This window comes from Streptococcus sp. HMSC076C09 (assembly GCF_001837905.1).
Classification (GTDB): domain Bacteria; phylum Bacillota; class Bacilli; order Lactobacillales; family Streptococcaceae; genus Streptococcus; species Streptococcus parasanguinis_I.
On the sequence record NZ_KV834627.1, the window covers coordinates 1,660 to 47,821 of the forward strand.

Below are 46,162 nucleotides of genomic sequence, written 5' to 3' on the forward strand. Positions count from 1 at the left end.
CAGTTCGAACGACAGTGAGAACTACGATCCTTATAATACTTAATGAGGTGAACTCAGAGAGTTCAACCGAATTTAGAGATATTGATGCAGTTTGAGCGAAGCGAAAACTACGTTCCTTATTCCCTTAGCAAACGTTAGTGAGCTTAGGTACGTTGATGCAGTTCGAACTCTAGTGAGAACTACGGTCCTTATAATGCTTAATGAGGTGAACTCAGAGAGTTCAACTGAATTTAGAGATATTGATGCAGTTTGAGCGAAGCGAAAACTACGTTCCTTACTATTTTAGTGAGTCAAGTCCAATAGGGGCTTAGACGAACTTAGGTACATAGATGCCGTTCGGAACTACTTTTTACAGGACAACAAAATAACCTCCACGAGAGCTCTGATTTTTGATCTAGGCTCTCGGGAGGTTTTTTCATCTTTTATCTTTTTGACATTACATATCTTTGTGGATACGATAGGTATTATAAGCAGTGACTACATTAGCAACGGCGCTGACCCTTGAGCTACGTGCGATATCGGCTTGTAGGGCATTGGCTTCCTCTTGCAGATTGACTTGCGTTTCTTGGAATTGTTGCATTTCAAGCAGATTATAGGCTTCTGGCAAGGTAGAGGCACGGCCTTCTGCGATTAAGTTATATAGTCGGAAGAGGTCGTGGTAATTGTAAAATTTTTGTGGGAAACCTTGCATCCCTTGTTGGTAGGCTGGTTGGCTGATTTCCTGGTTATAAAGAGCCTGGGCATTGGCAAGAGCTTGCTTGGCTGGGGCTACAAATACAAAGTATTTGATCGCAATCAACCCACCCATCAATCCGAGCATCAGTAGAAAACCGTGCATCAGGTGACTTTGTTCTAAGAGAAAAATCGTAAAGGCAAAAAGAAGATTGAGGGCCAGTGTGACCGTGATTGGCCCATTGAGTCTCTTCGCTGCTTTATTTAATCGGTTTTGCTGCCGTTGAACTTCATCCCAAGCAACTGCTGCAGGGGCTGTTAGCACGCGCTTTTCATCTAATAGTTGTAAAATTTCTTGTGTCGTCATTGTAAATCTCCTTTTGTTATAAGCGTATCTTCTAGAATTGACCTTATTTTATCAAAAATCCCTCCCTAAAAAAGGGCCATGTAAACTATAGTTTCATTTTTCTTAAAAATCGAAGAATTTCTAGTTTTTTTGTCAAAAATTAAACTCTGAGTTTAATTCCAGCCTTTTTTGAGGTATACTAATGGTATGATAATTGAAAGGAAGTTCCCCTATGTCCTCATCTTCGCCATTTGGTCCAACATTTCGTAAGATTCGTGAAGCACGCGGTCTTTCTCTAAAAGAAGTCGCTGCAGACATTGTCTCTCCTCAGTTCCTCAGCCAATTTGAGCGTTCTCAAAAAGGAGTAACCATTGAGACCTTCTCTCGCCTCTTGCTGTCTATGGGGGTGGATTGGGACACCTTTTTGTCCCATTATCCTGGCTTAACCATTCAAAATTTCAGCCCCATTTTGATGAAACACATCAATCAAGAAAACATGGATTTTCTGTCCATTATTGAGCGCTTAAAGCACGAAAAATCACCTGTTGCAGAGGAGAACAAAGAGCTCTGGCAACTCTATTTGCGCTCACTTGAAATCAATGTCAATAACGCGATGGGAAAAGAAATCCACCTGGAAGACGCACCTGTCTCGATTCAACGAATCGCTCAAGAAGTGCCTTTTGCCTATCAAAATGAAATTGAGCAAGACTTCACCATTGCCCTTTTATCTGTCTTGCCCTATGAAGTCGTCGCTAAGATTCGAAAGGAATCCTTGGAACTTTTTGAAAGCAGTTATTCTGCCTACTCTGCCAATGCATTGGCCTCTTTACTGTTAAATCTAGCTAACTATCTTATTAAAAAAGAACTCTACTTAGAAGCTCTGAATTTTCTTCAATCGATTAACCAGCTTCGCAAGCGCAAACCGATTTTAAACACCAGTATTTCCATGCAGTTAGAATTTATGCAGGTCTATGCCCTCCTTGGCTTAAATGACAAGGAAGGGGTTTACCGTGCCAAGCAGGTCCTAAAAGCCTTGGAAGGTTTGATTGCCCTCGAAAATTTTGGAAGCCCGCTTGTTCAAATCAAAACAAAATTCATGTTGCGAGTCAATGAACTCAACAAAACCGGCATTGATTTCTTCAGCGAATAAAGATATCTCAGACTTTAGACCGATTCTTTCGATCAGCGCCTTTTCTTAAGTTTTCTTTAAGCAAACCGCCTTATAATAAAACCATCAAATAAAGACCTCCTAACTTTGTTTGATAGAAAATCCTAAACTTTTTCATAATAATCTCCCTATAAGAGCCACCAAAACCGGTGGCTTTTTCTACGTACCTTAGTGAGTCAAGTCCAATAGGGGCGTAGACGAACTTAGGTACGTTGACGCAGTTCGAACGACAGTGAGAACTACGATCCTTATTCCTTTAGCAAACGTTAGTGAGCTTAGGTACATTGACGCAGTTCGAACGATAGTGAGAACTACGTCCCTTCTCCTTCATTTGTACTAATACTCCAATTTATGCTCGATCTATGTTATAATGAAGAGAATTTTTGTCTGAGGAGGATTTATGAAAAAAACACATTCTACGCTATTCATCCCGGGCATCATTATGCTTGGGATTGTTTTACGAACACCATTTACTACGCTTCCGACGGTCTTGTCTGACATCGCTGCTGGTTTGGGGGTAGATGTGAGCTCTCTGGGACTATTGACTAGCTTACCACTTCTCACGTTTGCCATTTTCTCACCTTTTGCGATTCAATTTGCTAAAAAGTTGGGGATTGAGCGCCTCTTTTTCCTAGTTTTGATCGCGATTACGATCGGATCTGCCATTCGGATTATCAACCTCCCCTTCCTCTATCTGGGAACCATCTTGATTGGAGCTGGCATCGCCTTCCTCAATGTGCTGCTTCCAAGCCTGATTCAGGCGAACAGACCCCGCCAACTAGGCATTCTGACCACCTTGTATATCACTTCTATGGGGATGTCCACAGCGATCGCCTCTTCTGTAGCGGTTCCTATTACCAAAGCCACTTCTTGGCAAGGTCTAGTGACTCTTTTGACTGCCTTGTGCGCTCTTGCTTTGGTCATCTGGATTCCTAACCTTCGCTACAACCACCGGCTCAAAAAGGCTGCTACTACTGAAGCTAGTAACAAATGGTATACCAATAAATATGTCTGGGCTATCATGATTTTTGGAGGCTTGCAGTCACTACTTTTCTATACAAGTATGACTTGGCTTCCGACCATGGCTGTTCAAGCTGGCCTTTCAAAGGTTGAATCTGGACTACTTGCCTCCGTGTTCACCTTGATCAGTCTCCCATTCTCCTTGACGATCCCAAGTTTAACGACACGATTATCCGATCGCAATCGACGCTTGATGCTTACCATTGTTGTCGGAGCAGGAATTTTAGGGGTAGCCATGCTCTTAATCCCAACCAGCAACTTCTTCTACTGGCTCGTCATCAATGCCCTGATAGGAAGTTCCGTTAGTTCGCTCTTTCCTTACCTCATGGTCGCTTTCTCCATGAAATCCAGTACACCTGAAAAGACAGCTCAACTTTCTGGTCTTGCCCAAACAGGAGGCTACGTCTTTGCTGCTTTTGGTCCCATCCTCTTCGGCTACAGCAAATCTCTCTTCCACTCTTGGACACCAGCTATCCTCATGCTACTGGTCTTAACCATTATCATGGCGATTGCCCTTTATCAGGTGGAAAAAGTCGATCATATTTTTTAACCATTGACCGGCTGGAAGATTCGTCTTCCGGCTTTTTTTGTGTGCACAAAAAAAGAACTAGGCTCTAGGCCTAGTTCAATGTTTTATTATCCGTTAAATGAGATATGTACGTGGTCGTTGTGGTTTGCTGTATCTCCACCACGGTCTGGCATTTGGTTCCATGTATTAGCTGGTCCGTAAATGTTATTTACTGGCATGTAGAATTGTTGTTTCCAAATAATATATGAGATACCTGCACGGTCCATGTTATCAATTGCATACTGTGCAACTTGATCTCCAAGCTCTGAATTTGTTGGAACCATCACGTCTACTGCAAGCCCTTTACCATGGTCTTCTGGATCCCCTTCACGGTAACCACCGATGTTTGTGATACCGAATTTCGCTGCGATTTCTTGACGGAAAGCTTCTGCTTGTGGTTGAAGGTGTGGATCAGTTGGAATCGTATTTCCACTTGCTGGAGTTGATGCTACTGGTTGCACTTCAGGGGCAGCTGTAGTTTCTACTGCTGCAGGTTGTGCTGCCGGAGCTTCCTCTGCTGGTGCTGGTGTTTCAGCAGGAGCTGCTTCTGCGGCTGGAGCAGATTGAGGGGCAGCAGCTGGGGCTGCTTCTTGATTTTGAACTTCAACATTTACAGCTGGAGCACCGTAGTTTGGTGTTTCTGGGACAGCTGGTTGTGCTGGTGTTTCTGCTGCTGGTACTTCAACTACTGGAGCTTCCGCTGGTGCTTCTTGAGTTTCCGCTGCTGGAGCAACTGGAACCGCTTTGTTATCTTCGTTTACTGGTTTAGACAAATCGTTGACAGCGACTGTTTGGTCATCAACTGTCACTTGGTTTGTTGTCAAGTCAGCACTTGCAACGGTTGCATCTGTCGCACCTGCTTGAGGAGTTTGGATTTCAACTGAAGTTACTTCTTTTTGATCATTTACTGTTGTTTTCAATACAGTACCTGGGTAGATCAAATCCATGTTGCTGATGTTGTTTAAGTTTGCCAACACATGAACATCGATTCCAAGCGCTTCTGCGATCGAACTCAATGTATCACCATATTTGATGGTATAAGTTTGTTGGTTTTCACCGCTTTGTTGGATATCATGTTTGATTTCATCTACTGAGCGAGCTACCCAATCTTCAAGTGTTTCTGCAGTGGCTTTTGTAAATGGAATCACTGCAAGAGCTACTGTTGAAGCGATCAAGGCTTTCGTATTAACTTTTAATTTCATCTTTTATCCTCTTTTTTCTTTGTTTTTTTGCTCAAGATTTTCTTGGACAAATTAACTACCATACTATCTTATCACAATTTAAAAATAATAAAAGGCCTTTTTGGCTATTTAACAAAACTGTATTTTTCTTGTAACATTTCGTCTTTCTTGTCACATTGTTACAAACTAGTAACATAAAATTAGGGTCCTGGAAGAAGAGTTCGAGGGCGCAAAAAAAGCCTCATCAAGGAGCGGTTCCTCGATGAGGTTCTTGTATTTTTTAAGTAATTGAACATAGCTTTTTACGGCTTTGTATCTTATAACTGAACACGCCCTAAATGCTGTGTGATAAACGCAAACTGTAATAGTACTAACTTCAAAGACACAGTAGCTGATTGGATTTTTCTCTCGCTTTGAGAGCTCGGAAAAATCCTAATCAGCCTTGTGGGGGCAGGACAACGAAGCATTCTATACAACAGTGCTTCTGTCCTGCTCCCTATTTTCACTTTGCTTTTTACGGGCTTTGTATCTTGATGTATCTTATTTTACCTTCATGATTCTGACGAGGTTGGCGCGTTCGGCTTCTTCGAGTTTCATTTCGATATAATAGATAGTCTCTTTGAGGTCTGGGATGGTCGCATACTCGAGTCCGTTCACTCGACGGCGGGTTTTCTCGATTTCATCTGCCATGAGTTGGCAGCTTTTTTCGATTTCCGCTAACTTGAGCAAATCAGGGAGTAGATCCCCCATTTCTTGGATCGTGCTATCCATTTGACTGTTGGAGGCGAGGTAGCTATAAACCACGTCCCCTTCATCATCTCCGTATGGATTATCGATACGGGCATGGAGCTTGGGCACGCGCACACTCATGACATTTTCTTCCTCGATGTGTAGCATCACTTCTTGAGTGGGAACGGCAAAGATTTCTTCTACCATGAGGTCACTCTCCAAGGACTTGGCCATCACGAAATCTTGCATATTGCCCACCAGCGCTGCCTCCACCTTTTGGCGCAGACGATTATTCTCTCGCACAGCTTCAATAAAGCGACGCATGAGTTCATCCCGCTTATCCTTGAGCAACTTGTGCCCCCGGGTTGCTGTCTTGAGGCGCTCTTTGAGAATATTGAGCTCCATCCGAGTTGGTTTTACATTTAATCGTGCCATAGGCTAATCCTCTTTGTTTGGCAGATACTTGTCAATCATCTCATCCTTGATCCGTTTAAGCTCTGTTCGTGGAAGGATGGATAAGAGTTCCCAACCGAGATCCAAACTTTCCTCAATCGTCCGATTGGTAGTGAAACCTTGGTTGATGTATTCTTGCTCAAAGCGGTCTGTAAATTTAACATAGAGCTTGTCGGTATCTGACAAGGCAGATTCCCCAAGCACTACAGCCAGTTCTTTGGCTTGTTTTCCTTGGGCGTAGGCCGCAAAGAGCTGGTTCATGGTCGCCGCATGGTCTTCCCGAGTCTTGCCTTCACCAGAACCCTTGTCCTTCAAACGAGAAAGGGATGGAAGAACATTGATCGGTGGGCGGTAACCACTATTGTAGAGATCGCGGGACAGAATAATCTGACCTTCGGTGATGTAGCCTGTCAAGTCAGGGATGGGGTGGGTGATGTCATCTTCTGGCATAGAGAGGATCGGAATTTGGGTCACAGATCCTTTCTTTCCAACCAAGCGTCCTGCACGTTCGTAGAGGGTTGAGAGGTTGGTATAGAGATAACCTGGATAACCCCGACGACCTGGAACTTCCCGGCGGGCAGCGGATACTTCCCGAAGGGCTTCACAGTAGTTGGTCATATCGGTCATAATAACCAAGACGTGCATGTCTTTTTCATAGGCCAAATATTCGGCAGCTGTCAAGGCGATCCGAGGAGTGGCAATCCGCTCGATAGCGGGGTCATTAGCTAAGTTGATAAAGAGGACCGAGCGGTCAATCGCACCTGTCTCCCGAAGGTCGTTCATAAAGAACTCGGCTTCTTCAAAGGTGATTCCCATAGCCGCAAAGACCACGGCGAAGTTTTCTTCAGAATTAAGAACCGTCGCTTGACGAGCAATCTGAGCCGCCAACTCCTTGTGAGGAAGACCAGAACCTGAGAATACTGGGAGTTTTTGGCCCCGAACCAAGGTATTCAAATGGTCAATGGCTGAGATCCCTGTCTGGATAAATTCATCCGGATAGTCCCGCGAAACAGGGTTGATGGCTTGTCCATCAATGTCCAAGTACTTCTCTGGGATAATCTCCGGACCACCATCGATGGGTTTGCCCATCCCGTTAAAGATGCGTCCGACCATGTCTTCAGACACAGGAAGTTCTAGGGGACGTCCGGTAAAGCGGACTTTGGCTTTTTCCAAATTGATCCCGCTAGATCCTTCAAAGAGCTGGACCATGGCCTTATCTTCTTGGACTTCGAGGACTTGTCCCTGACGGGTCGTTCCATCATGAAGCTTGATTTCTACTAGTTCATTGTAGTGAACCCCTTCGACCTGATCGACAATCATCAAGGGGCCAACAACTTCGCTGACAGTACGGTATTCTTTAATCACGCTCATTGTCTACTCCTCCTTTTGCGACGATTTGGTGTAGGGTTTCTACGATTTCTTCTTTCAGGGCTTGAATGGTTGCCAACTGATCCTCATGGATGAACTTGCTCCGGGCAATACGGTCTCGAAGAGCTACGGTTCCTTCCATGATTTCTGTGAAGTAAGCTCCCAATTCTAGTGCTTTTTGACTTTCTTGATCAAAGGTCAAAATGTTGGTCAACAAGGCCACCTGCTTGCTGAAAGAGGTATAGGTATCGACCTCATCAAAGGCATTTTGTTGCAGGTAGTCTTCACGGATCATCTTGGCCGCATTCATGGTCAAGCGGTCTTTTTCAGACAAGGAATCTAGACCAACCAAGCGCACGATTTCTTGCAATTCACTTTCCTTTTGAAGCAAATTCATAGCGCGGGTCACTTTTTCAGACCAGCTGATTTGTTCATGTAAATCGATATAGCGACCAACTTCATCTTGGTAAAGCGAATAAGAACTCAACCAGTTGATGGCTGGGAAGTGGCGGCGTTGGGCCAATTGAGCATCTAAGCCCCAGAAGACCTTAACAATTCGCAAGGTATTTTGCGTTACCGGCTCTGAAATGTCTCCACCTGGAGGGGAAACGGCACCGATAGCGGTAATTGAACCTTCGCGCGCAGTGGTTCCAAGTGTCTTGACCCGACCTGCACGCTCGTAGTATTCGGCGATCCGGCTACCAAGATAGGCTGGGTAGCCTTCATCCCCTGGCATTTCTTCTAGACGACCAGACATTTCACGGAGAGCTTCTGCCCAACGCGAAGTCGAATCAGCCATGATGGCAACGGAATAGCCCATATCACGGAAGTATTCGGCAATAGTAATCCCTGTGTAGATGGAAGCTTCACGCGCCGCTACTGGCATGTTCGAAGTGTTCGCGATCAGAACAGTCCGTTGCATGATGGATTGACCAGTCGTTGGATCGATCAATTCTGGAAATTCATTCAGAACGTCCGTCATTTCATTTCCACGTTCCCCACAACCAACGTAAATTACGATGTCTACATTGGCAAACTTGGCCACCTGGTGTTGCACAACTGTTTTTCCAGCTCCGAAAGGACCCGGAACAGCTGCAGCTCCACCTTTAGTCACAGGGAAGAAAGTATCGATGACCCGTTGACCGGTAACCAAAGGCTCTACTGGAATCAGTTTTTGTGCAAAGGGACGTCCTCGACGAACGGGCCATTTTTGCATCAAAGTACCAGTAAAGAGACTGCCATCTGCCTGCTCGATCTCATAAACCGGCTCTTCTACTGTGTAAGAACCTGCTGCGATCTTGGTCACACGTCCACTGACACCAAAGGGTACCATGATGCGGTGTTCCACCATATTGGTCTCTTGAACGGTACCGACGATGTCTCCAGCGACCACTTCTGTCCCTTCAGTCACACTTGGTTCGAAGGCCCATTTGGTGTCCCGATCTAGATTTGGAACTTGCACCCCACGAACCAAAAAGTCACTGGCAGTCACTTCTTGGAAGCGTTCCAAGGGGCGTTGGATCCCGTCAAACATCTGAGAGATCAAACCTGGTCCCAATTCAACAGAAAGGGGAGCTCCGGTTGTGACCACTGGTTCTCCTGGACCGACTCCAGACGTTTCTTCATATACTTGGATAGAGGCTTCATCCCGCCGCATCTCAATAATTTCGCCAATCAAACCAAGATCGCCGACCCGGCAAATGTCTTGGATATTGGCCTCCTGCATCCCTGATGCAACCACCAAGGGACCGGAAACTTTGATAATTTTTCCTTGAGTCATGTATTCCTCCTGGGAATCCTTTGTTTCTTTGTTTTACTTTTGTGCTATCTCTCTTAGAGATTGCTTTTGTTGGCCATTGGCATCGAAATTGCTTGGATCCAACCAAGCTTCTAGTCGCTGTTTGATTTCTGGCCATTCTTGGTCAATGATAGACAACCAGTCTGTATCACGGGTACGACCTTTATAAACAACAGCCTGACGGAAACAGCCTTCATAGGTGAACCCTAAGCGCTCAGCTGCTTTGCGAGATGCTTGGTTTAAGGCATCGCATTTCCACTCATAGCGGCGGTATCCTAAATCTTCAAACACGTAGCGCGCTAAGAGATACTGGGCTTCTGTAGCCATGCGTGTCTTTTGGAGCGCTGGTGAGTAGGTCACTGCTCCGACTTCGATCACCCGATTGGCTTGATCGATCCGCATGAGAGAGAAAGTCCCCAAAGCCTTGCCTGAATCTTTGTCTACAATCGCATAGTAAAAGCGACCTTGGGCTGTCATGAGATCATCTAATAAGTGGTCCCACTCCTCTTCATTGCGGGCAGGGCCTTTGAACAGAAAGGTCCACATAGCTGCTGGAGAGTCCGGCCCGTAGACCTGATAAAGATCTGCTCCATGTTTTTCTTTTGAGAGGCGCTCGATCACGGTATAGCGACCTTCGATCCGCTCAATAGCTGGCAGACGCCCGGGTGTAAAATCCGGCAGTGCATCGCCAATCGCTTGGCCAAATTCATTTGTTCTCATAAAATATCCTGTCCTACTGCTTTTTCGACATTATCACGAATCCGCTGTTGGCCCAGTCCCGTAGTTCCTCTATGGGTCGGGATAAGGATCAGAGCCGGTGTCAGCTGCTGGTCGTAAAAAGCCACTGTATCTGGAATGGCCTGAGCAATATCCTCTGTCAGGTAGATAATCCCGAAGTTTTCCCGACTGAGTTTTCGCAAGGTATTGATCGCTTCTTGCGGCTCTGTGACCGGATAGGTTTGAAAACCAATCAGGCGAAAAGGAAGGATGGCGTCTCGATTGCCCACAACGGCGATCTTATAGGTCTGTTTGTCCATAAATCGGTCTCATCCTTTCTTTGATGTCTGCTAGCGGAAAACCATTGTCCAAACCAGAGAGGACCAAACGAAGGTTGGTCACCTCTAACTCTTTTCCGTAAAGATAACGAACAAGAGGGAGTGGTCCATCGACTTCAAAACGGCCAGCGTCTAGAAGACTGAATTTCACCAAACTCTCTAAATACTCCAACTCTACGGTCTTTAGTTGACCGGTGCGCATCTTTTCTTCATAAGTCTCTAAGGCGAGATCGTAGTCCAGCGGATTGACTTGATAAAACCAGGTCAACCACTGACCGGATTCTAGCAGGTCGATCACCTGATGGGCACTGAGGCTCCCTTCATCTGAAAGTAATTGGTGCATAAAGCTATGCGGTTTTTGCTGATCCAAGGCCCGCTTAACTGTAATCGCATTGTAAAAGTCAATGGTCACGTTCACCAACTGCTTCAGAATCGGATGATCTAGGCTGTCCCCTAAGTATCTCAGATGTTTAAAATAAGCTAAATCCATCCCGATTTCGAGAACCCGCAAGTCCTGATAGTCTTGGAATTCTTGCCAGGTTGCAGCCACTTCTTCCGCCATAAAGGCTGGGCAATGCTCCGCAGAAAAAGTCGCCACCAAATGCTCGAGCACATCGAGAGAATAAGGACCGATAGGGATCAATAAGTGCCCCAACTTGCGCTCTGTCGCCTTGTGTTTTAGATAAACCTTGAGATTATGATAGGTGTATTTCAAGGTAAACAGGCTAACCAGGTCTGACTGAGGGCTTACCTCAAAAGCCCATTGGTATTCTGCCAACAAGGCTGCCATCAGACGGGCTTCAAGGACTGATAAATCCTTGATCTCGTGGCTGTCTAAAGCATAAGGTGTTCCTTGTAGCAAGCCTTCTCGGCTCTCGCTTGAGGGACTTGCAAGCAACTGCTCAAACTGACTGGGACTGACAAAACTAGCCTCACGTACGCTGATTCCTGTATTGACTTGAGAATAGGTCCGTTCGCTCATTGCAACCTCCTAGTTCTCTTCATCTGTGAAAATGCTGGCTGCCATCTGGTAGCTTTCTTGCTCCCAAATGGAATCCACCAAATCAAAGTAGAGATAGTTGTCATCAATCTTCCCAACCGACAGGACAAAGCCTGCTTGAGCTGGGATCGTTGCATCTGCAACTGTCACATTCTGATGCGTCTGCTTCAATCTCTCAAGAGCTGCTGAATCAAATTTAGCAGCGCTCACCGCCCCAAAGGTCAGGGTCACAACTTGTCCCTGATAGCGCTCTAAGACCGCATCTACAAACTGCATTTCCTTTTCAAGGGGCCAAGCCACCATCGCTTCATAAGCATCTGCAAAGAGATCCTTTAAGACTCGTTGCTTGGTGACAAGGGTGGATTGGCGTTTTTTATTTTCGATTTGTTGGGTTTCACGTTGCAATTGACGTTGAATCCGCTTGAGCTGCTCGGAGCGTTGATTAAGTTTGTCTTGGATCAAACGCTCTTCTTGTGCAGTCTCTTCTTTTAGGATGGTTTCCTTGGCCTCTTCTAAGAGTTTACGCCCTTTTTCATGGGCTTGGGCCAAGATCGAATCCTTTAATTGGGTTTGTTCATCCATATCGTTTTTCTCCTATTGCATGCGTCTTGTGTTTTTCGCCTCGCGAGGCGAATCCATCAAAGCTAGCTCTTAGCCGACGCGTAGGGTCAATAGGAAGGACACAACGAAGGCCAAGATGGCGTAGGTTTCAACCATGGCCGCTAGGATAACCCCTTTCATCATGTCTTCAGGGCGTTTGGCCAAGATTTGCATCCCTGCTGTCGCAACATTTCCTTGGTGTTTGGCTGAGAAATAACCAACGATCGCAACTGGAAGAGCTGTAAAGAAGTAAGCAACCCCTGTTTCAAGTGGCATATCTGGCTTAATTTGCAACCAGATCAGGATCCCGATAACGAAACCGTACAAACCTTGTGTACCTGGCAACAATTGCAAAATCAAGGCTTGGGCAAATTTTTCAGGTTGTTCTTTCAAGAGCGCTGCTGCTGCTTGACCCGTTTTACCAACCCCAAGGGCAGATCCCATTCCACTAAGTGCAACGGCGATCGCCACACCAAATGCTGCAAAGAAGGCGCCCCCATGGGCTGAAAAATATGATGCTAAAGATTCCATGAATATACTCCTATTTATTAAAGATAATACTTATTTTTTTGTTTTAATATAGCGTTCAGAAGGTTTGAGAGGACGAAATGGCTTGCCTCCTCCTTCGTAGAACTTACCGAAGAACTCCACAAAGATCAAACGGGCTCCATGCACATATCCTGACAAGAAGGACAGGAACATATTAATGGCATGTAGGACGATAAAGAGCAGAAGCCCTACCGTAAACCGTCCAAGCGGTGGAAAGAGATTGACAATGAGGTTGAAGGCCGAACCGATACTCGCTCCAGACAAGCCCAAGGCCATCAAACGGGTGAAGCTGACCAAGTCTCCGACATAGCCACTGACATTGTAGAGGTTAAAGAGACCAGACGCTAAACCGGATAGCTTCTTGGCACTGACAATGGAAACAATCAAGATCCCAATGGCGTTCAAAATAGCCAGCCACTTACCAATCGGAACTAGAAGGCTCATCCCTGGCAAGATATTGCCTACTGCTAGAAGCATTAAACCAAGTAGGATCAAGACCCAAGCAAAGCCAGCATTATAGGCTTCCGTGTAGTCTTTGAGGCGAACATTTTTCATTCCTCCTAGGAAGAGGCCCACTAAGACGGTGATAAAACCAAAGACCACTGAGAGGATCAGGATGGTCATGGCGTTGCTGGTCGTACTGATCAGGGCAAAAGGCATCTCAAATCCAAAGAAAGAGCCATAGACCACACCCCAAAGGGCAACTGAAATTCCAAGGAGGCTGAAGAAACGAAGGTTCTTGGCTGTCCCAGGCTTGAGCTTAAAGGCTTTAAGGGCAAAGCCTGTCGCTACCGTTAGCAACAGTCCATAACCGATATCTGCGACCATCATGCCAAAGAAAACAAAGTAGAAGAGAGAAACGATCGGTGTCGGATCTTTCTCGTAATACTTAGGCAGGGCGTACATCTCTGTGACTAATTCAAAAGGTTCTACCAAGGCATTATTTCGCAACTGGATCGGAACGTCATCCCAATCTTTTTCCGTCACATCGCGTGTCTCTAGTAAGACTCGAGAACCAAAACCTTCTTGCAAGAAGTCTCGCAATGAGGCCACTTGGGAGGTTTCAATCCAACCCTCTAGGGCTACCAAGCTTTGCGTACTAGCAAGAAGCGACTTAGCTTCCTCACGAGCTCCCAAACTCAGCAAGTAATCCATCTGGTACTTGAGCTGGTCCAACTCCTTCTGGGAGTTTTGCAACTCGGCTAGGGTTGCTGCAACTACAGCTTCTTGCTCTTTGATTTCCCCTTCTAGGCGATCCAAGTAGACGGCCGGGACCTGCTCTTCTTCATAGTCCAATTCTTTGAACCCATGATCTTCTAGAAGCTCCTGAACAGCTACACGATCTCCCGATCGATACAAGATGACATAACCGTGTTCGGTTTCAGACGTAAAGACTTCTTCTAACTCCAGCTCTGGATGAGCTTTTAAGGAAGAACGAACAGCGTCTGTATCGCTATTTGGAATCGTCCCGATCAAGCCATGCACATAGTGAAAAGTAGCGAGGGCGGCTGGCGTCACCTCTAACGGTCGCCATTTTTCTAAGCGCTCTATCTCTGCCTTTGCATCCGCAATCTTCTGACGAGCCTTGTCTAACACGCGCAATTGGCGTTTCAACTTGGTCAATAGAAGATCCTCATCTCGAATCATCCCGTGGGCCTGCAAGTCATCAAAAGACAAGCTTAAGGGTTCTTCCTTCAGAGCTTGCAGGGCCTTTTTCTCAGGCATATAAGGCTCCAGAGTCTGAATCATTTTTTCGACTTGTTCTTGACGTTTTTGCAGCTCTACCAAGGCTTGACGATTGTCCTCTGTTAAGGGTTGAGACAAGGTATTTGCCTCAAAGGCAGCCTGCCATTCTTCATGCTCACTGAGGTCATAAATCTGGATTTTTGCCTCAGACTGTAGCGCTAGTAGGAGACTGTCCAAGTCATCTTTGGGTAAGATGAGGGACAGTTTTTGCATCTGACTAACGGCCATAGCTTGCTACCACCTTTTCTACAATGGCTTCAACTAACCCAGCTCGCTTGTCGGTCATCGCCTCTTGTACCTTGGCATCATTGCGCGCAACCGTTTCTTCCAGATCTTTCGTTAAACGGACGAGTTTTTCTTGGGCGTTTTTTTCTGCCTCTGTAACCAATTGCTTGGTTTCCTCATCGTAATGCTGTGCTACTGTTGCAAGGCGATCGCGTGAATCCGTTCGGATTTGCTCGACTTGAGCTTCATAGCCTACGATCACGCCTTGAGCAGCTTGCTCGATCTCTTGCATCATCTCGAGTGTTGCATTCGACATCGTCACACCTCCTTATTCAACTATTGTTCTTCCAACAACAGTACAATTATCTTAAATTATACCATATTTTACATAGTTTTGTTCGGGGATTTAGGGATCGATCACTCCTAAAACGACCGTTTTTTAAGACAAGTTCTTCCCCTGATCCATTAAAAATTTGGCTACTGCTCCCAATCTTCCCGCTTCATTTCCTAATGTAGCCGTTACAATTTCTCTTGGTAAAAATCGTTGATCCTGAATAGCATGTTGCAATACATTTTTCAATAGTGGCAACAAAACATCAGATCGCGCAAAAATGCCACCTCCTAAAATTATCTTTTCTGGATTTAAGACATAAGAAATGGTTACTAACCCTTGCGCTAGATGATTAACATATGTTTTCAAGACCTTCAAAGCAACTGGTTCACTCTTATCCACCGCCTCAAAAAAAGTTTTACCGGTTTGATGGTGTAAGCCAGATGCTTCCTCATACATCTGAACGAGTGCTGACGCAGACGCTAAGGATTGCCAATCTGTATTCCCAATCGGTAAATATCCGATTTCACCTGCTGTAAAATTATGCCCGGATAAGATTTGTTCATTGGTGAAAATACCACCACCAATACCGGTACCAACCGTAATCATAACAGTAGAATGGCTATTTCTGGCTGCACCTTTCCATATTTCTCCTAACAAGGCACAATTGACATCATTTTCTACTGTAACGGGGATGGAAAATCGTTTCTGAATCTCGCTGGAAAAATCAGTCCCACTGTAAGAAGGAATGGTGTAACCTGCATATACGATTTTCCCTAATTGGCTGTCGACAACACCTGCTGTCGAAATAGCAACTCCATCTAAATCAATAATAGATTGATAGCCAGCAATGAGGTCACAAATTTGATCCAGTATACCATTTGTTTGGTTCTCATGGCATATATTGGTTCTCTGTTCTGAAAAATGTCCCAAAGCATTGCCATCTTCATTATATACATCCGACTTAATAGATGTACCTCCAATGTCGATCCCTAAAATATTCATTGTTCATCCTCCGTTTTATGTAAATTGAGGGCCGAAAGTGTATCAGTGAATATATGATTCCTTCTCTCTCTATCCAAGTCAACATAATAGGCATAAAAAATATCGACTACAACTAAGACTGGGAATTGTGGTGATATGAGCGTACCTTGGGGCAAACTTTCCTTTACTGCCACAGACACCAGTTCATCACACCGCCCTTTTAAAAACGCACTTATTTTCGATGTTATTAGAACAGTCCTAGAACCTTTTTGCTTTGCTTGATACACAGCATCTAGAATTTCTTTTGTCTCACCGGATAACGAAATTCCAATAACCAGACACTCATCATCCAGCATGACCTCATTGACTCGTATCATGTGGTCATCGGTAATAGCCTTACAAATCATTCCCAGCCTCATAAAGCGAAATTCCATCTCACGCGCTACAAGACCTGAACTTCCAATTCCGTATATATAGACCCGCTTAGCCTTGTCTAACATCCGACTAACACGTAATAACTGTTCTTCATCAATCAAAGAAAAAGTCTTATTTAACAACTCTCCATAATCAGATAAGACACTTTTTGTAATATGTCGACTAACATTTTGAATGTCCTGATTTGACTCCTCAAACTCATAAACAAATTGACGATATCCTGTGAACCCACACTTCTTAGCAAATCTTGTCAAAGAAGAGAGGGAAACATACAATCGTTTAGCCACTGATTTTGCAGATAAATCATCTTGCATGACATGATCAGATAAAAAATAGTCAGCTATTTTCTTTTCTAAATCTGTTAAGCTTTCATAGACTGACTCAATGACAGGTTGTATACTTTTTTCTAATGTAACCATTTCTCCTCCACTCTGACAACATCTTCTAAAAACGGGGAAAGAGGCTGGGAATAGTCTCCAACCTCCATTAACAATTCATGAGAACATCCATCATCTTATAGGACCTTTCGATCCACTCAATGAGAGAAATCAGTGACTAGATAACAAGATCCTTCTCTCAAAAATTGTTCTATTCTCCCGCTCGGAATGAAAAGAATGAATAATGCGCGCTATAACCGCACTTTAAATACTATCTTGCGAATATCTTGAGCCTGATCGACTTTCAAACCTGTCTTATGCGCATCATTTGGATCTAATAATAAAATGGCACCTGGTGTAAAATGAATATCAAACATCGAATGGCCAGACATTTGTTGCCAATCCTCTTCTTTCACATAATCTTCCAAGTTCATATTGGACAGAAAATTATATGAGATTCGTTCTTTTCCTTCGAATAGAACATGAACGTCATAGTAGTCTCGGTGACTTTCCCATACACGATGTTCTTCATCCGTTGTTTCCATTTCAATCACATTGTAAAAGAAATCATCAGAGACTGAATGTGTCCCCTTTTCATCTTGACTGACATCATGTGTTTTTAAATAATCTACAACTTTCTTGAGTGCAGGGTGTTGAATGTCCCGTGCAATCACTGCATCTTTATATTGTACTAATTCCATACTGGAACTCCTTTCGAATTCAACCTGGGCTTCTTAAAAATAGCAAGCAACATCTTCTGATTGCTCTTATTCATTGAAATAGGGCCTTATTTTCTTATCGTATCAATAGCCTATAAAATGACAAGAATTTACTATTCTGTTTTACAATAGTTAAGCATTTGTGATTTCTGAAAGACTTACTTTTCGATCTTCTTTAACTGATAAAGTACATGCATCAGCGGTAGCGATTGATTCTAAAGCAGCTACACCATTGAGAAGTTTTTCATATTCTTCTGTAATTTCTCCACCTTTAATGATGTCATGTAGATATTCCATTTCTTTATCAATACATGTTTGTAACCATAATGGGCAACGTACTCCTGGTTTACCGTACGCAATTGCTCCATCCATACCACGACCGGTATAGATAGCTGTACGGTCATCATCTTCCTCTTGAGTTTCATGTACTAAGAAGTGTGATTCTCCTTCACCTTTAACACGAAGAGTACCTCCAGTATTGAACAAGTCAAGTTTGATAGCTCCTTCAGTTCCTTGAATCAAGACGTAGTGTTCACCCCAACGGAAAGCATTACCATATTCCAAAACAGCATAACGATCATCAGAGTATTCTAGGTTTACAATGAGCATATCATCTTCATCACCAAAGTTTTCACCTTTATGATATACATTGCCTCCTACCATTGTCGCTTTTTCAGGAAGCCCTCCCATGATGAACTGAATGCAATCTAATTCATGAATATGGTGGTACAAATGTCCTCCAGATTGAGAACGAAGTTTCTTCCATGATACAGTTGGTTGTTGTTCTTCCCAACCTGTACGAGCGGCATGGCAATAAAGAACTTTACCGATTTTACCTTGAGTAATCAATTCTTTAGCATGGTGTACACCATTAAAGAAGTTCATGATGTGACCAGCCATAAAGATAACATTATTTTCTTTACATGCGTCAACCATGGCTTTACAATCTTCATAAGACAATGCAATTGGCTTTTCACAAAATACGTGTTTGCCATGTTGAGCAGCTTTCACAACAGGTTCACGGTGAAGGTAGCTAGGTGAAGCTACGATCACACAATCAATATCTTCACGTGCTACAAGTTCATCTAAACTTGCACAAACATCTGATCCCAATTCTTGAGCAACTTCTTCTCCATGATTTGGGTCAAATACCGCAACCACTTTTGCATCTTCAATTTTGTTCATTGAGCGAGCCAAATCAGCTCCAAAATATCCAGCTCCAACAATACCGTAATTTACCATAATTTTTATCCTCTATCTATATATTTTTAAATTTCAGCTTTAATTCTTTTTCAAATCTTCAATCTTAAATGTTATATATGGTACAACATTTTTCATATGAAGTTCATTACGATACCATGAATCAAATTTTTCAAACATCAATCCAATACAGTACCTAAGGTTACATATTGTTTAATATTTTTTTCATTTTATTTTTCCTCGTTTAAAACTTTGATAACAAGTTTTTTAACAGTTTCATCATTGCAATGAATCTTTGGTTGGTGAAGATCTTCTTCAAAAGTCACCAACATATTCCCTGGAAGCAATTCAACAATTTGATAGTCTTTACTATCGTAAAAAGCAATATCCTTCTCTTCGCTAAAAGGTACACGTGACTGAGCACGAACTGGGGAAGTTACTGCCATTTTTTCTGTATTTTCAACAACAATATGAATATCTAAATATTTCTTATGATTTTCAAAAATATCTCCTGGAACTCCATCAGCTAGATAAGTCATACAATTTGCAAAAACATTTTCCCCGTCAATATCAATTTTTCCATCAACTAAATCTGTCAAATTTGTATTTTCTAAAAAATCACAGACTTTTGAAAAATGTTTATTGACAGAAGCATATCGTCTAAAATCAGATTGTTCAGAAATAATCATATTATTTTCTCTTTTCTATTAGTGACTAGTGACGAACTTCCCAACTTGAATCCGCTTTAATTTCTGAAATATCATAAATCGTTGTATATTTAGGTGCAGATACTTTATTTTCAGTAAGAACAGATACAATATAACCTGAAACTACTGATACAGAAATTGAAATCAATGAATATGCCCAGTAGCTAACAGCTGTTGGAGGAAGGAAGTATTTAATAAATACCATAACGATGGTTGATACAATCAGCGCTGCATAAGCACCTTGTTTATTTGCTTTTTTAGAAACAAAACCAAGAATGAATACACCACCAAGTAGACCAAGTACAAGTCCCATGAAACTATTGAACCATTCGTATGCAGATTTAATATCTGAATGAGCCATGATAACGGAAACAACAATTGAGAATAAACCTACTGCTAGAGATACGAATTGTGCAATTTTCGTACGACGATCGTCTGACATATTTTTAGAAATGACATCTTGAATATCCAATGTCCATGAAGTTGCAACAGAGTTCAAACCTGTTGAAATAGTTGATTGAGCTGCTGCATAAATCGCTGCCAAGATCAAACCTGTGACACCTACTGGTAACTGGTATGCAATAAAGTACATAAAGATTTGGTCTTGAGGGATATTGCTAGCTGCACTACCTGCATTTTGTACTTGATAGAATACGTACAAGCCTGTACCGATCAAGTAAAAGACTGTTGCAGTTGCAAGTGACAAGACACCATTTGTGAACAACATTTTATTAAGTTTCTTAATATTTTGTGTTGTAGTAAAACGTTGAACCAAATCTTGAGATGAAGCATAGGAAGACAAGATTGTAAAGCCTGAACCCATCACAATTAAGAAGATGGAGTTTGAAAGCAAGTTAGGATCGAAAAGTTTTTCATTTGCAGCAAGGAATTTCCCGTTTGCTAATGTTTCTGCTACTGCACCAAAGCCACCTTTAATATTAGCCATCAGTACAAATAAAGCTACAACGACACCACTAATCAGAACCACACCTTGAATAAAGTCTGTCCATAATACGGATTTTAGACCACCAGTATAAGAATAAACAATTGCAATTGCACCCATCAAAATGATCAAAATATTGATGTCAATTCCTGTCAATACTGATAAACCAGCTGATGGGAGGTACATAATGATAGACATACGTCCCAATTGATAAATAATAAACAAGAGTGCTGAAATAATACGAAGTGCTTTAGAATTAAAACGTTTATCCAAGTAATCATATGCCGTATCGATGTCTATCCGTGCAAAGATAGGTAAGATAAAACGAATTGTCAGTGGAATAGCTACAACCATCCCTAATTGAGCAAACCATAAAATCCAGCTACCTGCATAAGAGTTACCAGCGAGTCCCAAGAAGGAAATCGGACTGAGCATTGTGGCAAAAATGGATACCGAAGTAACATACCAAGGAACCGAACCATCTCCTTTAAAGAACTCTTTTCCTTTCATCTCTTTTTTAGAGAAATAGATACCTGCAACCAATACCACAAGTAAATAAACAATCAAGATAATTAAGTCAATTATTGTAAATCCTGTTGTGCCCATAACATATCTCCATATTGATTTTATTTATTATAAAAATTCTTTTCGTGCTTGTTGAATAAGTTCTGCTGCTTCTTTTGCAATTGTAAGATCTTCTTCATGCAATGGTTCGAGTGGGGCTCTTACAGAACCAAGATCTAATTTTTCATTTAGACGGAGAATTTCTTTGATCACTGCATAAAGATTTGCTCGACCACTGACCATTTTATAAATGACATCATTGATCGCATATTGCAATTCTTTAGCTGTTTCAAAATCGGATTCTTTGATTAATTCATTCAATTTCAAGAACAAATCAGGCATCACCCCGTAAGTACCACCAATTCCAGCTTTTGCACCAATAACGCGGCCACTAATGAACTGTTCATCTGGTCCATTAAATACAATGTGGTCATCTCCTCCATCAGCTACAAACATTTGAATATCTTGTGTTGGCATGGATGAATTTTTAACCCCAATCACCCGTGGGTTCTTGCGCATTTCAGCATAAAGGTCACGCGTGAGGGTAGTACCAGATAGTTGTGGAATGTTATAAATGATAAAATCTGTATTTGGTGCAGCTTTACTCATGTCATTCCAATACCGAGCAATGGAATAAGCAGGAAGGCGGAAATAAATAGGTGGGATAGCTGCAATAGCATCTACTCCAAGACTTTCAGCATGCTTTGCAAGTTCAACGCTATCTTTGGTATTGTTACATGCGACGTGGGCAATAACGGTTAGTTTTCCTTTAGCGACCGCCATTACATTCTCTAAAATCAGCTTACGATCTTCAACACTAAGATAAATACATTCTCCAGAAGATCCGTTGACATAAACCCCTTGTACTCCTTTATCAATATGGTATTGAGTCAAAGCACGTACTCTTTCTGGGCTCACTTCACCATTTTCATCATAGCACGCATAAAACGCTGGAATAACACCTTCATATTTCTTCAAATTTGTATTTGTCATTTGGAAACCTCTTTCTTTATTTTGTTGCTTCTACAAATTTTTTTGTAATTAATTGTGGACGTGTAATAGCTGAACCTACGACAACACTATAGGCACCTAACTCCAATACCCTATGGACTTTATCAGGGGTATCGATGTTCCCTTCTGCAATTAATGGATGAGATAGTTTACTAAGGGCTTTGCGAATAATTTCAAAGTCATTTGATTCGATTTTATCGCCTTTACTTTGCTTGGTATACCCTACCAACGTTGTTCCAATATAATCAAAACCTATTTGATCAGCCGTCAGCATTTCATCAATAGTAGAACAATCTGCCATCCACAATTGATCCGGATATTTTTTCTTTACTTTTTGGAAAAAATCTTCTAAGCTTTCGCCATTTGGTCGTGTAGAAGTTGTGGCATCTATCGCAATAATATCCGGACGAACCGTCATGAGTTCATCTACCTCTTTCATAGTTGCCGTGATATAAACATCTGCACCTTCGTAATCTCGTTTGATGATCCCAATGATCGGTAAATTCACCGCTTTTCGAATCGCTGCAATATCAACAACAGAATTGGCGCGAATTCCAGATGCTCCGCCCTCCTCGGCAGCCACTGCCATACGAGCCATAATAAAATCACTATGCAATGGTTCGTCTGGTAGAGCTTGACACGAAACAATCAGCTTATGCCGTAACTCTTCCATGATTTAATCACCTGCTTCTTTTTTAGTTTGTAAGCTCTTACACCATTAATCATAATACTTTAAAAATGTATTTTCAATACTTTTACTATAATTAGAAAGTACTTTCTAAAAAATCCTAGCAATTCCTATATTTTTATTGTATATCTATTTTATTTATTATACAAATACTTTATGTTATTTATAAAGGTTCTTTCTTATCAAGCCATAAGAAAGAGTTCTTCCAAAGTGTTACCTTACTTCCATATTTATTTCTTATAGCTACAATTTTATGATTTCTATTTCTAGTCTTCTATTCCTGAAAGTAAATTTAATCTTTTAAGCACTTTTAAAATTATTATTTCACCATTTAAATACTGATACTAGTTTCAATGTTTTTTTACTTGCTTTTACTTGAATAAAAGGGTGTCTCCATGTTATAATGTGTAATATATTATAGGAGAATCCTGTTATTTGATCCTGTGAGAAAGGAGGATTGCTGTGAAACAAGATCAAGATTTACGCACCATTATCGCCAACCATGAAGCTGAGTTAACAGATATGGAACGAGACATTGCCCAATATTTTTTATCATCCGAAGCACGACAGCACTCCCTGTCCTCTTCTCGTGTAACTGAGTTACTCCATGTCTCAAAGGCTGCCTTAACGCGTTTCTCTCAAAAATGTGGTTTCACCGGCTATCGAGAGTTTGTCTATCACTTTAACGAAGAAACAAAAAATCAAAAACAGGTACAAGAACATGACGAACTCACTCTCAGCGTCTTGCAACGCTACCACCATATCGGTAACGTCACTGAAAATTTCGTCAAAGATCCCCAATTAGAGCATGTAGCAGATTTAATTGATCAAGTAGATCGGATCTATTACTTCGGGATTGGAAGTTCCAGCTTGGTGGCTCGGGAGATGAAATTGCGCCTTATGCGACTTGGTGTGGCAGGGGAAGTCGTGACTAATCAAGACGGATTTAATCAGACCACCAGCATTCTAGATTCCTCCTGCTTAGTCATTGGATTTTCTTTATCAGGCAAGACGAGCGCTATTACAGATAGTTTGTTGAAAGCCAAGAAAAACGGCGCAAAAACAGTCCTTATAACTGGCAATCCTGCTGGTGTCCACCAAGATTTCACTGAAGTGGTGCCCGCTGCACCTCTTCCAAGCAATACCTATATCGATCGCATCTCGGCGGTTCTCCCCTTACTAATTGTGGTCGACCTCATCTATGCCCATTTTCTTAATATCAACCGAGAACAAAAAGAAATCGTCTTTAATAGCTACTGGGAACACAAAAAACTCTCTAGTCAACGTTCTCGAAAATCTTAATATGGTCTCCCTATTTAAAAAACCAAGAAGGATGAGATAAAACTCATCCTTCTTGGTTTTTTTGATTGTTCTAAAGAAGTATTTATACTCTATAATATTGAAACCATCTCATCTACCTAGGCCATCTTTTGAGTCGCTTTTTCCTTTACGACAAATACAAAGCCGATAGAGCCGACGACGGCTCCAAGCAAGATCCAATAGACCATATCCGATGAAGCCATTGGGCCTGCCAAGAGACCTGCTAGTAAAAAGAGATCGATATACAGTCGGGTATCGCGATAGAAGGTCCAATTGAAATGGTAGCTACCTTCTGAATACTGACGTGTCGATACAGCCGGTTGAAAGACCTGAAGAAGGATCAAAATCCCAACAAAAGCAAGATAAGCGAGGCTAACTACCGAAAGCGGAGCCCGCATCGTCAAAGCTACAGCCGCTAAAAGCAAGACCAAGATCCAGAAATGGAAGTCCATCCAGAATTCACGATGATAACAAAACCGTTTCATAAGATCACACCTTTCTCTTTATGTAATCGTTTTCTGTACTTATATTATAAGACAACAAATTTATTTTGCAAGGAATCATTGGCTTTTGGGGGTTGAAAATAGGACCAGAATATCTCTGGTCCGTCTAAAAAAACTATGAACAAATATTAGTTGCCACTTCATTCACTGATATCATTTTCGATAATGACTTTGAGTGCGTTGTTTTCACCCGCATGTTTAAAGACATCATAGGCTTTTTCAACTTCTGAGAGTTTGAAGTGGTGGGTGATGAGCTTAGTCGCATCGATCTTGCCTGATTTCAAGACATTGAGTAACATTTCAGTAGTATTGGCATTGACAAGACCGGTGTTGAGGGTAATGTTCTTGATCCACAAATCATCCAAATTGAAGCTAACCGGTTTTCCGTGGACACCGACATTAGCGATGTGTCCACCGACAGAGATGACGTTTTGGCAGACATCAAAGGTAGCAGGATAGCCCACACATTCCATGGAGATATCGACACCACGACCTTCGGTCACTTCATTGATAAAGGCCTTGATTTCAGCGATATCGCTGGAGCAGATGGTGTGAGTTGCTCCAAATTTCTTAGCCGCTTCAAGACGAGATTCAGACAAGTCCACCATGATAATGGTAGCTGGTGAGAAGAACTGCACAGTCAAGAGAGCTGCAAGACCGATCGGACCAGCTCCAACGATACAGACATTGTCCCCAGGTTTTACATGAGATGGGAGGACCCCGATTTCATAAGAGGTTGGGAGAATATCTGAGAGCATGACCAAGGCTTCGTCATCCACAGTTTCAGGCGCATGATAAAGACTACCATCCGCATGTGGAATGTGGACATACTCTGCTTGGGTTCCGTTGATCAAGTGACCCAAAATCCAACCACCATCTTCACAGTGAGAAGGCAAACTACGTTTACAGTAGTAGCAGGTATTACAAGCTGTGACACAAGAGATGATGACCTTGTCGCCTACCTTGAAGTTATTCACTGCATCGCCGACTTCTTCGACGATCCCGATTCCTTCGTGGCCTAAAATCGTGCCTTCTTTACAAGCTGGCACATCTCCTCCTAGGATGTGAAGGTCTGTCCCACAGATGGTTGTCTTCAAGACACGCACAATGGCATCCGTTGGATTTTTGATCACTGGTTTTGGTTGATCCAGCAGTTGCAGATTGCCTGCAGATACATAAGTTGCAGCTTTCATAAGCGACTCCTTTTTTGTTGGTTTGATAAAACCATTTTATTTTCGTTTCTTTGTGAATATTATAACATACTAAGTAATCGCTTGCAAGAATTTATGAGCACATTTTTAAAAGTTTTTTGAGCAAACAAAAACATTCCCCTTATCTATACCAGAGGAATGTTTCAATCACCTTGTTCTAATTGTTGACGCTGCTTATAGTACTCTTGCTGCTCGCGCTCACGCTCTTCTTCTAAACGCTCTTCATAGCGCTTGAGTTCTGCCTCAAACTCTTCTTGCAAGGCAAATAAACGCTCCAAGCCACTTTGAGCCTCCGCACTTGGCGCTTGAAAATGAAGGGCACTTAGCCAGTCTACTAAATTTTCTGTATGTTGGCGGACATCCATACGCATATCCGCATAATCCCACTCCAGCTCGCTAAGCTTTTGATTGAAGCGGTAATGTCGATCTTCTAGTTGTTCTAATTCACTATTTCCTGAATGGTACATCACATACCTCCTTTAATCGGACTCAATAAAATCGGCTTTTTCACTGACTTCAGTGCTGCTTCTGCCACGTCCGCTGCTCCTCCTGTAAATCCGTCTTTCAAATCACTAACTAAGGTCGTTGTGGCAAAAGAGCGCATCTTTTCGGATTGACCGCTCAAAGTCACCTGCAAACTCATCCCTTCCAACATCATCAAGGCTTTTTGCGTTGCAATCAAACTTCTGATCGCAATCCGCTCTTGCTCCTTTTTAATCTCTCGATGGAGCTCCTCAATTCGTTCTCTGTCCTCTCCCAGGATCTCTAACATCTTTTTCTCCTACTTATGAAAAATCAAAGGCCGTCGCTTGTCCCTTGTCCAAGTCCACCAATTGAGCTGAAGCAGCCTCCAGCTGACCTGCCAAATCTGACAAGCGAGTAGAGTAGGCCTTTGCTTGGGCGAGGTTCTCCGCCTCTACCGCTTGGTCCCAACAAGTATCCATGGAGAACTCTCCTAATAGTTGCTCCACTTCTGCGTCTGTTAAAAATTGGGCCATGCTGTGGGCCATTTGAGACACCTCAGCGACCTTATGAGAAACTGTCTCCTTAGCCTCTTCAAGCTTATCCTTGATTTCTGCCTCAAAGACAGTTGCTTGCGCTGAAGCATTCTGCGCTACCGCCAGCACCAATTCCTCCCGCAATTGAATGGTCTGGGTTCCAGATGCGCCTGCCAGTTGCTGATGGAGGCTAGAAATGCTTGGATTTTCCTGCCCATACATGGAGACCACCGAAGCAGATGATGGCTGATTTTCTGAAGTGGAAGTTTCCCGATCTCGTTGGGGCATTTCAATAATTTTCTGTGCCTGATCTTGTCTTCCTTGCACGTCACCTTCTAACTCCATTTGAGATGGCCTCCTTTCTTGGATTTATTTTTTCGTTTCCTATAACTGAAAAAGGATCATAACCCTTCAGCTACAGGCAGATTCACACACTATAGGGTAACATAAAATAGCTCGGAATGCTATAAAAATAACACAATTTCTGAAAAAAAGTCTAATTTTTTATGAAAAAACGAGTTTTGGACCCAAATAGCAAAAATCCCCCGCTCTTTCGAGTGGGGGTAGCTGATAAACATCAGTTGTTCCTTGGCGTCTTATTTACGACGTCCTGGACGTTCCTTGTAACCATAGTAAGCATCTTCGATGATTTCTTGCATATGGTCTACCATTGGAAGACGTGGGTTAGCTGGTGAACATTGATCTTCATAAGCAAGGAAGGCCAATTCACGAGAATGTTTCTTCCATTCTTTTTCATCGATACCTTGTGCTTTGAAGTTCATTTCGATACCACAGCGTTCACCGAGTTCGTATACAGCTTTTGCGTAAGCTTCAACGGCTTCTTCTGGAGTAGAGCATGGAAGTCCTAGCATACGAGCGATATCTTGGTATTTTTCATCTGCACGGTAGTAGTTGTACTTAGGCCATGTAGCTGTCTTAGCTGGGCGTGTACCGTTGTAGCGGATAACGTATGGAAGCAAGATGGCATTGGTCCGTCCGTGAATAGTATGGAATTGTGCACCGATCTTGTGGGCCATTGAGTGAGAAATACCGAGGAAGGCATTGGCGAAGGCCATACCTGCGATCGTTGACGCATTGTGCATCTTTTCGCGTGAATGGAAGTCCGCATTCTTCACTGAGCTTTCCAAGTTTTCAAAGACAAGTTTAATAGCTTGAAGAGCAAGACCATCTGTGAAGTCGCTAGCCATTTGTGATACATAAGCTTCTGTCGCGTGCGTCAAGACGTCCATACCAGTATCAGCTGCAACAGATCCAGGAACTGTCAATACCAAGGCAGGGTCTACGATGGCTACTGTTGGAGTCAATGAGTAGTCTGCAATTGGGTATTTACGGTTGTTTGCTTTATCAGAGATAACGGCAAATGGAGTTACTTCAGATCCTGTACCAGATGTTGTTGGGATCGCAATAAATTTAGTCTTCTTACCAAGCAATGGGAACTTGAAGGCACGTTTACGGATATCCATGAATTTTTGAACCAAGTCACGGAAGTCCACTTCTGGTTGTTCGTAGAAGAGCCACATAACTTTGGCCGCATCCATTGGTGACCCACCACCGAGAGCAATGATCGTATCTGGTTTGAAGGCACGCATGATCTCTGTACCACGTTCAACGGTTGTGATATCTGGATCTGGTTCTACGTCTGCAAAGATTTGGTAAACCACCTTGTTGCGACGAAGGTCAAGCTGTTCGATGATACGATCAAGGAAACCAAGCTCTACCATAGCGTGGTCTGTAACGATCATGACACGTTCAACGTCACGACATTTTTGTAGGTATTCAATTGAATCACGTTCAAAGTATGTTTTTGAAGGTAGTTTCATCCATTGCATGTTATTTCTCCGGCGTCCGACTTTTTTGATATTCAAGAGGTTGATGGCACTAACGTTGTCCCCAACAGAGTTGCGTCCGTAAGAACCACATCCAAGTGTCAATGATGGCAAGAAGGCATTGTAAACATCCCCGATACCACCGAAAGTCGAAGGAGAGTTGCAGATCACACGAATGGCTTTAACTGCTTTACCAAATTCTTTGGTCAATTCTTCATCAGCAGTATGGATGGCTGCTGAGTGGCCAAGACCGTTGAATTCAACCATTTGGCGAGCTTTGTTAATTCCGTCTTCACGGCTTTCAGATTTCAAAACAGCGATAACTGGTGACAATTTTTCACGAGTCAACGGTTCTTTTTCACCAACTTCTTTACATTCTGCAGCAAGGATATTGGTTCCTTCTGGGACTGAGAAGCCAGCTTGTTCAGCGATCCATGCTGCTGGTTTCCCAACGATGTCCGCATTCAACTTCGCACCCGCACAGTTTTTGCTGTTAGCTTTTACGCCGAAGCAGAACTCTTCAAGAAGGGCTTTTTCTTTTTTGTTGACAAAGTAAGTATGGTAAGATTTGAATTCTTCAACAAACTCATCGTAGATTTCTTTATCGATGATGACCGCTTGTTCAGACGCACAGACCATACCGTTGTCAAATGATTTAGACATGACGATATCGTGCGCTGCTTGGCGGATGTTGGCTGATTTTTCAACATAAGCAGGTACGTTTCCGGCACCAACCCCAAGAGCTGGTTTTCCACAAGAATAAGCTGCTTTTACCATGGCGTTACCACCGGTCGCAAGGATCGTAGCAACCCCCTCATGATTCATAAGGGCACTGGTTGCTTCCATAGAAGGTTGGGTAATCCATTGCACACAGTTCTCAGGTGCTCCAGCTGCAATTGCTGCATCGCGGACGATTTGTGCCGCATGAGCTGATGATTCTTGAGCAGATGGGTGGAAGGCAAAGACGATTGGGTTCCGTGTCTTCAAGGAAATCAAGGCTTTAAAGATTGCTGTTGAAGTAGGGTTGGTTGTAGGAGTGATCCCGCAGACAACTCCGACTGGCTCTGCAATCAGAGTTAAACCTGTGACGTCATCTTCTGAAATGACACCAACTGTCTTGGTGTGACGCATGTTGTTTACAACGTGTTCACAAGCGAATAAGTTTTTAGTCGCCTTGTCTTCAAAGACTCCACGACCAGTTTCTTCATATGCATGAAGAGCAAGCTCACCGTGTGCGTCAAGAGCAGCTACAGATGCTTTTGCAACGATGTAGTCTACTTGTTCCTGATCCAATTTGCGCATTTCTTCAAGCGCAACAAGCGCTTTTTGCACCAACTCATCTACGTGTTTTTCAGCAGCGAGTTTCTTTTCTTCAGGTGAGAGAGTTTTTTTATCAGCCATTTGATGCTTTCCTCCAATGTTTGAAACCCTTATCCTTTTCTAGAACTTTTTCATGTTTTCGGAAATTTTCAAGAATAGTGTAAGAAATTTCGATTTGTTAATTATTTCACAATATAATTGTACTCTATTTTGAGATTTTTGTAAACACTTCCAAGCAACTTTCACAAAGAATTTTTTGAAGTTTGTGAAAACTTTATCAATCCTATTGCTGTGAAAGCAATTATCTAGCAAAATTGTGAAAAAATAATTAAAAAATTTTTTTCTTCACAAAGAGATGTTTTCAATCGATTTTTGTAAGCGTTTTCTTAACCTTACTAAAAAAAGCAGCTTTTTACAAGTAAAAAGTTGCTTTTTGTTTTATTTTGTTAGGATTTGTTTTGTTTCAGTTTCAGAGAAGCATTGTTACTTCTTGACCGGACCCTTTTCGGCCTTATCAAGGGCTTCTTTGACTGTTTGGGCATAGAGTTCCCCACCATTGGTTTCCATATTGAAGTGAACAGAGTCTGTTCCCACCCAAATGTTTGGATTTTCAATTGCTACTTGGTACCAGTCTGCAATGGTGATAAAGTCGTATTTCTTAGCCAGTTCCAACTCATAAAGACGCGTTTGAACCGATTCACTGGACTGATCGTTGGCATAGCGACCATCATATGGTGTCACAAGGATCAAGCGACGGCCTTTTGGAAGTTTCTCAACATACTGATCCAGCAATTCTTTATAGTTGCTTACAGTATTGGTTCCTAGGGCAATGACCACATTTTTTAGGAGAACTTTATTGGAGATGTCAGTCTCAAAGACCTTCATTCCATTTTCCAACTGACGGCTTACCACTGCATCGATCTGGATGCCAGGGATCGCTTTGGTTAGGTAGTCTTGTGCTCTCAAGTTAACCGAATCACCGATCATGGTCACACCATTTGAGACGTTATAGTCTGTTGCCGTCGCATTGTCCACCTGCGTCCGTGTGACCTGCATTTTGCTGTCTGCTTGATTGAGCCCACTCACTACCAAACTCTCATCAAAAGCTCCGACTGTTGGTGCAAAGGCAGAGATCCCGATCATCAAGAGAGCTAATGGAATCATGAGGTAAAAGATTGGCTTGGTCAAAAAGCTGAGATCCATCTTCATACCAAAGACACGAGGCTCCTTGCCTGCAATGATTGGCTCCAAAATATAGAAGGACAGAGCCGTTAGAATCAAGGAAACGATCGTCGTCACAAGGGCTGCCATCATATTTCCCAAATGTTGAGAGAAGATGATAAAGAAAGGCCAGTGGAAAAGATAGACACCGTAACTAGTATCTGCCAAGAAATTGAGGATGGCTGGTTCTTTTTTATCTGGCGTCTTTTCATGGAGAATGCGGGCCGACAGAATCATGGCACAAGCTGCGATTGTCGCTGCTAAAAAGCCAAACAGATAGGTCCACAAGCTATCAAATGGTAAGAAAAGACTGAGCACAAACAAGAAGGCAAAGCTTCCACCCAAGACTGACAAGGTCTTTTTCATACTCCAAGACTGCACCAGCTTTGTAAAGTTCGGGCTGACATTGGCAATCCCTGTCACCGTTGCTAGGCATGATCCCGCAAAGAAGGGGAAGATGTGAGTGAAGCTAGAAAAATAGATAGTAGAGAAATTAGCTGTCAGAAAGGCGCGGATGAACATGGACAAGAAGGTGAAGAGAAAGAGCCCGCTGGATGCCAGGAAGAGCATACCTCGGTACTTTCCAACTGTCTTAGCCCGCTTAGCCAAGAACCATGCCAAAAGTGCCCAGAGCACATAGTAATGCACTTCTAGAGCCAAACTCCAGGTATGAAGGAAGAGATGCGGAATGAAGTTACTTTCGTAACTACCACCCGTTGCCATCTCAAAGAAATTGGTCACAAAACCGAAGACCGCCGCAATCTGAGTCCCAATACCAGCCACGTAGTCCCGTTGGACCATAAAGGTAAAGGGCATCACGACCAAGACCATAAAGACAAGGGGTGGTACGATCCGGTAAAAGCGCCGTTTCAAGAATGCCAAATAGTCGATTCCTTGCTTGCGCGCAAATTCATCGATCAAGAGCGCTGTAATCAAAAATCCTGAGAAGGTGAAGAAAATATCTACCCCAATGAAGCCTCCAGGAAAGGCTTTTTGGAAGAAATGGTAAAGCAATACCAATAAGAGTCCTGTAACACGGACGAGTGAAAACCATTTAATGCGCATTTTGATAAATCCCCTGCTTGAATGTTCCTTTGTATACGACGTTGGCTTCTGTGGTTAAGGTGCCTTTGCCCTCCGGCTGGCCGTTAACAAACTGCCCTTCATAGGTCCAACCATCCTTGGACTTAAACTTACCATAGCCGCTAAAAGAGCCGTTGACGAGGTTACCTGTATAGGTATCCCCATTTTTAAAGGTGACGGTTCCCTTGCCATTCATCTTGCCACGGACCAAACTTCCGTCGTAACGGATCGCCCCCTTATCCAAGGTCAAGACACCCTGACCTGGAATGGCTGAAAAGAAAACCAACAAAGCAGATAGAATAATCACGACTAATGCTGCTATTTCTAAATTTTTTCGCGTCAGATAGACCTTATAAGTCTCATAAAATTCTTTCATATTCTGTATTCTCTCACATATCAAACTCTTAGGAAGTTGCTAACTGATCTAACCAAGCCTTACAGCCAGTCAGGACTCTGGAATAGGTCTCCTCAAAATCACCGGTATACCACGGATCTGGCACACTTTCAGCAGCAAAAAGATGAATCTTGTGCTCTGTCCCTGCAGGAGCTATTCGCTTCAGATCTGCTACATTGTTTTCGTCCATCCCTAGGATCAAATCAAAGTTGTAAAAATCCTCTTCCTTGATCTGTAAGGAAGTCTTAGCTGGATCATACGGGACCTGGTGTTGTTGAAAGATTTTCTGGGTTCCCCGATGGATGGGATTGCCATGTTCCCAGCTCGAGGTTGCCCGACTTTCAATCTCATACTGATCCGTCAAGTCCTTCATGACAAACTCCGCCATGGGGCTCCGACAAATATTTCCTAAGCAGACAAAGACGATTTTTTTCATGATTCCACCTAACTCCTTGTTCGGACTGCCCAACCTAGCTGAGCTCTTGGCTTTCCACTATGGAAAACCAGCATACTATTACTATTATAACAAAAATGTGACAGAAAGATGACAAAGGGACTCCATCATTTTAAAAAAAAATCAGATTCCTTTTTCAAATCTGATCTGTTTCTCTATTTTGGAAAACGAACCTCTAATGGAGGCCATTTACTCTGCCAATTTTTCTTTTTCATCCGCTCTGTATAAACCGCTAAACGCTCGGGGCTGGCTAAAAAATGCGGAGTCGGCTGAACGATGAAGTCTTCGATATCCCTTGTCCCATAAGGGAGAAAGAGCTCTAGCTGACCGTCTTTCCTTAAGCGAACCGCAAGAGCCGTACACTGCTCGGGGTATTTGGAAACCGCATCACAGGCACTGCGATAAGGAGCCGTCCCCGGACTATGCTGGTGCATATAGACTTGATTTTTCACTTCCCAAGCGAACTGGGGATAGGTCTTCTTTAAGTCCTGCTCGATCTGCAGAGTCTCCTCATAGCTGATCTCAGGGTCATAAAAGACCAGATCCATATCGGTTGTCGCGTCAAACCCTGGTTTTCCAGAGAGCTGGTTCCAGATGAAATTGCGCACCGCGCCCGCCGCTAACCAGGCATCTGCCAAGTTGAGATCTCGAATAATAGCCAAGACAGTCATCATCTCCGGATCCGCTTGGATTTGTTCTACTATCGCTTTTTCCGTCAGCATCTTCTTCTAGTCTCCATTGTAGGGGTAACCCAAGTGTTCATAAGCCTTGCGGGTCGCCACGCGCCCTGTCCGGGTCCGCATGATAAAGCCTTTTTGAATCAAGTAAGGCTCATACATATCTTCTACAGTCTCGCGTTCTTCAGCAATATTGACTGATAGAGTCCCAAGCCCGACCGGGCCACCGCCGTACATTTCAATCATGGTACGCAGGATCTTTTGATCGACATAGTCCAGCCCTTCATGGTCCACATCCAGCATAGAGAGGGCCTTGTCGGTAATGGTATCGTCAATCAAGCCATCGCCCATGATCTGGGCAAAATCGCGCACCCGTTTGAGCAACCGATTGGCAATCCGAGGAGTCCCCCGACTACGAAGAGAAAGCTCTTCGGCAGCTTCGTGGGTAATCTCCATCTCAAAGATTTCGGCGGTCCGCTCGACAATCTCTGTCAGATCATCTTGCTCATAGTATTCCATGTGCCCCGTAATTCCAAAACGAGCGCGCAAGGGATTGGACAGCATACCAGCTCGAGTCGTGGCCCCAATCAAAGTGAAAGGAGGAAGGTCCAGATGGACACTCCGGCTGCTCTCCCCAGCGCCAATCATAATGTCGATGTAAAAATCTTCCATGGCGCTGTAAAGCACTTCTTCGACTGACATAGGAAGACGGTGGATCTCATCGATAAAGAGGACATCCCCCGGTTCTAGATCATTGAGGATAGCTACCAAGTCACCGGCCTTTTCAATGACAGGACCAGAAGTCTGCTTGAGATTGACGCCCAGTTCATTAGCGATGACAAAGGCCATGGTGGTTTTCCCAAGCCCCGGAGGGCCAAAAAGAAGGACATGATCCAGCGCCTCATCCCGAAGCTTAGCCGCCTCAATAAAGATTTTCAGCTGGTCCTTGACCTTATCTTGACCGATATATTCATGTAAATATTGCGGGCGCAACGTCCGTTCAACGGCCTCTTCATCGCCCATGATTTCATTGTCTAAAATTCTACTCATACAGTCTATTATAGCAAAAAATGATACCTTCGGTACCATAAATAGAATATGTTTTTTAAAGATCCTGGTTCTCACTAGCGTTCGTTAGAATAAGTTGAATGGTTGCCCTCATCGCCAACCTTTCTTTTTATTATACAGTCCCTTCTTCTTCATCTATCGCTCACCATTTCACTTTATAATTATTTCCTTTAATGATAAAATTAAAGCAACAACGTTTAGGAGGTAAATTTATGTTTACTAAAACAAAGAAGATCCTTTTCGGTTTCTTGGCATTCTTTGCAGTGCTCCTTATTGCAGGATGTCAGTCTTCTCCATCGCAGTCTTCTAAAACAAATAAGTCTTCTCAAACAGATAAATCTCCTCAAACAATCAAAGCACCACAAGATCTTACAAAGGATCAACAAGGAACTTGGAAATGGACTGACCAACAAATGACCATTCAAAAAGTATTCCTAGCTTCTAATATCAAAAAACTTGCCGCTGTACTAATGCTTGATGACTTCGATAAGGTTAAGATGACGATGACCATTAAAGATAAAACCGTTGAATTGAAGTACCATTTTGATTACAGAAAACTGTATGAGGATCAAGCATTTGCAACAGGAGAGAACAAAGCGAATTATGAATCGTATTTAAAAAATAAAACTGCTGAATTTAAGAATTATATTCCAAATTTGAAACATACAAAGATTACTCTTGACGAACCTAATTATGCCTATGATTACTCTCTAACTGGAGAAATCGATACACAGAAACATACTATTACGTTCCCTGAAACACCTACATTTTTAAGTAGAATTGTTATGGGAACCACGTATAACTCACTTGTACCAATTACTTATACTTACACCGTTGAAGGTAACCAACTAACACTTTATGCTGAAGGTAAAGATGAACAAAGTCATTTTAGAGTAATACGTCTTCGTTTCAATTACGTAGGAGACAATCATTAGAAGGAGTGATCAATCATGAACAATATGAAAAAAAGTTCCCTATGGATGTTTTCCCTTCTTGCTCTTCTATTTGTATCAGGATGTGGGCAACAACAGAAACAACAGCAACAGAAACAACAAACAACCGCTGAGACTACAACAGTTGCAGAAACTACCACAGTAGCACCTACCCCAGTCTCACTCGAAGGAGACTGGAAAGCTGTAGATTTTAGAGATACAGTGGAACGTACTTTCTTACTTTATTATAATGATGCTAATAGTCGATTAAAGGTTACTGAAGCCTTCCAAGATATCGTTCCGACTCTAAAAATCACAGGAACAGATGTAACTTATTCTTATAGTGCTGATATGAATAAGTATATTGATTTTTATGCTGAACAGAATAAAGATGAATATCCTACAAAAGAAGAAGCTACTGCCATCCTTCTAGGCGTAAGAGAAAAAAAATTTGGAAGTTTTAAACATCAAACTGGAACGTTTGATAACGATACAAAAGTGTTAACTGCAACGTTAAAAGATGGAGTTTTAAACGAGAATGCAAAAACGATCGTATTCCCTGAAGTTCCAAACATCTTTGGAGTTCTACCTCTTTATATTAATTCTACAGACGTACCAATTACTTATCACTACGAATTGAATGGTGACATCCTTACAATTTACGCTGAAAAAACATTCGAAGAAACAGGAGCACATCTCGTTTATCCGATGAAATTCAAGAAAGTTTCAGATCCTAAAACTAATTAAATAACTCACTGAGAGTGAGACAGAAATCGGTAATTCGTTAGAATTCGATTTCGTCGTCCCACCTCCGCACAGTTGAGTAGGGCTGTAAAAGCTGATGAAATCAGCGTAGTAGAGCCCACTCAACCACTGCGTCTTGCTCGACAATCCAAAGAAAATTGAGAGGCTAGGATTTTTGTCCCAGCCTCTTTTCTGTGCAAAAAAATAATTTAGGAAGCCTTGAGAATCTCATCTATTGGGGACTCTGCTACATACAATTTTCCCGTTTCTTATGTTGAATAATCGGTCAAGTTACAAAACAAAATTGCGATTTGTTTGAAAGCCCTTGCAAAACAATTGTGTTGAACGTATAATATAAGCGTAATACAATCATCTATTTTAAGGAGGTCTAACGATGATTAGACGTTATAAAAAATTATTTTTAGCATTCGTTGCTCTGTTCTCAGTCTTCCTACTAGCTTCTTGTTCTCAAAAACAAAGTGGCTCTAAAAATGCTGCTAAAACAGAAACAGCAAAAGTCGAAACGATTGATGGCGAATGGGAATTAGTCGATACTCTCGATGCTTTAACGGAATCCATCGGAGCCTATACCCTCCATGGAATCCACTTTGCACACTTGCTTGAATCTGTTAAAGACTTCAAAATGGACATGAAGATTGAAAACAACACGGCAACCATTAAATACGACTATAACATTGATAACTTTATTAAAGCTTTCTCCACTGTCACAACAGAAGCTAGAGGCAAGACTGAAGAAGAATTCAAAAAAATCATGTATGACTCTCATGAAGGATTTGCAAGCGACTTTAAGAAATACAAAGTCAGCATGAATAAAGATACTGGCGTGTTTAGCTACGAAGCAACGGGTTCTATTGATCAAGGTGCCAAAACAATGACCTTTGATGAAGGACTTTCCGTAGCAAACTCATTCTTCTTCTCATTCGGTGAAAATCGCGTTTCGCCAAACACATATCACTACAAATTAAAAGACGACATGCTTTATGTCACGATTGACGGAAAAGCGAAGAAAAATAATCTTCCAGTTCACTATGAACTACACTTCAAACGTAAAGGAAGCACTACTCAAAAAGACCCCGTTCCAATTGAAGGAAAATGGCAAGCCATCGACTTCCGACCAGCTCTTGAACGTAGCTTAGCCTTTAAAGATTTTGACAATGATGATTCGGCTATCAAGCTGATCTATCCTGAGGCATGGAAAGATTTAAAACCAACGTTGAACATTACAGATACATCTGTTGAATTCGACTATACTGTATCTCTAGCAGATGGTTTTGGAAGGTTCTACGATTACTTAAAACAAAAAGATGCATCTAAAGTGACTCAAACGAAAGACGAATATATTAAAGATCAATTTACCAAATTATCAGTCAATCTACAGGATGGCGCTAAGGACTTGCCCAATACAACTTATGAATTTGATAAAGGTAATGCTAAAATTCATTCTGTCTTGAAGAACGGTAAATTAGATACAGCAAACCAAACGATTATCTTCCCAGAAGCTATCAATATTGTGCAACTTGCAACCATGTCCATTGGACCTGTCGCTAAAGAAACTACGTATAAATACTCTATTGATGGAGATATTTTAACGTTGACGATTGAGCAACGCGATGGACGGAATAATCTAAATACGATTATTTCAGCAAAATTCAAAAAAGTGTCTGATGCAACGGGCAAGTAGTCATTCCACTGCTCCTTGAGATTTTCTCAAGGAGCTTTTTTCTGTGCAAAAAAATAAAGAGCTTACGCTCTATTAAAATACTTCGGTACCTTTGGTTCGGTTGAACTCTCTGAGTTCACCTCATTAATTTTTTAAAGATCGTAGTTCTCACTTGCGTTCGAACTGCGTCAATGTACCTAAGCTCGTCTACGTCCCTATTGGACTTGACTCACTAAGGTACATAGAAAAAAGCCACCGGTTTTGGTGGCTCTTATAGGGAGATTATTATGAAAAAGTTTTAGGAGTTTTATCATTCAAAGTTAGGAGGTCTTTGATGATGGTATTAGTATACGATAGGAAGCTTAAACTTTCCTTATAGTTTTTCTAAAAAATTTTTTTCGAGAAAAAGAGGAGGTCCCAAGCAAGAATTTCACATCCTTGTTTGGGTCACCCTTTTCCTCCTTATTTCTTAGCGATGGCATGGTAGCTAGTCTTGCTGGTGAAGACTTGACCTGCTCTCAAGATGACCTTTTCAGCTTGGTCACTGTGAATGGCATCTGGCACTGTTTGGAATTCTAGAGCCAAGCCATTGTGCTGAACCATTGGTTGGCCTTGCAGATGAACAGTTTCGTCTACGAAATTGGCTGAATATACCACCAAGGCTGGGGCTTCTGACTTAAAGGTCAAAAAACGTCCAGATGGCTGATGGTAAAGAAAGCCGGCATTTTCATGCCCTTCTGGAAGAGCAAATGGATGGTCTAATCCTTCTACCAGACGAATTTGCGGATCAGAGTCCTTAAAAAGATCCTCCAAGAGCATAGCTTGGTAGAGATGCTGAACAACCGGACTTTCTCTATCCACGGTCTGAAGAGGGACACCGTCGGGATGGATAGGGTAAAGCCCTTGATGGTTGATCTGAAAGACATGGTCATTGATCGGTTGGGTGAAGTCCCCAGATAGGTTGAAATAGCTGTGGTTGGTCGGGTTAACTAGAGTATCTTGATCCGTTTCTACCCGATAAGCAATCTCGAGTTCACCATCTTCCGTCAAACCATAGGTTACCCAGATCTTGAGACTTCCAGGGAAACCACCGGTTCCATCCGCCCGTTCTGTATAGAGAGTGATTTCCTGATCCGTTACCGACTCCACGCTAAACAAAGCGCTATCCCAACCCGTCGGTCCACTGTGGTTGCAGTTGGTACCATTATTAGCTTCCAAGTGATAGGTTTGACCATTGAGTTCAAAGCTAGCTCCTGCAATCCGGCCAGCTACCGGGCCAATACTAGCCCCATATTTAGGGCTATTGCCCACATAGTCCTCAAAGCGATCAAAGCCTAGAATAATATTCGTAAACTGGTCTTCTTTATCAGGCGTCACATATTCTAAGATCGTCGCCCCATAGGTCATGACAGATAATTGGTAACCCTTGTCATTTTCGAGGCGATAAGCCCGAACCTCTTGATTCTGCCATTCCCCAAACACGCTTTCTTGATACTGTTTCACAAACCTTCTCCTCTCACTGTTTTTCTCCATTGTATCAGTTTCACAAGAAGAAACACTCCACTTTTTATAGAAAATTAGTGGCTATTCTTTATGAAATGGATGAATGATCACCCCTTGAACAACCCGATTGACAGTACCAGTTGGTGATGGCGTGTCTGGGCGATTTTGCACCTTGAGCGAAGTCAAGAGAGAAATCAACTGACCGTAGATAATGTATGGGAAGGCACGGTAGATATCTAGGGAGTCTGCTGATGCTTTCACCAACACTTCTCGTACATGCTCGATCCCTGCAGCTTGATCGGTCAAGAGGACAACTTGACGGGCAATCCGATCCCCTGCAACTTCTCGAACCAAGTCCAGATCATACTGACGGGTATAAGGATCAATGGCTCCAAAGACCAAGACGAGGGTCTGATCATTGATGAGGGATTTTGGACCGTGACGGAATCCGACAGGACTCTCATACATGGTTGCGATTTTGCCTGCCGTTAATTCCAAAATCTTGAGCTGGGCTTCATGGGCTAGGCCAAAGAAAGGTCCTGCTCCCAGATAGATCACGCGCTCAAAGTCTAGATCGACCACTTCCTTGACCGCACGGTCCTTCTCCAAGATTTGCTCAGATAGATCAACCAGCTCTGCTACTCGTTTTTCCTTGATCTCTTCCTCACTTGGATCAAAAACCAAGAGAGCTGTCAAAAGCATAGAGGTAAAGCTAGAGGTCATGGCAAAGCCGGCATCATTGGTTTCTTTAGGTTGGAGAAGCAAGAGATTGCGCTCATCTCCGTGGGCTTGCTGGGCCAGTTTTCCTTCTTCGGCACAGGTAATGGTGATCTGATAGAGCTCATCAACCAAGTCTTGAGCCAACTGCACGGTGGCGACACTTTCTGGCGAATTGCCACTCCGGGCAAAAGATACTAAAACAGTCGGAACCTCTTTTTTCAAATAGGTTTGAGGATGAGCTACGATATCCGTCGTCGCAATGGATTGAAAATTCCAGTGGCGTTCATCGTGTACTTCCTGCAAATATGGAACCAAGGTATCTCCCACATAGGCTGAGGTCCCAGCCCCTGTCAAGATGACCTTGATATAGTCATGCTCTTGCCCAATTTTTTCTAAGAAAGCTTTTATTTCCGCTTTTCTTTCTTGATACAAGCGAGCTGTTTCTTTCCAAACCGTCGGTTGTTGGTAGATTTCACGTGTTGTGATCTCTGCTCCTAGCTCCTGCAAGTCTTCTTTTGTATAGTCTAACATAGAACCTGTTGTTCCTTTCTACAATCTAACGTTGATAAATGGGAAAGGAGCCTGAGATGATGCTCCCAGACTCCCATACCAACCTACTCATCTTCATCATCATCAAGGTTTGACAAGAGGTCATTGACCTTGACAATACTTTCTTTTGCACGTTCAGGGTAGTCCCCTTCATTACCAGTCAGGCTACTATTGATGAACTCGATGACCATCGGAAGATTCATCCCTGCGTATAAGTCAATCGCACGTCCTTCAAGGATCAAGCGGCTCACGGTGTTGCAAGGAGTTCCTCCCAAGAGATCGGCAAATACAATATAGTCTTCTAGACCTTGGACTGTTGCTTCAAATTTAGCAGTAAAGTCTTCTGGTCCTTCTTCTGGTAAGAGTGCAACCGTATGGATGGATTCTTGTGGTCCCATAATCATCTCTGTGCTAGCTTTAAGCTCTTCACAGAAGCGACCATGACTGACCAATACTAACTCTTTTGCCATACCTTACTCCATTATGCCATTCCAAAGAAGAAGTGGCCAAATGCTGAGAATGCGATTGCTGCAAGGATGATGAGCAAGATAGCTTTTGTAGAGTTCATACCCTTACGTCCAAGCAACCAGTAGATTACACCTGTGATGATTGCTGGTACCAAACGTGGGAAGATAAGGTTGAGCATATCTTGAATTTCAATCGCTTTGTCCCCAATGTGTGGAGTCCAAGAAACTTCAACACCAATCATGCTGGCAATCAAGGCACCAACCATGAAGATACCCAGAACGGCAGCTGCGTCGATCAAAGCTGTCAAGGTACTTTGCATGTTGTTGATGAGGTTAACCCCTTCTTTATAGGCAAATTCCAACTGTTTCCAACGGAAAATGTCATAAGCAACTGCCACAGCGATCCACAAGAAGATACCGGCTGGGTTTCCTGCAATAGCCAAAGTTGCTGCGATTGAACCCATAATAGCTGGTACCAATGATCCAAAGATTGAGTCCCCAAGAGGGGCAAATGGTCCCATAAGACCTGTCTTGATCCCGTTCACCGCATCTTTTGATTTTACACCATCTTTTTCTTCCAAAGCAAGGTCAAAACCAGTGATAATAGTGTGGAAGAATGGAGAAGTATTGAAGAATTGCGTATGCAATTTCATCATTTCTTTCAATTCAGGTGTGCCGTCTCCATACATTTTCCGCAATTGTGGAAGAAGCATGTAAAGGTAACCAGAAGCCTGCATCCGTTCGTAGTTCCAACCCAATTGGAAGGTGAAGAGGCTACGTTTGTTAATTTGTTTAAAATCTTCTTTTGTTAGTTTGTAATTAGAATTCGTCATCTTCAATTTCCCCGCTTTCTACATTGCTTGCTGGAGCAGCTACAACTGTACGTTGGCTGTTTTTGAAGTGTTGTACTGCAAGGAAGATACCGATGATGGCAATACCAATCATAGATACACTCTTGAAGTTGTTAACAAAAGTAATAGCTTGTTCTTTTGGAAGTTTAGCGAACACATCAGAACCAACAATGCTAGACACTGCAGCACCAAGGCTTTGAACATTGCTATAAAGCACTGTCAACATTGCTGTTAAGCCAAAGCCAAGTGCTAAATAGTGAAGGTTACGACGAACAGGAAGGTAACGAAGCAAGATCGCAAATCCAAGACCTGGAAGCATTTGACCTGCAAGTTTCAGACCGTTTGCCAACCATTGTACATTAGCAAGACCTGTAACAACAGTTTCTACGAAAGAACCACCAAAGGCAAGAGCCAAGAAGACTGGAAGGGCACGAGAAAGAGCCCAAGGAACAGCACCAAGAAGGTAGTTGCGTTCAATTCCTTTATAGTCGTAACGTTCGATCGCAGCATCTACACGGTGAGCGAAGTAAGTTGTAGTCATACGACCAAGAATATCAAAGTAGGTCAACAAAGTTGCTACCGGCACAGCGATTGTAGCAATAGCAATCTCTGGATCAATCCCTTTTGCTACTGAAAAGGCAGTTGCAAGAACGGCACCAGATGTTGCGTCAATACGAGAAGCTCCACCGAAAGTACCAACACCGAGCACTGTCAATTGGAGAGAAGCTCCGATAAATAGACCTGTCTTTAAATCTCCCATAACAAGTCCTGTAATGAAACCAGCAAAGACTGGTGAGCCTGCTGATGAAACAATCGTCAACTCATCACAGATTTGATAAGCTGAGTACAAAGTAAGTAGTAAAATTTGCCACCATTGTATCATGACAATTTCCTCCTAAAAATTTTCTTTTACTTTAATAACTTCATAAAGTCTTCTGCAGTGTCGTTTGGCACCATCTGAGACGTAATCTTTACACCTTTTTCGTGGATTTTGTTGAAGTCTTCCACATCCGCGTCCACCACATTGATCGAGCGGGTAATCGCACGTGTCTCATCAGATTGAGACATATTGCCGACATTCAGCGTTTCAAGCTGAACGCCTGCTTCGATCAAACGAAGGAAACGATCAGGTTTGCGAGCTACGATAAAGAGTCGTTGGCTATCATATTTTCCAGCCAAGATATTTTCCGCAGCCTTTGCGACTGGCAAGATACTGAGCTTAACACCAGGTGGTGTCGCTAGTTTCAAGCCACTTTTTTCAATATCATTTTGAGCGACTTCATCATCGATCACCATGATACGTGAAACATTTAGTTTGGTAGTCCAAAGATTGGCTACCTGCCCGTGGATCAAACGTCCATCGATACGGCATCCTACAATAGTCATAAGTTTTCCCCCTTTACTTCTTTGAATGTAGGTTGTTGAACAAGTTGAAGTGTCTCTTGGTAACGCCCTTCTGTCTCAAAGACGATCAGGCTATTGGCTCCTTCTTTGAGGAAGCCATGAGGCACATAAAGTGAAGTGGTCGGTCCGACTTCCCAGAAGCGACCAAGGTTATGGCCGTTGACAAAGACGACCCCTTTCCCAAATCCTGTCATATCCAGATAAGCGTCAAGGGTGTGGTCCAGCTGAAAATCATATCGGTAAAATGCTGGAGCACCTGCCTGCCATTCCTTTGAAAAATCGAGCTGACTGAGATCTTGTAAATCCAGTGGGTACTGCTTCCAATGAAGATGGAAATGCAAATCCACACAGACACCTGTGCGAATGCCCTTGTGCTGGCTATCAGCCAAGAGCTTGTGCCCGTAGTTGACACGACCCATATTTTCAAGCAAGATTTTTAAATTCGTAACCGCTTTCTTTTTTCCTTTGATAAAAAGATCTTCACCGATCTCTGTTTGGTATTGTGTTGCTACATGTTGATCATCCAGGTAAATTTGTACCCGATCCCGACCATCAATGATGCGCAATTTTTCTTCTTCCGCATCCAACTCAAGGTCTGTCTCATATAGGAGATAACCTGTGGTTTGCCCCAACTCCTCCATCTTTTCGGGATAAAGGCTGGTCTCAACCTGAGCCAAATTGTCCAGATTTCCAAAAAGACTAGTCTTGGCTACCAATTGCAAGGTTTGTTCTGGCAAACACTTTTTGATGAGTGGTTCTTGCTGTGGGTATTCCGGATAATAGGTCGCCATCATTTTTTGAATGGCATAATACTTCTCCGTCGGATTGCCCTGCTCATTGAGCAAAGCCCCATAGTCATAGGACGTCACCTGTGGCAAGTCTAGCGTTCCCCGAGCTGAGCAACCATTCATAAAGCCGAAATTGGTCCCGCCATGAAACATATAGAGATTGATGGAGCCGAGCTCCAAGACCTCATGGACAGCTTCTGCCAACTCCTCTGGGTCCCTTTGAATCACGGGTTCCTTCCAGCGGGTAAACCAGCCATCCCAGAATTCCATACACATCAAGGGCCATTTTTTGCCGTATTCGTCAAAGAATTCTTGCATCTGACCGAAGTTATAGGCTGCTTTGGAACCGAAGTTTCCCGTCACAAAGAGGTCTTCTTCGATCAAGGTTCCTGTTCTTAGCGTTGCTCGCCATGGCCCATCTGATGTAAAGAGAGGACAGGTCACGCCTTTTTCCTTCATCAAATCCCGAATGGCACGAAGATAATCCTTATCCTCTCCATAAGAGCCGTACTCATTTTCCACCTGCATCATGAGGATTGGACCACCCTGATCCACTTGGTAGGGTGTCAACAAGCCAAGCAAGCGATCATAATAACGATCCACCGCTTCGATAAAGGCTGGGTCTGATGAGCGGATTCGCAGGTCTTCTTCCAAGAGCCAGGCTGGTAATCCACCAAATTCCCACTCTGCACAGATAAAGGGCGACGGCCTTACAATCATGTAAAGTCCTAGGGACTGGGCTGTTTGAATGAAACGCTCTAGATCCAATCGACCACTAAAGTCAAACTGCCCTTTGCGGGGTTCATGCGCATTCCAAGGGACATAGGTCTCAACCGTGTTAAAACCTAAAGCCTTTAGATTATACAAGGAATGATACCAGTCTGCTGGGTCAATTCGGAAATAATGGATCGCTCCGGATAAAATCTTGAAGGGTTGATCTTTTAAATAGAAAGCATCGCGAATCTCAAAAACTCCCATAAACGCCCCCCTTTCTTATATGTAACCCTTTTCATTTATTAATATAATAAATTATTTAAAAAATGTCAACACTTTTATAAAAAATATGTTAAAATAGGGTTAAATAAGAGAAATCTAAAGAGAGGTAGCACTATGGCAATTCCAAAGTACCAACACATCAAAGATGAATTGAAGCAACAAATTATCTCAGGAAAATTTGAAAATGGAGATAAATTTTATACTGAAGCTGAACTCATTAAAATTTATGATGTTAGCTCTATCACCGTTGTCCGTGCTTTGAACGACCTCGCTGCTGATGGCTACATTGTCCGTCAGCAAGGAAAAGGAACCTTTGTTTCTCGTGCTCGAAAACACAAACTGGTTGAATTTTCAGATGTTGAAACCTTCCCAATCCAAAAGGCCAAAGTCAAAGTTCTCTCTATTAAACGTGGAAATACCTTAAGCATCCTAGACAAACTAGGCCTCAACCCAACGCAATTCTACTATAAGATCGAACGGACTCGCCAGACAGGGGATGATACCTATATCTTCCACCAAACCTATGTTCCTGAACAATACATCAATCCAAACTATCCAAATTTGGAATACTACAGCTCTATCTATGATCGCTTCAAAGAAGACTATCACATTCATATGAATGATGAGCACTTCGAAGAAGTCAACGAAATCGTCTTTCCTACACCAAGCAAGGTTGCCAAAGTATTAAAGATCGACGAAAATTTCCCAACGGTCAAACAAGTGAAGACGACCAAGCTAGAAGCGACTGGCCAAATCCTTGAATACACGGAAACCTATAAACGCGGTGACTACTACAAGATCAAGTTCATCTCCTGTGACCGCGATCACTAAGAACCAAAAAGACTGAGACATCTCGGTCTTTTTTATAGCTCCAGTATAGCATGTTGAAAACGATTTCTAAAGACCTCTTTAAAAATATATATAATTAGTGATAGTTTAGCTATAAAAAGTTTAAAAAAAAGAGTGGGACAGAAATCGGTAATTCGTTAGAATT

Annotated in this window: 45 protein-coding genes; 7 read left to right on the forward strand and 38 right to left on the reverse strand. The window is 42.7% G+C overall.

Annotated elements, in window-relative coordinates; genetic code table 11:
* Positions 1 to 436: 436 nt before the first annotated feature.
* Positions 437 to 1,039: a hypothetical protein gene (locus HMPREF2704_RS02650; RefSeq protein WP_049486045.1), complete on the reverse strand. Its 603-nt coding sequence runs from the start codon at positions 1,037 to 1,039 to the stop codon at positions 437 to 439.
* Positions 1,040 to 1,250: 211 nt separating this feature from the next.
* Between HMPREF2704_RS02650 and HMPREF2704_RS02655 the strand changes: the two genes are divergently transcribed.
* Positions 1,251 to 2,168 carry a helix-turn-helix domain-containing protein gene (locus HMPREF2704_RS02655; RefSeq protein WP_003015436.1) on the forward strand — a complete coding sequence of 306 codons (918 nt, stop codon included), beginning with the start codon at positions 1,251 to 1,253 and terminating at the stop codon, positions 2,166 to 2,168.
* A 418-nt stretch (positions 2,169 to 2,586) separates the two neighbouring features.
* Entirely contained in the window at positions 2,587 to 3,756 is a 1,170-nt protein-coding gene (locus HMPREF2704_RS02660) for a CynX/NimT family MFS transporter (protein ID WP_070464614.1), read from the forward strand.
* Between the two features lie 86 nt (positions 3,757 to 3,842).
* On the opposite strand, the gene HMPREF2704_RS02665 is transcribed toward HMPREF2704_RS02660, so the two are convergent.
* The 19 genes from HMPREF2704_RS02665 to HMPREF2704_RS02755 form a co-directional block, all read right to left on the reverse strand.
* Positions 3,843 to 4,976: a M23 family metallopeptidase gene (locus HMPREF2704_RS02665; protein ID WP_070464612.1), complete on the reverse strand. Its 1,134-nt coding sequence runs from the start codon at positions 4,974 to 4,976 to the stop codon at positions 3,843 to 3,845.
* Between the two features lie 519 nt (positions 4,977 to 5,495).
* Complete coding sequence (locus tag HMPREF2704_RS02670; protein ID WP_070464610.1) at positions 5,496 to 6,119, reverse strand: V-type ATP synthase subunit D; 624 nt, start codon at positions 6,117 to 6,119, stop codon at positions 5,496 to 5,498.
* Between the two features lie 3 nt (positions 6,120 to 6,122).
* Entirely contained in the window at positions 6,123 to 7,508 is a 1,386-nt protein-coding gene (locus HMPREF2704_RS02675) for a V-type ATP synthase subunit B (protein ID WP_003002370.1), read from the reverse strand.
* Positions 7,495 to 9,285 carry a V-type ATP synthase subunit A gene (locus HMPREF2704_RS02680; RefSeq protein ID WP_041826169.1) on the reverse strand — a complete coding sequence of 597 codons (1,791 nt, stop codon included), beginning with the start codon at positions 9,283 to 9,285 and terminating at the stop codon, positions 7,495 to 7,497. The genes HMPREF2704_RS02675 and HMPREF2704_RS02680 overlap by 14 nt, the downstream gene beginning before the upstream one ends.
* A gap of 33 nt (positions 9,286 to 9,318) precedes the next feature.
* Positions 9,319 to 10,023, reverse strand: coding sequence for a GNAT family N-acetyltransferase (locus tag HMPREF2704_RS02685; RefSeq protein ID WP_049485581.1), 705 nt, complete (start codon positions 10,021 to 10,023; stop codon positions 9,319 to 9,321).
* Complete coding sequence (locus HMPREF2704_RS02690) at positions 10,020 to 10,340, reverse strand: V-type ATP synthase subunit F (protein WP_003009443.1); 321 nt, start codon at positions 10,338 to 10,340, stop codon at positions 10,020 to 10,022. The genes HMPREF2704_RS02685 and HMPREF2704_RS02690 overlap by 4 nt, the downstream gene beginning before the upstream one ends.
* Positions 10,321 to 11,340: a V-type ATPase subunit gene (locus tag HMPREF2704_RS02695; RefSeq protein ID WP_070845574.1), complete on the reverse strand. Its 1,020-nt coding sequence runs from the start codon at positions 11,338 to 11,340 to the stop codon at positions 10,321 to 10,323. Before HMPREF2704_RS02695 ends, HMPREF2704_RS02690 begins: the two co-directional genes overlap by 20 nt.
* Positions 11,341 to 11,349: 9 nt before the next feature.
* On the reverse strand, positions 11,350 to 11,940 hold the full coding sequence (locus HMPREF2704_RS02700; protein WP_070675926.1) for a V-type ATP synthase subunit E family protein: 591 nt from the start codon (positions 11,938 to 11,940) through the stop codon (positions 11,350 to 11,352).
* A gap of 69 nt (positions 11,941 to 12,009) precedes the next feature.
* Positions 12,010 to 12,489: a V-type ATP synthase subunit K gene (locus HMPREF2704_RS02705; RefSeq protein ID WP_003009435.1), complete on the reverse strand. Its 480-nt coding sequence runs from the start codon at positions 12,487 to 12,489 to the stop codon at positions 12,010 to 12,012.
* 30 nt (positions 12,490 to 12,519) lie between these two features.
* Positions 12,520 to 14,481, reverse strand: a complete 1,962-nt coding sequence (locus tag HMPREF2704_RS02710; protein WP_070845576.1) for a V-type ATP synthase subunit I — start codon at positions 14,479 to 14,481, stop codon at positions 12,520 to 12,522.
* Positions 14,471 to 14,794 carry a hypothetical protein gene (locus tag HMPREF2704_RS02715; RefSeq protein ID WP_070845579.1) on the reverse strand — a complete coding sequence of 108 codons (324 nt, stop codon included), beginning with the start codon at positions 14,792 to 14,794 and terminating at the stop codon, positions 14,471 to 14,473. The genes HMPREF2704_RS02710 and HMPREF2704_RS02715 overlap by 11 nt, the downstream gene beginning before the upstream one ends.
* 123 nt (positions 14,795 to 14,917) lie before the next feature.
* Positions 14,918 to 15,814 carry an ROK family protein gene (locus HMPREF2704_RS02720; protein ID WP_061591040.1) on the reverse strand — a complete coding sequence of 299 codons (897 nt, stop codon included), beginning with the start codon at positions 15,812 to 15,814 and terminating at the stop codon, positions 14,918 to 14,920.
* A complete protein-coding gene (locus HMPREF2704_RS02725; protein WP_070845581.1) occupies positions 15,811 to 16,647 on the reverse strand; it encodes a MurR/RpiR family transcriptional regulator in 837 nt (278 codons plus the stop codon). The genes HMPREF2704_RS02720 and HMPREF2704_RS02725 overlap by 4 nt, the downstream gene beginning before the upstream one ends.
* Before the next feature lie 209 nt (positions 16,648 to 16,856).
* Complete coding sequence (locus tag HMPREF2704_RS02730; protein ID WP_049483957.1) at positions 16,857 to 17,306, reverse strand: NanQ anomerase/TabA/YiaL family protein; 450 nt, start codon at positions 17,304 to 17,306, stop codon at positions 16,857 to 16,859.
* Between the two features lie 150 nt (positions 17,307 to 17,456).
* Positions 17,457 to 18,566: a Gfo/Idh/MocA family protein gene (locus HMPREF2704_RS02735; RefSeq protein ID WP_000248712.1), complete on the reverse strand. Its 1,110-nt coding sequence runs from the start codon at positions 18,564 to 18,566 to the stop codon at positions 17,457 to 17,459.
* 188 nt (positions 18,567 to 18,754) lie between these two features.
* Complete coding sequence (locus HMPREF2704_RS02740; RefSeq protein ID WP_061591043.1) at positions 18,755 to 19,213, reverse strand: NanQ anomerase/TabA/YiaL family protein; 459 nt, start codon at positions 19,211 to 19,213, stop codon at positions 18,755 to 18,757.
* A gap of 25 nt (positions 19,214 to 19,238) precedes the next feature.
* Positions 19,239 to 20,780, reverse strand: a complete 1,542-nt coding sequence (locus HMPREF2704_RS02745) for a sodium:solute symporter family protein (RefSeq protein WP_061591044.1) — start codon at positions 20,778 to 20,780, stop codon at positions 19,239 to 19,241.
* A gap of 27 nt (positions 20,781 to 20,807) precedes the next feature.
* A complete protein-coding gene (locus HMPREF2704_RS02750; protein WP_061591045.1) occupies positions 20,808 to 21,731 on the reverse strand; it encodes a dihydrodipicolinate synthase family protein in 924 nt (307 codons plus the stop codon).
* 16 nt (positions 21,732 to 21,747) lie between these two features.
* On the reverse strand, positions 21,748 to 22,422 hold the full coding sequence (locus tag HMPREF2704_RS02755) for an N-acetylmannosamine-6-phosphate 2-epimerase (RefSeq protein WP_049485589.1): 675 nt from the start codon (positions 22,420 to 22,422) through the stop codon (positions 21,748 to 21,750).
* Between the two features lie 477 nt (positions 22,423 to 22,899).
* On the opposite strand from HMPREF2704_RS02755, the gene HMPREF2704_RS02760 reads away from it, so the two are divergent.
* Positions 22,900 to 23,739, forward strand: coding sequence for a MurR/RpiR family transcriptional regulator (locus HMPREF2704_RS02760; RefSeq protein WP_061591046.1), 840 nt, complete (start codon positions 22,900 to 22,902; stop codon positions 23,737 to 23,739).
* A gap of 116 nt (positions 23,740 to 23,855) precedes the next feature.
* Here HMPREF2704_RS02760 and HMPREF2704_RS02765 read toward each other — a convergent pair whose 3' ends face one another.
* The 11 genes from HMPREF2704_RS02765 to ruvB form a co-directional block, all read right to left on the reverse strand.
* The gene (locus HMPREF2704_RS02765) at positions 23,856 to 24,242 is read right to left on the reverse strand and encodes an ABC transporter permease (protein WP_070845583.1); all 387 of its coding nucleotides are present in this window, start codon (positions 24,240 to 24,242) and stop codon (positions 23,856 to 23,858) included.
* Between the two features lie 158 nt (positions 24,243 to 24,400).
* The gene (locus HMPREF2704_RS02770) at positions 24,401 to 25,453 is read right to left on the reverse strand and encodes a zinc-dependent alcohol dehydrogenase family protein (protein WP_049523798.1); all 1,053 of its coding nucleotides are present in this window, start codon (positions 25,451 to 25,453) and stop codon (positions 24,401 to 24,403) included.
* Positions 25,454 to 25,614: 161 nt separating this feature from the next.
* Positions 25,615 to 25,938: a hypothetical protein gene (locus HMPREF2704_RS02775; protein WP_003009394.1), complete on the reverse strand. Its 324-nt coding sequence runs from the start codon at positions 25,936 to 25,938 to the stop codon at positions 25,615 to 25,617.
* The gene (locus tag HMPREF2704_RS02780; protein ID WP_049523796.1) at positions 25,938 to 26,243 is read right to left on the reverse strand and encodes a hypothetical protein; all 306 of its coding nucleotides are present in this window, start codon (positions 26,241 to 26,243) and stop codon (positions 25,938 to 25,940) included. The genes HMPREF2704_RS02775 and HMPREF2704_RS02780 overlap by 1 nt, the downstream gene beginning before the upstream one ends.
* A gap of 13 nt (positions 26,244 to 26,256) precedes the next feature.
* The gene (locus HMPREF2704_RS02785) at positions 26,257 to 26,814 is read right to left on the reverse strand and encodes a hypothetical protein (RefSeq protein ID WP_070449221.1); all 558 of its coding nucleotides are present in this window, start codon (positions 26,812 to 26,814) and stop codon (positions 26,257 to 26,259) included.
* 251 nt (positions 26,815 to 27,065) lie between these two features.
* Positions 27,066 to 29,717 (reverse strand): bifunctional acetaldehyde-CoA/alcohol dehydrogenase, encoded by a 2,652-nt coding sequence (gene adhE / locus HMPREF2704_RS02790; RefSeq protein ID WP_070845585.1) that lies wholly within the window; start codon positions 29,715 to 29,717, stop codon positions 27,066 to 27,068.
* Between the two features lie 402 nt (positions 29,718 to 30,119).
* Complete coding sequence (locus HMPREF2704_RS02795) at positions 30,120 to 31,922, reverse strand: acyltransferase family protein (RefSeq protein WP_070845587.1); 1,803 nt, start codon at positions 31,920 to 31,922, stop codon at positions 30,120 to 30,122.
* The gene (locus HMPREF2704_RS02800) at positions 31,912 to 32,316 is read right to left on the reverse strand and encodes an MORN repeat-containing protein (RefSeq protein WP_070660610.1); all 405 of its coding nucleotides are present in this window, start codon (positions 32,314 to 32,316) and stop codon (positions 31,912 to 31,914) included. Before HMPREF2704_RS02800 ends, HMPREF2704_RS02795 begins: the two co-directional genes overlap by 11 nt.
* 28 nt (positions 32,317 to 32,344) lie before the next feature.
* On the reverse strand, positions 32,345 to 32,770 hold the full coding sequence (locus tag HMPREF2704_RS02805) for a low molecular weight protein-tyrosine-phosphatase (protein ID WP_070845590.1): 426 nt from the start codon (positions 32,768 to 32,770) through the stop codon (positions 32,345 to 32,347).
* Positions 32,771 to 32,943: 173 nt separating this feature from the next.
* Positions 32,944 to 33,510 (reverse strand): nucleotidyltransferase family protein, encoded by a 567-nt coding sequence (locus HMPREF2704_RS02810; protein WP_070845592.1) that lies wholly within the window; start codon positions 33,508 to 33,510, stop codon positions 32,944 to 32,946.
* A 6-nt stretch (positions 33,511 to 33,516) separates the two neighbouring features.
* Positions 33,517 to 34,515 carry a Holliday junction branch migration DNA helicase RuvB gene (ruvB, locus tag HMPREF2704_RS02815; protein WP_021154208.1) on the reverse strand — a complete coding sequence of 333 codons (999 nt, stop codon included), beginning with the start codon at positions 34,513 to 34,515 and terminating at the stop codon, positions 33,517 to 33,519.
* A 230-nt stretch (positions 34,516 to 34,745) separates the two neighbouring features.
* On the opposite strand from ruvB, the gene HMPREF2704_RS02820 reads away from it, so the two are divergent.
* The 3 genes from HMPREF2704_RS02820 to HMPREF2704_RS02830 all read left to right on the forward strand — a co-directional run bounded on the left by HMPREF2704_RS02820 (position 34,746) and on the right by HMPREF2704_RS02830 (position 37,911).
* On the forward strand, positions 34,746 to 35,468 hold the full coding sequence (locus HMPREF2704_RS02820) for a hypothetical protein (RefSeq protein ID WP_256318009.1): 723 nt from the start codon (positions 34,746 to 34,748) through the stop codon (positions 35,466 to 35,468).
* A gap of 15 nt (positions 35,469 to 35,483) precedes the next feature.
* The gene (locus tag HMPREF2704_RS02825; protein WP_070845597.1) at positions 35,484 to 36,212 is read left to right on the forward strand and encodes a hypothetical protein; all 729 of its coding nucleotides are present in this window, start codon (positions 35,484 to 35,486) and stop codon (positions 36,210 to 36,212) included.
* A 391-nt stretch (positions 36,213 to 36,603) separates the two neighbouring features.
* Positions 36,604 to 37,911, forward strand: coding sequence for a hypothetical protein (locus tag HMPREF2704_RS02830; protein ID WP_045760101.1), 1,308 nt, complete (start codon positions 36,604 to 36,606; stop codon positions 37,909 to 37,911).
* A 441-nt stretch (positions 37,912 to 38,352) separates the two neighbouring features.
* Here the strand turns inward: HMPREF2704_RS02830 and HMPREF2704_RS02835 are convergent, their stop codons facing one another.
* The 7 genes from HMPREF2704_RS02835 to HMPREF2704_RS02865 all read right to left on the reverse strand — a co-directional run bounded on the left by HMPREF2704_RS02835 (position 38,353) and on the right by HMPREF2704_RS02865 (position 45,150).
* Complete coding sequence (locus tag HMPREF2704_RS02835) at positions 38,353 to 39,393, reverse strand: aldose epimerase family protein (RefSeq protein WP_070845599.1); 1,041 nt, start codon at positions 39,391 to 39,393, stop codon at positions 38,353 to 38,355.
* 81 nt (positions 39,394 to 39,474) lie between these two features.
* On the reverse strand, positions 39,475 to 40,644 hold the full coding sequence (locus tag HMPREF2704_RS02840) for an SIS domain-containing protein (RefSeq protein WP_049475228.1): 1,170 nt from the start codon (positions 40,642 to 40,644) through the stop codon (positions 39,475 to 39,477).
* A gap of 83 nt (positions 40,645 to 40,727) precedes the next feature.
* The gene (locus tag HMPREF2704_RS02845; RefSeq protein ID WP_003002366.1) at positions 40,728 to 41,132 is read right to left on the reverse strand and encodes a PTS sugar transporter subunit IIA; all 405 of its coding nucleotides are present in this window, start codon (positions 41,130 to 41,132) and stop codon (positions 40,728 to 40,730) included.
* 11 nt (positions 41,133 to 41,143) lie between these two features.
* Positions 41,144 to 41,962, reverse strand: coding sequence for a PTS system mannose/fructose/sorbose family transporter subunit IID (locus HMPREF2704_RS02850; RefSeq protein WP_023920055.1), 819 nt, complete (start codon positions 41,960 to 41,962; stop codon positions 41,144 to 41,146).
* Entirely contained in the window at positions 41,949 to 42,863 is a 915-nt protein-coding gene (locus HMPREF2704_RS02855) for a PTS mannose/fructose/sorbose/N-acetylgalactosamine transporter subunit IIC (protein ID WP_023920053.1), read from the reverse strand. The genes HMPREF2704_RS02850 and HMPREF2704_RS02855 overlap by 14 nt, the downstream gene beginning before the upstream one ends.
* 26 nt (positions 42,864 to 42,889) lie before the next feature.
* Positions 42,890 to 43,366: a PTS sugar transporter subunit IIB gene (locus tag HMPREF2704_RS02860; RefSeq protein WP_003009322.1), complete on the reverse strand. Its 477-nt coding sequence runs from the start codon at positions 43,364 to 43,366 to the stop codon at positions 42,890 to 42,892.
* The gene (locus HMPREF2704_RS02865; protein ID WP_070845601.1) at positions 43,363 to 45,150 is read right to left on the reverse strand and encodes a glycoside hydrolase family 35 protein; all 1,788 of its coding nucleotides are present in this window, start codon (positions 45,148 to 45,150) and stop codon (positions 43,363 to 43,365) included. Before HMPREF2704_RS02865 ends, HMPREF2704_RS02860 begins: the two co-directional genes overlap by 4 nt.
* A gap of 132 nt (positions 45,151 to 45,282) precedes the next feature.
* Here HMPREF2704_RS02865 and HMPREF2704_RS02870 point away from each other — a divergent pair, with 132 nt between their 5' ends.
* Positions 45,283 to 45,999, forward strand: a complete 717-nt coding sequence (locus tag HMPREF2704_RS02870) for a GntR family transcriptional regulator (RefSeq protein ID WP_049472675.1) — start codon at positions 45,283 to 45,285, stop codon at positions 45,997 to 45,999.
* Positions 46,000 to 46,162 lie beyond the last annotated feature (163 nt).

What these genes read in the sequence shown, in the direction of transcription:
- HMPREF2704_RS02650 (WP_049486045.1), bottom strand. Translation starts at nt 1,039, where the DNA reads ATGACGACACAAGAAATTTTACAACTATTAGATGAAAAGCGCGTGCTA.
- HMPREF2704_RS02655 (WP_003015436.1), top strand. Translation starts at nt 1,251, where the DNA reads ATGTCCTCATCTTCGCCATTTGGTCCAACATTTCGTAAGATTCGTGAA.
- HMPREF2704_RS02660 (WP_070464614.1), top strand. Translation starts at nt 2,587, where the DNA reads ATGAAAAAAACACATTCTACGCTATTCATCCCGGGCATCATTATGCTT.
- HMPREF2704_RS02665 (WP_070464612.1), bottom strand. Translation starts at nt 4,976, where the DNA reads ATGAAATTAAAAGTTAATACGAAAGCCTTGATCGCTTCAACAGTAGCT.
- HMPREF2704_RS02670 (WP_070464610.1), bottom strand. Translation starts at nt 6,119, where the DNA reads ATGGCACGATTAAATGTAAAACCAACTCGGATGGAGCTCAATATTCTC.
- HMPREF2704_RS02675 (WP_003002370.1), bottom strand. Translation starts at nt 7,508, where the DNA reads ATGAGCGTGATTAAAGAATACCGTACTGTCAGCGAAGTTGTTGGCCCC.
- HMPREF2704_RS02680 (WP_041826169.1), bottom strand. Translation starts at nt 9,285, where the DNA reads ATGACTCAAGGAAAAATTATCAAAGTTTCCGGTCCCTTGGTGGTTGCA.
- HMPREF2704_RS02685 (WP_049485581.1), bottom strand. Translation starts at nt 10,023, where the DNA reads ATGAGAACAAATGAATTTGGCCAAGCGATTGGCGATGCACTGCCGGAT.
- HMPREF2704_RS02690 (WP_003009443.1), bottom strand. Translation starts at nt 10,340, where the DNA reads ATGGACAAACAGACCTATAAGATCGCCGTTGTGGGCAATCGAGACGCC.
- HMPREF2704_RS02695 (WP_070845574.1), bottom strand. Translation starts at nt 11,340, where the DNA reads ATGAGCGAACGGACCTATTCTCAAGTCAATACAGGAATCAGCGTACGT.
- HMPREF2704_RS02700 (WP_070675926.1), bottom strand. Translation starts at nt 11,940, where the DNA reads ATGGATGAACAAACCCAATTAAAGGATTCGATCTTGGCCCAAGCCCAT.
- HMPREF2704_RS02705 (WP_003009435.1), bottom strand. Translation starts at nt 12,489, where the DNA reads ATGGAATCTTTAGCATCATATTTTTCAGCCCATGGGGGCGCCTTCTTT.
- HMPREF2704_RS02710 (WP_070845576.1), bottom strand. Translation starts at nt 14,481, where the DNA reads ATGGCCGTTAGTCAGATGCAAAAACTGTCCCTCATCTTACCCAAAGAT.
- HMPREF2704_RS02715 (WP_070845579.1), bottom strand. Translation starts at nt 14,794, where the DNA reads ATGTCGAATGCAACACTCGAGATGATGCAAGAGATCGAGCAAGCTGCT.
- HMPREF2704_RS02720 (WP_061591040.1), bottom strand. Translation starts at nt 15,814, where the DNA reads ATGAATATTTTAGGGATCGACATTGGAGGTACATCTATTAAGTCGGAT.
- HMPREF2704_RS02725 (WP_070845581.1), bottom strand. Translation starts at nt 16,647, where the DNA reads ATGGTTACATTAGAAAAAAGTATACAACCTGTCATTGAGTCAGTCTAT.
- HMPREF2704_RS02730 (WP_049483957.1), bottom strand. Translation starts at nt 17,306, where the DNA reads ATGGAATTAGTACAATATAAAGATGCAGTGATTGCACGGGACATTCAA.
- HMPREF2704_RS02735 (WP_000248712.1), bottom strand. Translation starts at nt 18,566, where the DNA reads ATGGTAAATTACGGTATTGTTGGAGCTGGATATTTTGGAGCTGATTTG.
- HMPREF2704_RS02740 (WP_061591043.1), bottom strand. Translation starts at nt 19,213, where the DNA reads ATGATTATTTCTGAACAATCTGATTTTAGACGATATGCTTCTGTCAAT.
- HMPREF2704_RS02745 (WP_061591044.1), bottom strand. Translation starts at nt 20,780, where the DNA reads ATGGGCACAACAGGATTTACAATAATTGACTTAATTATCTTGATTGTT.
- HMPREF2704_RS02750 (WP_061591045.1), bottom strand. Translation starts at nt 21,731, where the DNA reads ATGACAAATACAAATTTGAAGAAATATGAAGGTGTTATTCCAGCGTTT.
- HMPREF2704_RS02755 (WP_049485589.1), bottom strand. Translation starts at nt 22,422, where the DNA reads ATGGAAGAGTTACGGCATAAGCTGATTGTTTCGTGTCAAGCTCTACCA.
- HMPREF2704_RS02765 (WP_070845583.1), bottom strand. Translation starts at nt 24,242, where the DNA reads ATGAAACGGTTTTGTTATCATCGTGAATTCTGGATGGACTTCCATTTC.
- HMPREF2704_RS02770 (WP_049523798.1), bottom strand. Translation starts at nt 25,453, where the DNA reads ATGAAAGCTGCAACTTATGTATCTGCAGGCAATCTGCAACTGCTGGAT.
- HMPREF2704_RS02775 (WP_003009394.1), bottom strand. Translation starts at nt 25,938, where the DNA reads ATGTACCATTCAGGAAATAGTGAATTAGAACAACTAGAAGATCGACAT.
- HMPREF2704_RS02780 (WP_049523796.1), bottom strand. Translation starts at nt 26,243, where the DNA reads ATGTTAGAGATCCTGGGAGAGGACAGAGAACGAATTGAGGAGCTCCAT.
- HMPREF2704_RS02785 (WP_070449221.1), bottom strand. Translation starts at nt 26,814, where the DNA reads ATGGAGTTAGAAGGTGACGTGCAAGGAAGACAAGATCAGGCACAGAAA.
- adhE (WP_070845585.1), bottom strand. Translation starts at nt 29,717, where the DNA reads ATGGCTGATAAAAAAACTCTCTCACCTGAAGAAAAGAAACTCGCTGCT.
- HMPREF2704_RS02795 (WP_070845587.1), bottom strand. Translation starts at nt 31,922, where the DNA reads ATGCGCATTAAATGGTTTTCACTCGTCCGTGTTACAGGACTCTTATTG.
- HMPREF2704_RS02800 (WP_070660610.1), bottom strand. Translation starts at nt 32,316, where the DNA reads ATGAAAGAATTTTATGAGACTTATAAGGTCTATCTGACGCGAAAAAAT.
- HMPREF2704_RS02805 (WP_070845590.1), bottom strand. Translation starts at nt 32,770, where the DNA reads ATGAAAAAAATCGTCTTTGTCTGCTTAGGAAATATTTGTCGGAGCCCC.
- HMPREF2704_RS02810 (WP_070845592.1), bottom strand. Translation starts at nt 33,510, where the DNA reads ATGCTGACGGAAAAAGCGATAGTAGAACAAATCCAAGCGGATCCGGAG.
- ruvB (WP_021154208.1), bottom strand. Translation starts at nt 34,515, where the DNA reads ATGAGTAGAATTTTAGACAATGAAATCATGGGCGATGAAGAGGCCGTT.
- HMPREF2704_RS02820 (WP_256318009.1), top strand. Translation starts at nt 34,746, where the DNA reads ATGTTTACTAAAACAAAGAAGATCCTTTTCGGTTTCTTGGCATTCTTT.
- HMPREF2704_RS02825 (WP_070845597.1), top strand. Translation starts at nt 35,484, where the DNA reads ATGAACAATATGAAAAAAAGTTCCCTATGGATGTTTTCCCTTCTTGCT.
- HMPREF2704_RS02830 (WP_045760101.1), top strand. Translation starts at nt 36,604, where the DNA reads ATGATTAGACGTTATAAAAAATTATTTTTAGCATTCGTTGCTCTGTTC.
- HMPREF2704_RS02840 (WP_049475228.1), bottom strand. Translation starts at nt 40,644, where the DNA reads ATGTTAGACTATACAAAAGAAGACTTGCAGGAGCTAGGAGCAGAGATC.
- HMPREF2704_RS02845 (WP_003002366.1), bottom strand. Translation starts at nt 41,132, where the DNA reads ATGGCAAAAGAGTTAGTATTGGTCAGTCATGGTCGCTTCTGTGAAGAG.
- HMPREF2704_RS02850 (WP_023920055.1), bottom strand. Translation starts at nt 41,962, where the DNA reads ATGACGAATTCTAATTACAAACTAACAAAAGAAGATTTTAAACAAATT.
- HMPREF2704_RS02855 (WP_023920053.1), bottom strand. Translation starts at nt 42,863, where the DNA reads ATGATACAATGGTGGCAAATTTTACTACTTACTTTGTACTCAGCTTAT.
- HMPREF2704_RS02860 (WP_003009322.1), bottom strand. Translation starts at nt 43,366, where the DNA reads ATGACTATTGTAGGATGCCGTATCGATGGACGTTTGATCCACGGGCAG.
- HMPREF2704_RS02865 (WP_070845601.1), bottom strand. Translation starts at nt 45,150, where the DNA reads ATGGGAGTTTTTGAGATTCGCGATGCTTTCTATTTAAAAGATCAACCC.
- HMPREF2704_RS02870 (WP_049472675.1), top strand. Translation starts at nt 45,283, where the DNA reads ATGGCAATTCCAAAGTACCAACACATCAAAGATGAATTGAAGCAACAA.